Origin of the sequence: Acinetobacter sp. ABJ-A23_2 (assembly GCF_044538765.1) — a bacterium.
GTDB lineage: Bacteria > Pseudomonadota > Gammaproteobacteria > Pseudomonadales > Moraxellaceae > Acinetobacter > Acinetobacter nosocomialis_A.
On the sequence record NZ_JBIUCP010000032.1, the window covers coordinates 1 to 47,648 of the forward strand.

Annotated in this window: 48 protein-coding genes, 6 tRNA genes, 1 other RNA gene and 1 riboswitch; of the genes, 31 read left to right on the plus strand and 24 right to left on the minus strand. The window is 39.1% G+C overall.

Annotated features, from left to right (window positions below; translation table 11 throughout):
• Positions 1 to 357: 357 nt before the first annotated feature.
• The 5 genes from ACH63V_RS11855 (at position 358) to bioD (ending at position 5,013) form a co-directional block, all read left to right on the plus strand.
• Positions 358 to 1,092, plus strand: coding sequence for a hydrolase (locus tag ACH63V_RS11855; RefSeq protein WP_396463601.1), 735 nt, complete (start codon positions 358 to 360; stop codon positions 1,090 to 1,092).
• Between the two features lie 90 nt (positions 1,093 to 1,182).
• A complete protein-coding gene (gene bioA, locus ACH63V_RS11860; RefSeq protein ID WP_396463602.1) occupies positions 1,183 to 2,463 on the plus strand; it encodes an adenosylmethionine--8-amino-7-oxononanoate transaminase in 1,281 nt (426 codons plus the stop codon).
• Between the two features lies 1 nt (position 2,464).
• The gene (locus ACH63V_RS11865) at positions 2,465 to 3,622 is read left to right on the plus strand and encodes an 8-amino-7-oxononanoate synthase (RefSeq protein WP_216985620.1); all 1,158 of its coding nucleotides are present in this window, start codon (positions 2,465 to 2,467) and stop codon (positions 3,620 to 3,622) included.
• Positions 3,619 to 4,368, plus strand: coding sequence for a malonyl-ACP O-methyltransferase BioC (gene bioC, locus ACH63V_RS11870; protein ID WP_348898824.1), 750 nt, complete (start codon positions 3,619 to 3,621; stop codon positions 4,366 to 4,368). The genes ACH63V_RS11865 and bioC overlap by 4 nt, the downstream gene beginning before the upstream one ends.
• On the plus strand, positions 4,369 to 5,013 hold the full coding sequence (gene bioD, locus ACH63V_RS11875) for a dethiobiotin synthase (RefSeq protein WP_216985618.1): 645 nt from the start codon (positions 4,369 to 4,371) through the stop codon (positions 5,011 to 5,013).
• Positions 5,014 to 5,075: 62 nt separating this feature from the next.
• Here the strand turns inward: bioD and rluB are convergent, their stop codons facing one another.
• From rluB to ACH63V_RS11900, 5 genes are all read right to left on the minus strand, one after another.
• Positions 5,076 to 5,999, minus strand: a complete 924-nt coding sequence (rluB, locus tag ACH63V_RS11880; RefSeq protein ID WP_263613051.1) for a 23S rRNA pseudouridine(2605) synthase RluB — start codon at positions 5,997 to 5,999, stop codon at positions 5,076 to 5,078.
• Between the two features lie 41 nt (positions 6,000 to 6,040).
• Positions 6,041 to 6,634, minus strand: coding sequence for an SMC-Scp complex subunit ScpB (gene scpB, locus ACH63V_RS11885; RefSeq protein WP_004703403.1), 594 nt, complete (start codon positions 6,632 to 6,634; stop codon positions 6,041 to 6,043).
• Entirely contained in the window at positions 6,631 to 7,422 is a 792-nt protein-coding gene (locus ACH63V_RS11890; protein WP_212285592.1) for a ScpA family protein, read from the minus strand. Before ACH63V_RS11890 ends, scpB begins: the two co-directional genes overlap by 4 nt.
• A gap of 225 nt (positions 7,423 to 7,647) precedes the next feature.
• Positions 7,648 to 8,265 carry an L-threonylcarbamoyladenylate synthase gene (locus ACH63V_RS11895; RefSeq protein WP_396463603.1) on the minus strand — a complete coding sequence of 206 codons (618 nt, stop codon included), beginning with the start codon at positions 8,263 to 8,265 and terminating at the stop codon, positions 7,648 to 7,650.
• Positions 8,266 to 8,354: 89 nt separating this feature from the next.
• Entirely contained in the window at positions 8,355 to 9,017 is a 663-nt protein-coding gene (locus ACH63V_RS11900; protein WP_396463604.1) for an elongation factor P hydroxylase, read from the minus strand.
• Between the two features lie 96 nt (positions 9,018 to 9,113).
• On the opposite strand from ACH63V_RS11900, the gene ACH63V_RS11905 reads away from it, so the two are divergent.
• The 6 genes from ACH63V_RS11905 (at position 9,114) to lysM (ending at position 12,787) form a co-directional block, all read left to right on the plus strand.
• A complete protein-coding gene (locus ACH63V_RS11905) occupies positions 9,114 to 9,674 on the plus strand; it encodes a DUF177 domain-containing protein (protein ID WP_002050389.1) in 561 nt (186 codons plus the stop codon).
• A 74-nt stretch (positions 9,675 to 9,748) separates the two neighbouring features.
• Positions 9,749 to 9,934 carry a 50S ribosomal protein L32 gene (gene rpmF / locus ACH63V_RS11910; RefSeq protein WP_000290730.1) on the plus strand — a complete coding sequence of 62 codons (186 nt, stop codon included), beginning with the start codon at positions 9,749 to 9,751 and terminating at the stop codon, positions 9,932 to 9,934.
• 152 nt (positions 9,935 to 10,086) lie between these two features.
• Entirely contained in the window at positions 10,087 to 11,073 is a 987-nt protein-coding gene (gene fabD, locus ACH63V_RS11915) for an ACP S-malonyltransferase (protein ID WP_311070148.1), read from the plus strand.
• Positions 11,070 to 11,804, plus strand: coding sequence for a 3-oxoacyl-ACP reductase FabG (fabG, locus tag ACH63V_RS11920; RefSeq protein ID WP_000191300.1), 735 nt, complete (start codon positions 11,070 to 11,072; stop codon positions 11,802 to 11,804). Before fabD ends, fabG begins: the two co-directional genes overlap by 4 nt.
• Before the next feature lie 84 nt (positions 11,805 to 11,888).
• Positions 11,889 to 12,125: an acyl carrier protein gene (acpP, locus tag ACH63V_RS11925; RefSeq protein ID WP_001279871.1), complete on the plus strand. Its 237-nt coding sequence runs from the start codon at positions 11,889 to 11,891 to the stop codon at positions 12,123 to 12,125.
• A gap of 188 nt (positions 12,126 to 12,313) precedes the next feature.
• Complete coding sequence (gene lysM, locus ACH63V_RS11930; protein WP_263613054.1) at positions 12,314 to 12,787, plus strand: peptidoglycan-binding protein LysM; 474 nt, start codon at positions 12,314 to 12,316, stop codon at positions 12,785 to 12,787.
• Positions 12,788 to 12,832: 45 nt separating this feature from the next.
• On the opposite strand, the gene ACH63V_RS11935 is transcribed toward lysM, so the two are convergent.
• On the minus strand, positions 12,833 to 13,600 hold the full coding sequence (locus ACH63V_RS11935; RefSeq protein ID WP_396463605.1) for a hydroxymethylpyrimidine/phosphomethylpyrimidine kinase: 768 nt from the start codon (positions 13,598 to 13,600) through the stop codon (positions 12,833 to 12,835).
• Positions 13,601 to 13,697: 97 nt separating this feature from the next.
• On the opposite strand from ACH63V_RS11935, the gene ACH63V_RS11940 reads away from it, so the two are divergent.
• On the plus strand, positions 13,698 to 14,372 hold the full coding sequence (locus tag ACH63V_RS11940) for an HAD-IA family hydrolase (protein WP_396463606.1): 675 nt from the start codon (positions 13,698 to 13,700) through the stop codon (positions 14,370 to 14,372).
• Between the two features lie 58 nt (positions 14,373 to 14,430).
• On the opposite strand, the gene ribB is transcribed toward ACH63V_RS11940, so the two are convergent.
• A complete protein-coding gene (gene ribB, locus ACH63V_RS11945) occupies positions 14,431 to 15,090 on the minus strand; it encodes a 3,4-dihydroxy-2-butanone-4-phosphate synthase (protein ID WP_004710300.1) in 660 nt (219 codons plus the stop codon).
• A gap of 90 nt (positions 15,091 to 15,180) precedes the next feature.
• A riboswitch (FMN riboswitch) is annotated at positions 15,181 to 15,330 on the minus strand.
• A 177-nt stretch (positions 15,331 to 15,507) separates the two neighbouring features.
• Between ribB and ACH63V_RS11950 the strand changes: the two genes are divergently transcribed.
• Together ACH63V_RS11950 and ACH63V_RS11955 are read left to right on the plus strand one after the other, a co-directional pair.
• Positions 15,508 to 17,289 (plus strand): DUF2157 domain-containing protein, encoded by a 1,782-nt coding sequence (locus ACH63V_RS11950; RefSeq protein ID WP_396463607.1) that lies wholly within the window; start codon positions 15,508 to 15,510, stop codon positions 17,287 to 17,289.
• Complete coding sequence (locus ACH63V_RS11955) at positions 17,289 to 17,849, plus strand: GDYXXLXY domain-containing protein (protein WP_396463608.1); 561 nt, start codon at positions 17,289 to 17,291, stop codon at positions 17,847 to 17,849. Before ACH63V_RS11950 ends, ACH63V_RS11955 begins: the two co-directional genes overlap by 1 nt.
• A 53-nt stretch (positions 17,850 to 17,902) precedes the next feature.
• Here the strand turns inward: ACH63V_RS11955 and panD are convergent, their stop codons facing one another.
• From panD to ACH63V_RS12010, 11 genes are all read right to left on the minus strand, one after another.
• Positions 17,903 to 18,283: an aspartate 1-decarboxylase gene (gene panD / locus ACH63V_RS11960; protein WP_396463609.1), complete on the minus strand. Its 381-nt coding sequence runs from the start codon at positions 18,281 to 18,283 to the stop codon at positions 17,903 to 17,905.
• A gap of 130 nt (positions 18,284 to 18,413) precedes the next feature.
• Positions 18,414 to 18,995 (minus strand): aminoacyl-tRNA hydrolase, encoded by a 582-nt coding sequence (pth, locus tag ACH63V_RS11965; RefSeq protein WP_002050315.1) that lies wholly within the window; start codon positions 18,993 to 18,995, stop codon positions 18,414 to 18,416.
• Positions 18,996 to 19,015: 20 nt separating this feature from the next.
• Positions 19,016 to 19,312: a 50S ribosomal protein L25 gene (rplY, locus tag ACH63V_RS11970; protein WP_263613059.1), complete on the minus strand. Its 297-nt coding sequence runs from the start codon at positions 19,310 to 19,312 to the stop codon at positions 19,016 to 19,018.
• Positions 19,313 to 19,410: 98 nt separating this feature from the next.
• Positions 19,411 to 20,361, minus strand: coding sequence for a ribose-phosphate pyrophosphokinase (locus tag ACH63V_RS11975; protein WP_002120445.1), 951 nt, complete (start codon positions 20,359 to 20,361; stop codon positions 19,411 to 19,413).
• 36 nt (positions 20,362 to 20,397) lie between these two features.
• Positions 20,398 to 20,472: transfer RNA gene (locus tag ACH63V_RS11980), tRNA-Gln, on the minus strand.
• 91 nt (positions 20,473 to 20,563) lie between these two features.
• Positions 20,564 to 20,638 (minus strand) — tRNA-Gln (locus tag ACH63V_RS11985).
• A gap of 20 nt (positions 20,639 to 20,658) precedes the next feature.
• Positions 20,659 to 20,733 (minus strand) — tRNA-Gln (locus ACH63V_RS11990).
• A gap of 26 nt (positions 20,734 to 20,759) precedes the next feature.
• Positions 20,760 to 20,834: transfer RNA gene (locus ACH63V_RS11995), tRNA-Gln, on the minus strand.
• Positions 20,833 to 21,666: a 4-(cytidine 5'-diphospho)-2-C-methyl-D-erythritol kinase gene (gene ispE, locus ACH63V_RS12000; RefSeq protein ID WP_311070480.1), complete on the minus strand. Its 834-nt coding sequence runs from the start codon at positions 21,664 to 21,666 to the stop codon at positions 20,833 to 20,835. The genes ACH63V_RS11995 and ispE overlap by 2 nt, the downstream gene beginning before the upstream one ends.
• 18 nt (positions 21,667 to 21,684) lie before the next feature.
• The gene (gene lolB, locus ACH63V_RS12005) at positions 21,685 to 22,263 is read right to left on the minus strand and encodes a lipoprotein insertase outer membrane protein LolB (RefSeq protein ID WP_304591776.1); all 579 of its coding nucleotides are present in this window, start codon (positions 22,261 to 22,263) and stop codon (positions 21,685 to 21,687) included.
• Between the two features lie 4 nt (positions 22,264 to 22,267).
• Positions 22,268 to 23,977 carry a tetratricopeptide repeat protein gene (locus ACH63V_RS12010; protein ID WP_263613062.1) on the minus strand — a complete coding sequence of 570 codons (1,710 nt, stop codon included), beginning with the start codon at positions 23,975 to 23,977 and terminating at the stop codon, positions 22,268 to 22,270.
• Positions 23,978 to 24,065: 88 nt separating this feature from the next.
• Between ACH63V_RS12010 and hemA the strand changes: the two genes are divergently transcribed.
• Entirely contained in the window at positions 24,066 to 25,349 is a 1,284-nt protein-coding gene (gene hemA / locus ACH63V_RS12015; protein ID WP_263613063.1) for a glutamyl-tRNA reductase, read from the plus strand.
• Here hemA and ACH63V_RS12020 read toward each other — a convergent pair.
• Together ACH63V_RS12020 and ACH63V_RS12025 are read right to left on the minus strand one after the other, a co-directional pair.
• Positions 25,346 to 27,211, minus strand: coding sequence for a DNA primase (locus tag ACH63V_RS12020; RefSeq protein WP_396463610.1), 1,866 nt, complete (start codon positions 27,209 to 27,211; stop codon positions 25,346 to 25,348). The genes hemA and ACH63V_RS12020 overlap by 4 nt on opposite strands.
• Positions 27,212 to 27,369: 158 nt before the next feature.
• Positions 27,370 to 28,491, minus strand: a complete 1,122-nt coding sequence (locus ACH63V_RS12025; protein ID WP_343570179.1) for an outer membrane protein assembly factor BamD — start codon at positions 28,489 to 28,491, stop codon at positions 27,370 to 27,372.
• A 71-nt stretch (positions 28,492 to 28,562) separates the two neighbouring features.
• Here ACH63V_RS12025 and rluD point away from each other — a divergent pair, with 71 nt between their 5' ends.
• The 4 genes from rluD (at position 28,563) to ACH63V_RS12045 (ending at position 32,560) form a co-directional block, all read left to right on the plus strand.
• Entirely contained in the window at positions 28,563 to 29,615 is a 1,053-nt protein-coding gene (gene rluD / locus ACH63V_RS12030; RefSeq protein ID WP_311070476.1) for a 23S rRNA pseudouridine(1911/1915/1917) synthase RluD, read from the plus strand.
• A gap of 10 nt (positions 29,616 to 29,625) precedes the next feature.
• On the plus strand, positions 29,626 to 30,363 hold the full coding sequence (gene pgeF / locus ACH63V_RS12035; protein ID WP_396463611.1) for a peptidoglycan editing factor PgeF: 738 nt from the start codon (positions 29,626 to 29,628) through the stop codon (positions 30,361 to 30,363).
• Positions 30,364 to 30,584: 221 nt separating this feature from the next.
• Positions 30,585 to 31,136 carry a flavodoxin family protein gene (locus ACH63V_RS12040; protein WP_263613068.1) on the plus strand — a complete coding sequence of 184 codons (552 nt, stop codon included), beginning with the start codon at positions 30,585 to 30,587 and terminating at the stop codon, positions 31,134 to 31,136.
• A gap of 152 nt (positions 31,137 to 31,288) precedes the next feature.
• Positions 31,289 to 32,560 carry a hypothetical protein gene (locus tag ACH63V_RS12045; RefSeq protein ID WP_343570173.1) on the plus strand — a complete coding sequence of 424 codons (1,272 nt, stop codon included), beginning with the start codon at positions 31,289 to 31,291 and terminating at the stop codon, positions 32,558 to 32,560.
• Between the two features lie 51 nt (positions 32,561 to 32,611).
• Here ACH63V_RS12045 and smpB read toward each other — a convergent pair whose 3' ends face one another.
• Positions 32,612 to 33,088 carry an SsrA-binding protein SmpB gene (gene smpB, locus ACH63V_RS12050; protein WP_263613070.1) on the minus strand — a complete coding sequence of 159 codons (477 nt, stop codon included), beginning with the start codon at positions 33,086 to 33,088 and terminating at the stop codon, positions 32,612 to 32,614.
• Between the two features lie 135 nt (positions 33,089 to 33,223).
• Between smpB and coaD the strand changes: the two genes are divergently transcribed.
• The 5 genes from coaD to ACH63V_RS12075 all read left to right on the plus strand — a co-directional run bounded on the left by coaD (position 33,224) and on the right by ACH63V_RS12075 (position 35,836).
• On the plus strand, positions 33,224 to 33,715 hold the full coding sequence (gene coaD, locus ACH63V_RS12055) for a pantetheine-phosphate adenylyltransferase (RefSeq protein ID WP_000047853.1): 492 nt from the start codon (positions 33,224 to 33,226) through the stop codon (positions 33,713 to 33,715).
• Position 33,716: 1 nt separating this feature from the next.
• The gene (locus tag ACH63V_RS12060) at positions 33,717 to 33,980 is read left to right on the plus strand and encodes a YfhL family 4Fe-4S dicluster ferredoxin (RefSeq protein ID WP_004703368.1); all 264 of its coding nucleotides are present in this window, start codon (positions 33,717 to 33,719) and stop codon (positions 33,978 to 33,980) included.
• Between the two features lie 27 nt (positions 33,981 to 34,007).
• An RNA gene (gene rnpB, locus ACH63V_RS12065) (RNase P RNA component class A) lies at positions 34,008 to 34,362 on the plus strand.
• 64 nt (positions 34,363 to 34,426) lie between these two features.
• A tRNA-Met gene (locus tag ACH63V_RS12070) sits at positions 34,427 to 34,503 on the plus strand.
• 148 nt (positions 34,504 to 34,651) lie between these two features.
• The gene (locus ACH63V_RS12075; protein ID WP_396463612.1) at positions 34,652 to 35,836 is read left to right on the plus strand and encodes a porin; all 1,185 of its coding nucleotides are present in this window, start codon (positions 34,652 to 34,654) and stop codon (positions 35,834 to 35,836) included.
• A 52-nt stretch (positions 35,837 to 35,888) separates the two neighbouring features.
• Here the strand turns inward: ACH63V_RS12075 and ACH63V_RS12080 are convergent, their stop codons facing one another.
• The gene (locus tag ACH63V_RS12080) at positions 35,889 to 36,869 is read right to left on the minus strand and encodes a LysR family transcriptional regulator (RefSeq protein ID WP_396463613.1); all 981 of its coding nucleotides are present in this window, start codon (positions 36,867 to 36,869) and stop codon (positions 35,889 to 35,891) included.
• A 103-nt stretch (positions 36,870 to 36,972) separates the two neighbouring features.
• On the opposite strand from ACH63V_RS12080, the gene ACH63V_RS12085 reads away from it, so the two are divergent.
• The 7 genes from ACH63V_RS12085 (at position 36,973) to ACH63V_RS12115 (ending at position 44,655) form a co-directional block, all read left to right on the plus strand.
• On the plus strand, positions 36,973 to 38,085 hold the full coding sequence (locus ACH63V_RS12085) for a tartrate dehydrogenase (RefSeq protein ID WP_396463614.1): 1,113 nt from the start codon (positions 36,973 to 36,975) through the stop codon (positions 38,083 to 38,085).
• 20 nt (positions 38,086 to 38,105) lie between these two features.
• Positions 38,106 to 39,758 carry a BCCT family carnitine transporter gene (locus tag ACH63V_RS12090; protein WP_202724699.1) on the plus strand — a complete coding sequence of 551 codons (1,653 nt, stop codon included), beginning with the start codon at positions 38,106 to 38,108 and terminating at the stop codon, positions 39,756 to 39,758.
• An 11-nt stretch (positions 39,759 to 39,769) separates the two neighbouring features.
• Complete coding sequence (locus ACH63V_RS12095) at positions 39,770 to 40,744, plus strand: alpha/beta hydrolase fold domain-containing protein (RefSeq protein WP_396463615.1); 975 nt, start codon at positions 39,770 to 39,772, stop codon at positions 40,742 to 40,744.
• A 42-nt stretch (positions 40,745 to 40,786) separates the two neighbouring features.
• Complete coding sequence (gene cntA, locus ACH63V_RS12100) at positions 40,787 to 41,902, plus strand: carnitine monooxygenase subunit alpha (protein WP_396463616.1); 1,116 nt, start codon at positions 40,787 to 40,789, stop codon at positions 41,900 to 41,902.
• A 63-nt stretch (positions 41,903 to 41,965) separates the two neighbouring features.
• Positions 41,966 to 43,417 carry an NAD-dependent succinate-semialdehyde dehydrogenase gene (locus ACH63V_RS12105; RefSeq protein WP_396463617.1) on the plus strand — a complete coding sequence of 484 codons (1,452 nt, stop codon included), beginning with the start codon at positions 41,966 to 41,968 and terminating at the stop codon, positions 43,415 to 43,417.
• 47 nt (positions 43,418 to 43,464) lie between these two features.
• On the plus strand, positions 43,465 to 44,421 hold the full coding sequence (cntB, locus tag ACH63V_RS12110; protein WP_396463618.1) for a carnitine monooxygenase, reductase subunit CntB: 957 nt from the start codon (positions 43,465 to 43,467) through the stop codon (positions 44,419 to 44,421).
• Between the two features lie 157 nt (positions 44,422 to 44,578).
• A tRNA-Met gene (locus ACH63V_RS12115) sits at positions 44,579 to 44,655 on the plus strand.
• A 43-nt stretch (positions 44,656 to 44,698) separates the two neighbouring features.
• Here ACH63V_RS12115 and ACH63V_RS12120 read toward each other — a convergent pair.
• On the minus strand, positions 44,699 to 45,727 hold the full coding sequence (locus tag ACH63V_RS12120; RefSeq protein ID WP_396463619.1) for a hypothetical protein: 1,029 nt from the start codon (positions 45,725 to 45,727) through the stop codon (positions 44,699 to 44,701).
• Positions 45,720 to 47,345 carry an NAD+ synthase gene (locus ACH63V_RS12125; RefSeq protein ID WP_311070451.1) on the minus strand — a complete coding sequence of 542 codons (1,626 nt, stop codon included), beginning with the start codon at positions 47,343 to 47,345 and terminating at the stop codon, positions 45,720 to 45,722. The genes ACH63V_RS12120 and ACH63V_RS12125 overlap by 8 nt, the downstream gene beginning before the upstream one ends.
• Positions 47,346 to 47,648: the final 303 nt, after the last annotated feature.

Sequence of the window (47,648 nt, forward strand, 5' to 3'; positions counted from 1 at the left end):
TATTAACATGCCCAATATTTTTGATCATTAATTAATCTTCTAGCATTAAAATGAATTGATGAGTCATTTTTTTTAATAAAAAAACATAAGTATTAACATTAATTACATTGCACAATGGATTTATGGGTGAAGTGTGGATTATGTTGTTTTTTGATTTGCTTCAATGTTTACATAATTAAATTTTTGTATATTTCATATGAATAATTTAGGCCTTACTTATCAATATATTTCAGAATATTAAACACCACTAAATGCCTGATTTTACTTTTTTGAAATTTAACTTTTATGTTGATTTTAAAGGATATTTAAAATTGATATTAATATATAATCTTGCAAAAGTTGGCTATGGACATGCATATGAAGTTACAAAATAAAATTTTATTGATTACAGGTTGGGGAGTAGGGATAGAACCTTTGCAATCACTTAAATTGCATTTGGAAAAAGCTGGTTTCGAAACACAACTAATTAATATTTTTGATATTTTAGAGAGTAACTCTCAAGCACAGCTTGATTTAGTGGCTGAAATTGATGTAGTGATAGGCTGGTCTTTAGGCGGACAGATAGCAACTCATCTCGTTGACTTTTTTTATAAACAAACTGGGCAAACTAAAACGTTAGTTACGCTCGCGTCGAATCCATGTTTTGTTGCTAACGATAATTGGCAAACAGCAATGCCTACTGATGTATTTAGTCAATTTAAAGCGTCTTTTTTACAGAACCCGCAAGCCACTTTAAAGCGTTTTTATTATTTGATTACACTTGGCTCATCTCAAGCGAAACAAGATTGGATGAGTGTACAAAACATCGCAAATCCACCCGCACAGGAAATACTGTTAGACGGTTTAAAAATGCTAGAACAGTTAAATTTGGTAGATAACTTGAAAAACTATTCAGGTCTACAGCTTCATCTGTTTGCTGAGCATGACAATGTCATTCCTTGCAAAATTATAGAGAATTTTAGGGATTTCCCGACAAAAAACATGACTTATAAGTTGCTAAAAGACGCTACACATGCTTTTCCCTACATACAGGTGGAAAGAACAATTGAAGAAATCTGCCAATTTTTAACAATTCATCAGCAAAGTTCATAAGCTTTGGTTGATCTCGCAATTTTCTTTCATTCTTAACAGGTTTAACATGTGCTAAATGAAAGATTTGATTGCTGTAAAAGGGTATAGAGGATGACCGATAATTTTGATTTGGAACATATTTGGCATCCATATACTTCAATGACCCAACCGTTACCCACATTTAAAGTGAAGCGTGCTTATGGTGCGACGATTGAACTCGATGATGGTAGAACTTTAATTGATGGTATGTCCTCTTGGTGGTGTGCAATTCATGGCTATAACCACCCTGAACTTAATCAAGCAGTGACCGATCAACTACAAAACATGTCACATATCATGTTTGGCGGGTTAACTCATGATCCTGCGATTCAGCTTGGAAAAATTCTTTTAAAAATTACACCGCCAAGTCTCGATAAAATTTTCTATGCAGACTCAGGATCAGTTGCTGTTGAAGTTGCTCTGAAAATGGCTGTGCAATTCTGGACAGCACAGGGCCAACCACAAAAAACAAATTTTATTACAACGCGTTCTGGTTACCACGGTGATACATGGAATGCGATGTCTGTCTGTGATCCGGTTACAGGTATGCATCAAATTTTTGGTACCAGCTTACCAAACCGTCTTTTTGTAGCGGCACCACAAACCAAATTCCACGAAGAATGGAATTCTCAAGATATTGCCGAGTTAGAACAAGCGATTCAGCAAAATCATGAAAAACTTGCCGCACTTATTATTGAACCAATTGTTCAAGGTGCAGGGGGCATGCGTTTTTATCATCCTGAATATTTACGTCAGGCTAAGGCGCTTTGTGAGAAATATCATCTGTTATTAATTTTTGATGAAATTGCTACTGGCTTTGGCCGTACAGGTAAGCTTTTTGCTTGGGAACATGCTCAAGTCGAGCCGGATATTATGTGCCTAGGTAAAGGGTTAACAGGCGGGTATATGACGTTATCTGCGACCTTAACAACAAAGCATGTTGCAGAAACGATTAGTCGTGGAGAGGCTGGGGTATTTATGCACGGCCCAACCTTTATGGCCAATCCACTTGCTTGTGCTGTTGCCTTGAGAAGTACACAATTATTAATTGAGCAAGATTGGGAAGCTAATATTAAGCGAATTGAGCAACAGCTTAGCCAACATTTAGTGCCTTTAAATCAGCTTGATTATATTGCTGATGTACGAGTGCTGGGTGCAATTGGTGTAGTAGAACTCACCTTTAATGTTGATATGAAAACTTTACAGCAACAATTTGTAGACCGTGGAATCTGGATTCGCCCTTTTGGCAAACTGGTTTATGTGATGCCACCTTATGTCATTACTCAACAAGAGCTAAGCGATTTGCTTGAACAATTAGTTGAAGTTGTTAAAACATTGCAGGGAGTGCATTAAGATGTCATTGCTTGATCATTTTGCTACAGAGTTAGATGAGTTAAAACAACAAGGTAATTTCAGACAATTTACTCAAAATGTACAGCATGGCCGTTTTATTACTATTCAAAATAAAACAATGCTCAACTTAGCTTCAAATGACTATCTTGGGTTGGCGGCTGATCTTAATCTTCGCCAAGAGTTTTTAGATAGCTTGCCATTAGAGCGCAGCTATTTTAGTTCTTCATCGGCCCGTTTATTGACGGGTAACTTTGATGAATATGAACAGTTGGAAAATAGCCTAAGCAAAGCATTTGGTGGTCGGTCGGCGCTGCTATTTAATAGTGGCTATCACATGAATATTGGTATTTTGCCAGCTGTTTCTGATAGCAAAACTTTAATTTTGGCAGATAAGTTAGTTCATGCGAGCATGATTGACGGTATACGTTTATCTGGTGCGCAGTATGTGCGTTATCGACATAATGATTTACAGCACTTAGAACAACTTCTGCAAAAGTATCATGATGATGACAAAATTGAACGAATCATTGTGGTCACAGAAAGTATTTTTAGTATGGATGGTGATGAAACGGATTTAGCCGCATTAGTTCAGCTTAAAAAACGTTTTGCTAAAACCATGCTGTATGTCGATGAAGCACACTCAATTGGTGTACGTGGTCAGCAAGGCTTAGGATGTGCTGAACAATATAATGTCATTCAGGAAATTGATTTTCTAGTTGGTACTTTCGGTAAAGCATTGGCAGCAGTCGGTGGTTACATTATTTGCGATCCAATTATTAAAGACTATCTTATTAATAAAATGCGCCCGCTTATTTTTACAACCTCTCAACCTCCGATTATTGTAGCCTGGGTAAACTTTATATTCCAAAAAGTATTGGTTGCTCAACCTCAGCGTGAACACTTAAAGAATATTAGCCAATATCTTCAACAAGCTGTTGTACAAAAGGGTTATGTAAGTCCGTCGACTAGTCATATTGTTCCAATTATTGTGGGAGAGAGTCAGGCTGCGATCGATAAGGCAAAACACGTTCAAGAAAGCGGCTTTTATGCCATGCCTGTACGCCCACCAACAGTACCTAAAAATAGTGCACGTTTGCGTATTTCTTTAACGTCAATGGTTGAACAACACGAGCTTGAAGCACTGGTGAGTTTTCTGTGAGTCTGAATAAAAACTTAGTTGCCGAGCGTTTTGCTAAAGCAGGGCAAAGCTATTCAGAGCATGCTGTTGTTCAAAAACAAATTTGCCAAAATTTAATGGGTTTACTAAAGCAGTTTTGCCCAAGTACGATGTCACGTGTTTTTGAAATCGGTTGTGGTTCTGGCAACTTAACTCGTCTGCTTGTTGAAGCTTTTCAAATTGAAGATTTAATTTTGAATGATCTGTATGCAGAGGTGCAGCAGCACTTTAATCATCAAGAACATTTGAAATGGTTAATTGGAGATGTTGAAACGTTAGAACTCCCTCAACAGCTCGATATGATTGTTTCAGGTTCTGCTTTGCAATGGATGCAAGATTTACTGCGTTTGCTTAAGCGTTGTAATGAAGCTTTAACTGACAGCGGTTGGTTATGCTTTTCAACATTTGGAGCTAAGAACTTAATTGAAATTAAAGAGCTAACTGGACAAGGCCTAAGTTACTGGTCGCTTGAAAATTGGACCAGTGCCTTAACTCAGGCTGGTTTTGAGATTTTGCATTTGTCAGAGTCACAAACTCAGCTCTATTTCGATTCACCTAAAGCCGTGTTGCAGCATTTAAAAGCAACAGGTGTAACTGCTACAGCTCAGCATCGTTGGACCAAGCAAAGTTTACAGCAGTTTTATCAAGATTATGAGCGGTTTAAGCATGCTGAGGGATATGCCTTAACATATCATCCAATTTATTGTATTGCCCGGAGAATGAAGTAAATGAGTGGTCAGGTCTATTTTGTGAGTGGGATTGATACTGAAATTGGTAAAACCTACGCGACAGGCTTTTTAGCAAAATTATGGACTGAGCAGGGTAAAAAAGTAATTACCCAAAAACTCATTCAAACAGGTAATGCTGATATTTCTGAAGATATCGAGAAGCATCGTGAAATTATGGGGCAAGGTTGGTTTCAGGAAGATCATGATAAGCTGACTATGCCTGAAATCTTTAGTTATCCTGCTTCACCTCATTTGGCAACACGCTTAGATAATCGAGAAATCGACTTTCAAAAAATTGAAAATGCGACTCAAACATTGGCTGAGCGTTTTGAAATTGTATTGTTAGAAGGTGCAGGGGGCTTAATGGTGCCATTAACTACAAGTCTACTCACTATTGACTATGTAGCTCAGCATCAGTTTCCCGTTATTTTAGTGACTTCTGGTCGTCTAGGAAGTATTAACCATACTTTGCTTAGTCTTGAGGCACTTAAGTCACGCGGCCTGAAATTAAAAGCTTTGGTTTATAACTTAAAAGATGAATCAAAAGATCCATTAATTTCGCAAGATACTTCAAATTATTTGAAGGACTATTTAGCCATTCATTTCCCTGAGGCTGAGTGGATTGAATTAGCAAAAATGAATTAAGTGCAAACCAGCAATAAAAAACCGCTCTAATGTGAGCGGTTTTTTTGATTTAAAAGCTTTACTTAGAACTTTTTAAATCCACGGTTAAAACCAGTCGATTTACGCTGATTACCTGTGTTAGCTGGCGCTTCTTTTTCATCATCACGACGTTGTTGACGTAAATAACCACCACGACGTGCTGCCATTGGCTTTTCAGTCATACGGTCAGTACGACGTTTTGCCATACCAAATAAACCTGTACCTTGACGTGGCTTTAATTCAACAGATTTTGCCAAGTTGTCGATGTCAGTTTTGTCTAACTCCATCCAACGACCCGTACGTAACTCACGTGGTAAAATAACAGTACCGTAACGAGTACGTAATAAGCGGCTTACTTTAAGACCTTGTGATTCGAAAATACGACGAACCTCGCGGTTACGGCCTTCTTTCACTACAACTTGATACCAGCGGTTAATACCTTCACCACCAATTTCAGAGAAAGATTCGAACTTGGCTGGACCATCTTCAAGCTCTACACCATTGACCATGTTTTGACGTAATTGTGGGGTTACTTCACCCATTACACGTACAGCGTATTCACGTTCAATTTCATTAGATGGGTGCATTAAGCGGTTAGCAAGCTCACCATCATTTGTAAATAGTAATAAACCTGTACTGTTAATATCCAGACGACCTACCATTACCCAACGGTCATTTGCAATTTGTGGCAAATGATCAAATACGGTTGGGCGTTTTTCTGGGTCATTACGTGAACAGATCTCACCCTCAGGTTTATAATAAATCAGTACACGACGACGAATTTCGTCCTCGATCTGGAACTGAACTTTACGGCCATCAATGCGTAATTCATCGCCTGGTTCAATGCGCTCACCCACTTGGGCAACGCTGCCGTTTACACTCACGCGTCCTGCGGCAATAACCTCTTCCATATATCGACGGGAACCTAATCCGATTCGCGCTAATACTTTTTGCAATTTTTCACTCATGACAGCACAACCTTAGACATAATGATCAACAGTCCACCTCTTTATGATTTCGGTGCATTCGCATCGAGAGCCATAAATGCTTCCTTGGCGTTCTGTAGGGGAGGCAATTGGCCTAAAGAGGCTAGACCAAAAGCATTCAGAAATTGAGGCGTTGTAATTAGCAACGCAGGTCTTCCGGGTAAATCTCTAAAACCGGCTTCTTTAATCCAGTTCCAGTCAAATAGCGTTCTGAGAATCTGACTATTATTAGATACACCACGAATTTGTTCAATATCAGCACGCGTGACTGGTTGATGATACGCAATGACAGCCAACGTTTCTAGTAAAGATGGCGACAGTTTTGTTGGTCGCTCTGGCCAAATCTGCGCAATAATATTGCGATATTTGGATCTTACCTGAAAACGGAAGCCTTGCGCGGTTTCAATCAACTCAATAGAGCGGCCATGTTGTAAGAGGGCAAGCTGTTGTAAAAGCTGACGAAGCTGTTGCTTGTTATATTGATTATTAAAAGCTTCTTTTAAACGAGCAATTGAAACAGGTGCTTCACTGGCAAAAATAATCGCTTCAAGTTGCAATAAAACTTCGTGATGAATGTCAGCTAATGACAAATCGGTATTATTTTGTTCAAAACTCATGCCGCAGACCCTTGAATAGCCAATGGAGCTTCAACACCTGTCGCAATAATTTTAATCTTTTGTTGTCGGGTCAATTCTAAAACAGCCATAAAAGTTACAACCATTCCCATACGGCCTTGTTGGGGATTCAGTAATTCTTTAAAACTTAACACGTCGCCTGACTCTAATTTCTCTTCAATATAAGCAATACGTTCTTCTAACAGTACAGGCTCTTGTGCAATTGTGTGCGTTACAGGTTCTGGACGGTTAAATACGCAAAATAGAGCATCGTGTAATGCTGAAACATCATAACCTTCATAAACAGGCGCAATATGTCCTAAGCTTACATTGGCACTAAATGTATCACGATCAAGAACTGGCATTTGACCTAAACGCTCAGCAGCTTGCTTAATGCGTAAATAAGTTTCTAGTCGATCAATAAGATCCTGCTTGGGATCTTTTTCAATACTCACTACAGTAGGTTTAGGTAAGAGTAAGCGAGACTTCAAATCAGCCAATAAAGCAGCCATCACCATATAGTCGGCAGTCAGCTCAATATTTAAGGATTTCATGCTATCCATATAAGCTAAATATTGAGTGGCAATAGGGGCGATATCGAGCTGAACTAAATCAAAACCGTTTTTCTGAATCAGATAAATTAAAAAGTCGAGTGGTCCTTCAAACTGTTCGAGTAAAATCTCAAAGGCAGCCGGAGGAATATAAAGATCTTCAGGAATCGTGTCGTGCCACTCATCTAAAACACGGATGTGTGGAACGTCTTCCATGGATTGATGAAGTGATTGGTTCATTACGATTATAAGCCACGCGAATTTTCAAAAGCATGAGACTTGTTTTCAAGTCAATAAGAGCTGTAGCAGAAGAACAGCAGATAGTGCAAAACATTCTAAAGGAATTGTGACTTTTAATAAATTGCTTAACGACTAAAGTGTAAAAAAAATCCAAACTAAATAAAGAGTATTTTTTTTCTTGATAATACTTTTTTTTTAACTGTTGGTAAAAAGGAGAATAAGTGCTTATTCGAAAGCACTTACATCTCCAGCACCATGACGGATAATTTCTGGATGTTCACCCGATAAGTCAACAATACTAGTGGTAGTTAAAGTACCGAACCCACCATCGATAAAGACATCAATACGTTTAGCCAACTGATTTTCAATATCATAAGGATCATCAAGAGGGTCTTCTTGCCCTGGTAAAATCAATGTACTTGTCAGTAAAGGTTCACCAAGTTCTTTTAATAAAGCCTGACAAATCGGATTACTCGGAATACGTAAACCAATCGTTTTCTTTTTAGGGTGCATTAACCGGCGCGGAACTTCGCTGGTTGCAGGTAAAATGAAAGTCGTAATGGCAGGTGTATTTGCCTTTAATAATCTATAAGTCGCATTATCAACTTTTGCATAAGTGGCAATATCTGATAAATCGCAACACATAATTGCATATTGATGTTTAGGACCTAAATCACGAATATGGGCAATACGTTCCATCGCATTTTTATTACCAATCTGGCATCCGATTGCATAGGCAGCATCGGTAGGGTAGACCACAACATCTCCTGCACGAATACGCTCAACCGCTTGGTCAATGAGGCGTTGCTGTGGATTTTCAGGATGTACATGTAAATGCAGCATATTTTAGAGACTCCATCACGCCAGTATTAAAAATAGTATTAGACTTTTCAAACTTGGGAAGCAAGTAACTTACGTAGTTTTTTTGTCATTTAATCAAGGAGTTCACGTTTAAATTCATTTAATTGTAACGCTGCGCCTGCTCGCGTACATTGGCAAATACATTCAATGAATCTTGCTGCATCGACGGGTAGTTTAGCTTCACCAGAAAAGTAACGTTGTACTTGGGCATAAACATTATCTTTAAACTTTTTGCCATCTCCGCTATCACCTGTCAGGTTATCTAGAGATACTCTAAATTTTCTGCTAAAAGACTGAGCAAATAGCCATTCAATGGCTTGAGGTTTGATTTCTACTTGTTCAAATAAATCCTGCTGTTCTTTAGTTCGACCATCTGGCGCATACCAATAACCTAAATCGGGTAGTAGGCGACGTTTTGCACCTGCAATTGTCCAATGGCTAATTTCATGCAAAGCGCTATTGAAAAAACCATGGGCAAATTGAATTTTAGCTGGCTCATGTTCATTCGCTGGGAAATATTCTGGTTCAAATTCTCCACGAACTAATGTCACATTATGGTGGGAAAACCAGTGATTAAAGTGTAAAATAAGCCAATCAACTTGCTCAGACTCTAATTTTGAGCTTGGCCATGGTGAGAGTTGCACCATGTCAGGTAAAAGAGTGTTTTGGTGAGTTGAATGGGTGCAAACGAGTAATGAAGTGTTAACTTCAGGTTGCGGCTGCAACAGGTGCATTGCTTAATTTACCCCGAGTTCTGTCTAAAGAAGTACAAAATTGTATCTTAATCTTTGACAGAGTACCGATGAATTTGTAGAATTGCCGCCTTAATTATGTCAGCAAATACCTTTCCGGCACAGATTGAGCCGTTTAAATGGGCTGAACAAGGCTTTACATGGTCAGGTCAACTGCCATTGTCTCGTCTTGCTCGTATTGCTCGTGAAGCTGTTGGGTCAATTGATAACCAATTGATCAACATAGACTGTAAGCTATCAATGGATGCCTATCATCGTATTGTGTGGTTAGATGGTCATATGGAAACAAAAGTTCCGATGGAGTGCCAACGTTGTTTGGAACCTGTCGAAATGCCAATTGTTTCTGACTTTCATATTGCACTTGTAGATGATGAGTCACTGATAGAGCGCTTGGATGAGGATGCTGATTTCATCGTTTTAGGTGAAAGTGAGTCTTCGACAAAAGGTGATTTTGATACACCTGCTTCGATTAACTTACTCGCATTACTAGAAGATGAACTGTTATTGTTGATGCCTTTATCTCCCAAGCATGATGCTTGTGAACATAAACATCAACCTACCATTCAGAACGTTGTCGAAGAGAAACGGGATAACCCGTTTGATGTTTTGGCAGGTTTGAAGGGTAAACTTAACTCATAATTTGTGTTATGATTATGAGATAAGACAACTGAATTTGTTCTGATCCATTTTTTCGATCTTTGTAAGGAGCCATCATGGCCGTTCAGCAAAACCGTAAAAGTCGCTCTCGCCGTGACATGCGCCGTTCACATGACGCTTTAACCGAGAATGCATTAACAGTAGACCAAGCAACTGGTGAAACTCATCGTCGTCACCACGTGACTAAAGACGGTTTCTACCGTGGTCGCCAATTATTCGCTAAAGCAGCTGATGCTGAATAATTGCATGATATGCATTAAGCGTGATGCTTAAGTATAGAAAAAATGGGAGCGAAAGCTCCCTTTTTTTGTTGTTTTTCGCAATTATAAATATACAAATTAAATGTTAAATTTCCGCTCCAGAGAAATGAGTGAAAACCCAAAAAGGATTTCTTATGTCTGCTAAACGTCTTGAACAAGTAGCTTTAGCCACAAAAACTGCATTTGTGTTTCCGGGTCAAGGTTCACAAAAAGTTGGTATGCTCGCTGAACTCGCAGAACAGTTTAGTGGAGTTGGGCAAACTTTTGCTGAAGCTTCAGACGCGCTAGGATTTGATCTTTGGCACATTGCGCAAAGTGGTGAAGGTTTAGACCAAACAGAAAACACCCAACCTGTATTATTAACTGCCAGCATCGCTTTATGGCGTCTATGGTTAGATTTAGGTGGTTTAGCCCCTAAATACCTTGCAGGGCACTCTTTAGGTGAATACAGCGCTTTAGTTGCAGCGGGTTCAATGAGTTTGGCAGATGCAGTTAAATTAGTTAATTTGCGTGGAAAACTCATGCAAAGTGCTGTTCCTCAAGGGGAAGGTGCTATGGCTGCAATTCTTGGTTTGGCCGATGATAAAGTAGTTGAATTGTGCCAAAGCGTGACTGCATCGGGTCAAGGTTCAGTTGAAGCTGCAAATTATAATTCACAAGGTCAGGTTGTAATTGCGGGTAGTACTGCATCTGTACAGCAAGTTATGGCATTGGCAAAAGAACAATCTGCTAAGGCAATTGCTTTACCAGTTTCTGTACCTTCGCATTGTTCATTGATGAAACCTGCTGCAGAGAAATTTGCAGAAGCTTTGGAACAAACTGCCATTGAGCTACCTACCATTCCTGTAATACAAAATGTCAACGCGGGAATTGCTACCGATGTTGCTCAATTACGTCAGGCTTTAACGGCACAATTGTACCAGTCTGTACAATGGACTCGTACCATGCAGTCTCTACAAGACCAAGGTATTCAGTACATTGTTGAGTGTGGTCCAGGTACAGTATTGAGTAATCTCGCAAAGCGTTTACCAAATATTGAAAAAGCTTTTTCTATTGATAGTAAGAGCAAAATGGAAGATGCCCTAAATGCTGTTTTAGTGGCAGAAGGAAAAATTGCATGACACAAGAACGCAAAGTTGCATTAGTAACGGGCGCGAGTCGGGGCATTGGCGCTGCAATTGCCCAGCAACTTATTCAAGACGGTTATTTTGTCGTAGGTACTGCGACTTCTGAATCTGGTGCACAAAAGCTAACTGATAGCTTTGGTGAACAAGGTGCAGGTTTGGCGCTCGACGTGCGTAATCTCGATGAGATTGAAGCAGTCGTGTCTCATATTGAACAGAACTATGGTCCTGTACTTGTTCTTGTTAACAATGCAGGTATTACGAAAGACAATTTGTTGCTTCGTATGTCTGAAGATGATTGGGATGACATTCTCAATATCCACCTTAAAGCCGTTTATCGTTTATCTAAACGCGTACTTAAAGGTATGACGAAAGCACGTTTTGGTCGAATTATTAATATCAGTTCTGTTGTTGCTCATTTTGCAAACCCAGGCCAAGCAAACTACTCTGCTGCTAAAGCAGGTATTGAAGCATTTAGCCGTAGCCTTGCAAAAGAGATGGGTAGCCGCCAAATTACTGTAAACAGTGTGGCACCAGGTTTTATTGCAACAGAAATGACAGATGCACTTAGTGAAGACATTCGCAAAAAAATGAGTGATCAAGTGGCTTTAAATCGCTTAGGTGAGCCACAAGATATCGCAAATGCGGTGAGTTTCCTTGCAAGTGATAAAGCAGGTTACATTACCGGTACGGTATTACATGTAAATGGTGGTTTATACATGGCCTAACGCCGATGTATAAACTTTTAAAAATTTTTATATTCAATTAAACTAGTGGCAAATCAAACGCCACAAGCAATGAGGAGAATTCCTGTGAGCGATATCGAACAACGCGTTAAACAAGCGGTTGCAGAACAACTTGGTCTTAAAGCTGAAGAGATTAAAAACGAAGCATCTTTCATGGATGACTTGGGTGCTGACTCTTTAGATTTAGTTGAACTTGTTATGTCTTTCGAAAATGACTTCGACATCACTATCCCTGATGAAGATTCAAACGAAATCACTACAGTTCAATCTGCAATTGACTATGTAACTAAAAAACTTGGTTAATTCGCATATTGCTGATTAAAAAGAAGGCCACCGTAAGGTGGCTTTTTTTATTTGAGTAAAATCATTGAGAGAGATACATATTTTTACAAGATCAACCTTAATTGATAGCAGAGGTGCCTCTTTTTTCAAGTATAACAATAAGGGTCAGTTTAATGACTTTACTATAAACAATAAGATGAGGACTAAAAATGGGTCTTTTTGATTTTGTAAAAGGTATTGGTAAGAAAAATACCGCACCAGCAGAACCACAACCAGCTCCAGCAACGCCAGCAGAACCTTCTGCACAAGAAGTGGCAAATAAATTATTGGGATTAATTAAAAGTTTAGGCCTTGGGGTGGAAGGCTTATCTGTAACATATAATGGTTCAACTGATACTGCGACTATTAATGGTCAAGTACAAAGCCAAGCGGATAAAGAAAAGATTATTCTTATTGTTGGTAACATCGATCATGTTGCACATGTAGATGACCAGATGACTGTTGTGACTCCAGAACCGGAAAGCAAATTTTATACAGTAAAATCTGGTGATAATCTTTCAAAAATTGCGAAAGAATTTTATGGCGATGCAAACCAGTATCCGAAAATCTTTGAAGCAAATAAACCAATGTTGAAAGATCCAGATGAGATTTTCCCTGGACAAGTTTTACGTATTCCACAGTAATTGGAATAAATAAAAAGGCGCTTAAAGCGCCTTTTTATTTGGTTGTTAAAATCGTTTTGGAATCTTTTGTCCATTAGGTACGGGTGTTTCGGCATTTTTTAAAACACCAAATAACCATGTTTCTGCATGTTGTACTGCAATTTTTAGAGAATCACCTAAAGCTAAGCGACCTGCAATAAAACTCGCTAATGAACAACCTGAGCCATGATATTCGCCTTCAAGGCGAGGACAACTACTACTCGCTGCAAGTTCACCATCAATATATAAACTATTTTTAATGAAGTCGGGGGTATCTTCGTGTCCACCTTTTACTAATACAGCTTTAGCACCCATTTCAAAAAGTTTTTTGGTTGCTTGCTCTAAGTCGTCAATACCTGTTAATGCTCGTAATTCAACTGTATTGGGGGTAATAAGAGTCGCTAGGGGAATCAGTTCAACAAATGCTTTAACTAAGGTTGCTTGGTCACCTAAAGAACCACCGCTATTTGCAACTAAAACAGGGTCAAGTACATATTGATAATCAGGATGAGCACGTAAAAATTCAGCGAGTGCAGCAATATTATCTGTGGTGCCCAGCATACCTGACTTAACACATTTAATGGGTAAGTCACCTACCACGGCATTAGCTTGAGCTAGTAATAGTTCTTTTGAGGTCGCTTCAAAGCCAAATACTTGTTGTGAGTTTTGAATGGTAAGAGCAGTACATGCAATTGCTGTATGGGCGCCACTTTGTCCAATCGCTTCAATATCGGCTTGTAAACCTGCACCACCTGAAGGGTCTAAACCCGAGAAACAAAGTACGGTTGGACGCACGGTTATTTCCTTTTCAATTTAAATTTACGTTAGTATAAGAGAGTTTGATTAAACTCTCGACCAATTGAATTAAATACTTTACTGGGTTAATGATTGAATGGCTATAAAACATATTTTGATTGATTTAGATGGAACCTTAACAGACCCAAAAGTTGGTATCCATACTTCAATTCGCTATGCAATGGAGAAATTAGGCTATCCATTGGCTGCCGATTTAGATATTGACTGGACAATTGGTCCACCATTAAAGCCATCACTCGCAAAATTATTAGCTACTCAAGATGATGATTTAGCTGAACAAGCTTTAATGGCTTATCGTGAGCGTTTCTCGGTCATTGGTTTATTTGAAAATGAAGTATATCCATCTGTTGCAAAAACGCTTAGCGCTTTAAAAAAAGAAGGATATCGTTTATTTGTTGCTACTGCTAAACCAACAATTTATGCGAAACGAATTTTAGATCATTTTGAATTAAGCCAATATTTTGTACATATTTATGGCAGTGAATTGACGGGTGAGCGGACCAATAAAGCTGAGCTTATTCATTATATTCTTGAGCATGAGCAATTAAACCCAGAAGAGTGTTTAATGGTAGGTGACCGTCAATATGATGTTTTAGGTGCTCGCCACAATGGTATTGAGGCGGTAGCTGTGACTTACGGTTATGGAACAGCAGAGGAATTTGCTCAAGCACAGCCAAAAGCAATGATTAATCAGTTCTCTGAACTTTTGGACTATGTTGAAGAACTGGCAGCACAAAAGAAAGTTTCTTAAATATAAATAAGTTTTAATTTATAGGTTTGGCTTTGGTCTAAAGCCAAACCTTTTTTATTTAAATACCGTGTTGTTGACGGTATTGAACAAGTTCTTCAATCGTAATCACAGTTAAGTGATGAGTTTGTGCATATGCTAAAACTTGAATGCCTGATGCCATAGTACCATCTGGATTAGTCAATTCACATAACACACCAGCAGGTTTTAGACCGGCTAATCTTGCTAGATCAATTGTTCCCTCAGTATGACCACGTCGAGTAAGCACGCCACCATTACGTGCACGTAATGGGAAAACGTGACCAGGACGATTTAAGTCGCTTGCAACAGCACCATCTTTAATAGCAGTTTTAATGGTTGTTACACGGTCTTTAGCAGAAACACCAGTGGTAACGCCTTGAGCGGCTTCAATGGTCACTGTAAAAGCAGTATGAAACTGACTTGAGTTTTGAGAAACCATTGGTGGAAGATCTAAATGATCTGCTAATTCTTCTGTCAGGCATAAACATACAATACCTGAGCCATCACGAATCATACGTGCCATGGTCTCAACAGTTAGCGTTTCTGCTGCAACGATTAAATCTGCTTCATTTTCACGATCAAAGTCATCCATAACCAAGACAGGTTTGCCTTGACGGATATCTTCTAATGCTTGTTGAATACGCTGCTCAGCAGGAGAGAGGGCTGAGAAAAAAAGTTCTGGTTGAATTAAGCTAGACATAATGAAACGCTCTCGTAAAAATACGGTTGAACATTTCAGGACTGATGTAAAAACAGGCTGGCACTGAAATAAAACGGATTTATCCCAGTTCGTCGTCTTCTTTCATCCGGACTATACCGTCGGCTTTGGAGTTTCACCAAATCTGCTCAAATTACACAATTTAAGCTCGTGGGCTTGTTAATCTATTCATAAAATTAACTTTACCACCGGTGGGGAATTACACCCCGCCCTGAAGCGATGGGTTTTATTATAGCGCGCTTGGCAAAATTGGCTAGATGCTTTTGTAGAATGCTAAGTCTCATTATGAATAAGTATTTTCATAAATCGAAATAGGTTTTTTTAACAAGAGCTTACTTGTTGGTTTTAAAAGTGAATGCTATGTTTTTTATAGAAAATTATAAATAAAACAGGTTTTTCATGCAGATTAGAGACGATTATCCCTTTAGGAATACTTTATTTATTCAGCATCTCCATATTTTTAGTTATGTATTTATGGCGCTCAGTATTCTTTATTTAATTGCTGCTAACTGGTTGATGCTTCCTGATAGCATTCAACTCATCATTTCACCTGTTATATTACTTGTCACTGCTTGGGTGAGCGTAAAAGATACCTTAAGTGAGGGAGTTCGGCAGACCTTACATAGCATTTGTGGCTTGATGGTCGGTTTGAGTCTGGCTGTAATAGGGCAAGTTTATCAAACAGGTGCAGACACTTATTTATTGTTCTTGATTTGGACTTTGCTTTTATTGCCTTGGTTATATCGACCTAATATCGGTATTTTTGCTTTAGTTTGTATTTCAAGCCAACTTACACTTTTTTTATTTTTTAGACAGACTTTTTGGGCAGAGAAGTTTCCCTACCTGTATCTTTTTGCTCTAAATCTATTAAGTCTTGTGCAGTTTTGGATCTGCCAAAAAAAATATACGGCTTTACGTTTTATTTTTATTGCTTGGTTCGCTGTCATTTCAATAATAGGAATGATCCAATTTTTATCGAATAAAAATTTACCGTATTTGATCTCGGCTTTCTTTCTAGGCGTTATTGCTTTCTATTATTTCTTTAAAAAGAATGATCAGCTATGTGCCAGTTTAATGGCTGCTGTTCTCGGTGTAACCGCAACAATATGGCTTATAGATGGTATTAATCATTTATTTAAAGACTCTAATGAGTTCATTTTTTTATTGATTGCTGGCATTATTTTTACTTGGTTTGCACTCATTAGTTATTTCTTAATAAGAATTTTTCGCCAAAGCCGTTTTTATGTCATTCCTTTAGCAATTGGTGCTTGGCTTGCTGGCTTAGCACTTGCAGCTTTTACGCTGGTGTTTTGGGAGACTATTTCTTTAGTTATTGGCATCATCTTTGTTGCTATAGCTATAACTTTATTAACAAAATCTCAAAGCTATTTCATTCGGCAATTTGCATATTGTTTATTTGTGAGTGGGCAGACTGCTTTTTTATTCCATCTTGGTTCAGAGACGAATCAAATTCTATGGGTATTGATTGCCCAGATTTTTATTCTATATATCAGTTATTTTCTTAAGCCTCATTGGTTCTTTATTTTAATTCAAATGCTGGCAACTTATAGCATAGGATTTATCTACATACTGCAACTAGACCATTCATTGTGGTCAGTACATTCGACTCAAACTTATTTCAATTTAACTTTACTTAACTATTTAATTTTTAGCTTAGTACTATTTATAGGGAGTAAAGCAGCTATATCGTATGAGCGGAGTATCTTTTTATGCGTACTTGCTGTGATTTTGGTGAACTCATTCTTTGATAATTTTATAGGGTTAGCATTGCTTGATTCGGCTGATCAGTCATCATGGTTTTTCTATGTTTTACCAAGTCTATGGTTATTGTGCTTTAGTTTTTTCTATCTCTATAGGCAACTTCACGCTATAACTTTTTTTGCTTTTTTAATTTTTGCCATAGTACTTATTGCACTCGGCTATTTTGAAGTATTCATTCTATTTGTAATTTTGACATGGGCTTTAAAAAATAAAGATCACATTGTTTATGGTATCACGCTCCTTGTGTTCGCTATTGTGCTTTGGCAACTTTATTACAGTTTGCAATTAAGTTTTCTAGCTAAAAGTGCATCAATCTTGGTGTCCGGAATGATATTGTTGGCCTTATATAGGTTGCTCCTACAAGAAGCTAAGAACAATTGTATTGAGGGAGAAAAGTAATGAAAAAGTATTTCTCTCTTATTCTTGCAATAGTTACTGTATTAGTTTTTGCAGGTTTGGTTGTGAAAAATGAATGGCGCCTGCATCAGAGTAAAAGTATTTTTATTAAGCTTAAGCCAGTTGATCCTCGCTCCATATTACAAGGGGACTACATGGCGCTGGCGTATGAATTAAATTTACAATCTCTTAAAGCACTTTCAGGAAGCGAAGGTGAAGCTTTAGATCAAGTGATTCTTAATCATGCCAATATTCCAGCAAAAGTTATTTTGGATTCACAAAATCGAGTAGTTCGTACAATTTTAGATACTCACAATTCATTTGCTGGGCAAAGTTTAATTTTAAAAAATCCTGAAAATCGTTTGCAGGCTTTATATCCAGCTTCTCGAAGTTTTTTATTTGCCGAAGGTCTAGCTCAATGCTATGAAAAAGCAAAGTATGCTGAATTTAAGGTAAATACAAAAGGCGAGGCGACTTTATTTAATTTAAGAGGAGAAGAACTACAGCCTTTAAACTGTAAGCAGCAGCGAAGCTGGTGGAAGGGGACTGCTAGGAATTTGTAAAGTCTTATAAAAAAAGCCCGTATTTACGGGCTTTTTCATTTTTAAATCTTTAATCAAGCAACTTGTACAGGAATGCAATTCGCTGTGTGGTTGACTGTATTATCTGGGTTTGCATATACCAAACGTGGTTTATGAGCATTTGCTTCAACTTCTGTGAAATCACCAAATGTAGCAATAATAACTAAATCGCCTACATCTGCTTGGTGAGCAGCACCACCGTTTACTGAAATAATGCCAGAGTTTTCTTCACCACGAATCGCGTAAGTTGTGAAGCGCTTGCCATTAGTTACGTTCCAAACGTGGATTTCTTCGTATTCACGAATACCAGCTAAATCCATCAATACGCCATCAATTGCACAAGAACCTTCATAGTGAAGTTCAGCATGGGTTACAACTGCACGGTGAATTTTGCATTTTAATAAACGAGATAGCATGGCTAGCGTCTCCTGAGTAGACCTAAGAAGATCTTATAGTGAAATCTTTTGTCTTTGCCATTCGGGCAAGGTGGCTGATGCGCATTTTGCTCCTAAAAAAGCAAGATAGCAAGCTTGATTGTTCAACAATTTAAGCTGGTTTATACGCATTAATTTGGTTCATGGCCTGTGATACTTGTCCTTGAACAAGTAGCTTTACTTTAGAAAGAGCGTGATCAATTGCTCCATCCATCAGGCTTTGTTCACTACTTGGTGCTTTTCCGAGTACATGCCCAGAAACTCTTTCTTTTGAACCTGGATGTCCGATACCAATTCGTAAACGATGAAAATTTGGACCAATATGTGGGACAATATCACGTAAACCGTTATGACCGCCGTGTCCACCGCCTGTTTTGAGACGAATTACACCAGGGTTCATATCAAGTTCATCATGAGCAATCAGAATTGCTTCTGGAGCAATTTGATAGAATTTTGAGAAAGGAACAACACTTTGTCCGGAACGATTCATGTAAGTCGTTGGTAGAAGTAAGCGAACATCGTGTCCTTCTATATTACCACGACCACTGATTCCGTGAAATTTTGGATCATTTTTTAATGTAATGCCATATTTATCTGCAAGCTGTTCAACGAACCAGAAGCCTGCATTATGGCGGGTTTGGGCATATTCTGAACCAGGATTGCCCAAACCAACAATTAGCGAAATATTTGACACTAATTTACGCCTTTAAACACTTATGCGCGTTTGAAGTCAGCGTGCATAGGAGTGTTTTTAGATGGGTGACGTTGTAACGCTTGGATTTTAACGTTTTCAACTTTGTCGCCCACTTTGATTTCTACAACTTCTTCAAAGAAAGCATTGTTTTCTAAAGCTTTTACAAGCTCACGAAGTTCTAAAGTAACAGTTACAGGCTCAGCGTTACCACCGTAGATGATAGCTGGAACTAAAGATTCGCGACGAAGGCGGCGGCTCGCACCTTTCCCTTGTTTGTCTTCAGCACGCGCTTGAGCGTTGAATACGAAGTTTGCCATGAGATAAATCCTCATTAAAGATTAAATAAACTAAACTTGCGACCAGTTTAGTGTTAGAAAACCCCAGCCAAAGCCAGGGTTAAGAAAAAGCTGCAATATTATAAACTATCGAACATCGCGCTGATAGACTCTTCGTTATTAATACGACGAATCGTTTCAGCAACCATGCTAGCAACAGAAACTTGACGGATTTTGCCCAAAGTCAATGCTTCTTCAGAAAGAGGAATTGTATCAGTTACAACTAACTCATCAATGACTGAGTTGCGTAAGTTCTCAATTGCTTTACCTGAAAGTACAGGGTGAGTTGCATAAGCAACAACACGACGTGCACCAAATTGCTTAAGTGCATCAGCTGCTTTACACAATGTACCGGCTGTATCAACCATGTCATCTACAATAACGCAATCACGATCTTTTACATCACCAATCAAGTGCATAACTTGCGACTCATTGGCTTTTTGACGACGTTTGTCGATGATTGCTAAATCGATGTCACCCATCTGTTTGGCAACAGCACGTGCACGTACTACACCACCAACGTCAGGAGAAACCACCATAAGGTTATCATGTTGTTGTTGACGTAAGTCAGCAAGCAAAGCAGGAGTACCGTAGATGTTGTCGACTGGAATATCGAAGAAACCTTGGATTTGGTCAGCATGTAAGTCAATCATTACGACACGGTCAATACCAACAGTGGTAAGCATGTCTGCAACAACTTTAGCTGTAATCGGCACACGTGCAGAACGTGGACGACGGTCTTGGCGAGCATAACCAAAATAAGGAATAACAGCGGTAATACGACCAGCACTTGCACGACGCAAAGCATCTGCCATTACCAAGATTTCCATAAGGTTATCATTGGTAGGCGCACAAGTAGGCTGAACGATAAATACGTCTTTACCACGAACATTTTCAGTAATTTCTACTGAAATTTCTCCATCAGAAAAGTGACCGACTGATGCAGCACCTAGAGGGATATGTAAGTGACTTACGACTTTTTGAGCGAACTGTGGATGAGCATTTCCACTAAAAACGACAAGATTGGGCATGAAGCACCCTTGGCGGTTGGTATGTAATGAAATAGATGGCAGGGGCGGCTGGATTCGAACCAACGGATGCCGAGATCAAAACCCGGTGCCTTACCACTTGGCGACGCCCCTAATGCGGCAGAACTTTAATATTTTTGCAATGCAATGTCAAGAATAATCAACAAAAAGCAAGGCAATTAAGTCTGTCTTTAAAATAAGAGAATGGCAGGGGCGGCTGGATTCGAACCAACGGATGCCGAGATCAAAACCCGGTGCCTTACCACTTGGCGACGCCCCTAAATTCGATGATATATATGATGGCAGGGGCGGCTGGATTCGAACCAACGGATGGCGAGATCAAAACCCGCTGCCTTACCACTTGGCGACGCCCCTAATATAATCATCATTACAGGTGAAATTGGCAGGGGCGGCTGGATTCGAACCAACGGATGGCGAGATCAAAACCCGCTGCCTTACCACTTGGCGACGCCCCTAACTTGCAACTTTAAAATGGTGTAAAGGAGATTCTTTTAAACTATGTACCAAGTAAGCTTTACATGGTGCATGTTTAAGAATGTCATCAACATTCATTTCATCGGTTACTTCAGTGAAAACACAAGCACCTGTACCTGTAAGCTTTGCATGACCAAATTGATCAAGATATTGCATCGCTTCTTCAACTTCGGGATATAACTTTCTAGCCAAAGGCTCAAAGTTATTTCCAAAATTAGAAGGTTCTAACTGATAGGCGCAAAATTTAGTGGTCTTAGTGTCTCTTGTCAATGTTTTTTGTGAAAAAAGCAATTGAGTGCTGATAAAACAATCAGGTTTTAAAATAATGAACTGTTTTTGATCTAAGTCTATGAATGTTAAATGTTCACCAATACCTTCAGCCCATGCATTTTTACCATAAATAAAAATAGGAACATCGGCACCAAGTTTTACACCATAGTCTGCAAGCTCTGCCTGAGTCAGGCCACATTCCCATAATTGATTTAAAACGATAAGTGTTGTGGCAGCGTTCGAAGAACCTCCGCCTAGACCTGCACCCATTGGAATATTTTTTTCAATTTTGATGTGTAGACCACAGAGCTTTTTTGCATGCGGTTTTAGTATTTGAGCAGCCCGATAAATTAGGTTCTGCTCAAGTTGAACCTCACCTAAACCTTCAATTTGGATTTCATCTTTCTCAATAGGATAAAAAGTCATCCAGTCATATAAATCAATGAGTTGAAAAATGGTCTGTAGTTCATGGTAACCATTTTCACGACGTCCCGTTATATGTAAAAACAGGTTGAGCTTGGCTGGGGAAGGAACTCGAATCATAGATTTATAAAGTTAGGTTTAACGGTTTTGGATAACCATTGTAATACGGTTTTCTTTATCTTCAGCAAGAGGTTGCTTTAAAACCAATTTATTTGGCAAAGTTTGTTCGCCATCATAACTAAAATTAACCGTCCAGCCATCTTCGATGAGTTGGCTCACACGATTTGCATTATCTTTGCTAATTTGGGCATTTAAAGTTGCTGGCTTTGCTAAAATCCAACTGGTTAAATGAGTAATCGGCGCTTGCCAACCAGTAGCACGTTCTAAAAGTTCTTCAGGGGATGCCGCTGTAATAACGCCAGTTTTAGCACTGTTTAAAGTGACTTCACCCGGTTTTCCCTGAATTTGTGTTTTTCCAACACCTAAAATGCCACTTAACTCGATATCGAAATTATCTTGCTGTTGAACCCATGTGAAGAAGGCACTACCACTTTGTTGCGGAGTGCGTACGCCAATTTTACCTTGCAAATTGAAGTGTTTTTCGTCTTGCACTTGGTGGGTAACTGCGGGTTTAGGCTGAGTAAAATGCTGACAACCGGTTAAAAATAACACACTTGATCCACAGATCGCTGTGCACAGTTGGGCAAGTTTGCTCATAAATTTAACTCTTTTTTGCAGATGTAGGTAAAATTAACGCATCAAGCTGGTGTAATTGTGGATCATTCGCGTGTTTTTGTTTCAGTTGTTGTAACACAGCACTAAATTCAGTTAATGATCCTTGCATATACAGTGCCTTAGCGTAACGAATCCCAATATTTATGTTATGACTAAGCTCATAAGCTTTGCCTAAAGCTTCTGCTGCGCCCTCATAATCATTTTGTAAAAATGCGATATAACCTAGCGTATCCAAAATGGAAGCTTGTTCTGGTGCATATTCCAATGCTTGTTCAGCATATTGTCGTGCTTCTTTTAACCTGCGGTTTTGCAAAGCCAGCGTATACGCATAAGCATTCAGATAGGTCGGGCTATTGGGTTCTAACTGCAATAATTGCTTGAGTGTTTTATCGAGTTTATCGCGGTCAGTATAAGGGTCTAATAATAAGACTTCTGCATAGATGAGTTCTGGGTCATCTGGTAAATTTTTGATTGCTTCATCTAATAAATTTAAAGCAGCCTTTTTATTGCCCATTTTCTTTAAAATTTCGGCTTGAGCCTGATAGAGAAAACTTGCATGCTGCGGATAATTAACTCGCTCTTGAGTTAAAAACCGTAAAGCATCGTGTAAATTTTCTTGTTTATCATAGATTGCAATCAAATTACGCCTTGAAACAATATAGAGACTACCATCTACTAAACGGTAATAGGCTTTGGCGGTTTCATAATGCTGTTTCCGTTCAGCATTAATGGCTAAGTAGTAATACGCTTCATTTTGATACTTTGCAGAGTTGCGTAAATCAACCAAATATTGTTCAGCTTTATCATATTGCTTAAGGTCAATACTGGTTAAACCTGCAATGAACAGCGCCTCTTCTGCACGAGGATTACTTTCAATAATTTTTTCTAATTTTTCAAGAGCAAGCTGAGGCTGATTAATCTGAATGAGATAACGTACTTCAGCTAATCGAATATCTAGATTTTTCTTATATTTACGACTGGATTTTGCATACCATTTTAAAGCGCCTTCTTGATCACTTAGGGCAATCAATAGGTTTGCTTTCATCAAGATAAAGCTGGTTACTTTAGGGCGACGGCGTAGTGCACGGTTAATGGTATTTAAAGCAGGTTCTAATTGCCCATTTTGTGCTTCTAGGTTCGCGATAAGCGCTAAAATAGAAGGATTTTCCTTCTCTGCACTTGAACGTAAAGCAGTTAATAAAACTTCTCGATCTTGTGCATTTTCAGGTGCGATACTTGCCAAAATTTGTTCAAGATCGGCAGTTGGATCAATTTTTAAAATTTTATCTAAAGTTTCGGCAGCAAGCTGATATTCATGTGTTTTTAACGCAATATGCGATAAATAAAACAAAGCAGGGACGTCTTTAGGCTCTTGAACCACCCAATGTGTTGCAATATTCAGTGCAGCTTGTAAGTCGTTATATTCAAGTGCAACGTCTAAGGCGCGCTGCTTAATTGTTGTTGAGTTGCTTCTAATCGCAAGCACGGTGTAATTGTGTAGTGCTGTAGGAATATCGTCGTAAGCTAAGGCAAATTCAGCGACCATACTCTGTTGTAGAGCCTGATCAAATGAATGCACGGCATAGGTCTCTTGCAACGGACGTGCATAGACATATGAGGACATGCTACCTAACAATAAGAATGTGGTAGAATACTGTCTTATCGAAGCACCGTTAAAATTTATACGGCTATTCATTTGACGCAATTTTTATTGATCCAAAGTAATGCTTTTTATGACACCGATGTTGCACAATAGCATAAATTTAGCGAAATGATGATCTGATATGTCTTTCTTTGCATTGGGTGTCAACCATCAAACAGCTTCTGTAGAACTCCGCGAGCAAATTGCTTTCAATGCAGAGCGATTAAGTACTTTGCTTGCTGAGCAACGTTATCACGAGTCTTTAAAAGACTTGGTGGTTGTCTCAACCTGTAACCGTACAGAAGTCTACGCCATGGCGGAAGATGCCGAAAGCCTTCTGAAATGGTTAGCCGATGCCAATAATATTGATGTAAAGCAGTTAATTCATCATGTTTATCGTTACGAAAATGCTCAAGCCATCACACATTTAATGCGTGTCGCAAGTGGTTTGGATTCACTCATGTTGGGTGAGCCTCAAATTTTAGGGCAGGTGAAAAGTGCTCTAGCATTGTCTAAAGAGGCGCAAACGGTTTCTCCTGAATTAAATAGTGTATTTGAGTATGCTTTTTATGCGGCTAAGCGTGTGCGTTCAGAAACAGCTGTAGGTAGCCATGCGGTTTCAATGGGTTATGCGGTTGCACAATTGGCTTTACAGGTTTTTAGTAAACCTGAAAGACTCACAGTGATGGTGGTTGCAGCAGGTGAAATGAACAGTCTGGTTGCCAAACACTTAGCGGAAATGGGTGTGGCCAAGATTATTATCTGTAACCGTAGCCGTGAGCGTGCTGATCAGTTAGCACAAGAAATTGCCCATCGTGTTGAAGTTGAGATTATTGATTTTTCAGCGTTATCAGAAAATTTATATCGTGCTGATGTTGTTTCAAGCTGTACGGGGAGTTTGCATCAAGTTATTGCATATGCAGATGTCAAAAGTGCATTAAAAAAACGCCGTTATCAACAAATGTTGATGGTTGATTTGGCTGTACCGCGTGATATTGACCCTAAAGTGGAATCACTTGATGGGGTGTATTTATACGGTGTAGATGATCTACAAAGTGTAATTGATGAAAACTTGGCTCAACGTCGTCAAGCAGCTGTTGAAGCGGAAGTGATGGTGAATCAGTTAGCCACTCAACTGATCACACATCAAAAAGTCAAAGAAGCGGGTAGCACCATTCATGCTTATCGCCAACATAGTGAAGAAATTAGTCAACACGAGCTTGCTCATGCGTTAGAAGCTTTGCATCACGGTGGAGATCCAGAGCAAGTTCTACAGCAGTTAGCCCATCGTTTGACACAAAAGTTAATGCATCCAACATCTATGTTGCTACGTGAAGCTGCTAAAGCAGAAAACCCTGATCATTTCGAATGGCTACAACAGCATTTACAGGATGTATTTGATCATGAGCGAAAACCAAAACGTTAAGACAGTAGTCTTAAACTGATTTGTTTGGTGAGCTCATTGAGTTGTTGCCTTAAGTTTCTTGACTCAACTAATGAAATTTTAGATTTCAGTTTTTGACGTAAATATCTTTCTTGTAAGCCTAACGCATATTCTTTAGCGAGTTTATCGGCCACTTCAGGCGCTTGAGTTAATGCCTGAATATTGGTTCTTTGCATAATATCTGCAATTTCATGGCAATAACTGCTGCACGCACCTAAAACATAATAAGTCGCTAGCTCTTGGTCATCAGGCAACTCATCAAATATACGGTTTAAAATTGCTAATATTTTAGCCAATAATTCATCTTGCGGAATATAGGCACGTAATCCTTCAAAATGAATATAAAGAAATGGATGGTGCATCAAAATTGCCACAGCAAAGTCTTCATCTTTCGTTTGAATATTAAAGGATAACGATGCATCGTGACTAACTTGTGGGGTAAAACGCTTACCTAAACCTAATTTTTCACGGAAAGATTGGGTTAATAGATAACGGAAGGAACCTTGTTTTGGCAATAATTCGGTGAGTTCCCTTAACTCACCCATGACAAGACTTTTGCCTTCAGGTGTACTAATGTCATGTTGACCCGTAAGATGGGCAAAAACAAAATCAGAGAGCAGGGGAGCTTGATCTAACAGCCTTTGGAAGTTTTCGAGACCTTCACGTCGGATTAGGGAGTCTGGGTCGTGGTCATTTGGCAATACAAAGAACTTAAGCTCACGGCCATCATTTAAGAGAGGTAATGCTATTTCTAAAGTTCGACGTGCTGCTTTTTGACCTGCGATATCGCCATCAAAGGCAATGGTAATTCGATTATTTTGCTTAAATAAAATATTAAGGTGTTCAGTATTACTCGCCGTTCCCAAAGTCGCGACAGCACCTGTAATGCCATATTGCTGTAAAGCAATGACATCCATATATCCTTCAACCATTAACCAGTCATTAGACTTTAATTTTCGACCTTCATAGAGGCCATAAAGTAATTGGTTTTTATGGAAAACTTCCGAGTCTGGCGAGTTAATGTACTTAGGTTTAATTTCGTCATTGAGTGCACGACCACCAAAGCCAACTACACGGCCCTTAGGGTCTCGAATTGGAAAAATGACACGGTCACGTAAAAGGTCAAAGTCACGACCACTGTCACTTGAACGGATGAGTCCAAGTTGTTTTAAACCATCAATGTCGTAAGGGAAAGCTTTTTCTAAATGTTGCCAGTCTTCTGGAGCATACCCTAAACGCCAGAATTGAATCGTCTGGTCAGTTAAACCACGCTGTTTGAAGTAATTTTTAGCTTTCTGACTTGTTGGTAATTGATGTTCATAAAACTGAGCAACATTTTCGAGAAGGTCATATAAATTACCTTCTTGTACAGGTTCATCAAAACTAAATGGCTGTTCAAACTGTGCAAATGGATCATCAAAATATACTGGTTCAAGCGTATTGTACTGATCATCTATAGGTGCTTGGGTACTTGGTTCTACAACCGTTTTTTGTGGAACGGGTGGCTTAGTAACTTGGCGGGTATAAGACAGTTTTTTATTATCAGTATTATCTTTGGGTAATTCGATACCCGCATTACTCGATAACTCTTTCATTACATCGATAAAATTTCGGTTATCAATATCCATTAAGAAGCGGATAGCATTTCCGTTTGCCTGACAACCGAAGCAGTGATAGTACTGTTTATCGCGATAAACATGGAAAGAGGGGGTTTTCTCTTGATGAAAAGGGCAACAACCAGAATATGTTCGTCCGGTCTTTTTCAATTTCACACGTTGACCAATCAGATCGACAATATCTGTCCGATCTAGAATCTGATCAATCGTATGCTGTGGAATTGCCATAATTCAGATAACCGTGTTTAAACTAATGATGCGATAGGTCAGATTATTCTGACATGATGAACCGAGATATGCCCGATAAATATTTTACTATTTTATAAAAACAAACAGGCAAGTGATATCACTTGCCTGTTTGTTGGTTATTTTTAAGCTGTTATCGCTTATTGAGCAGCATCATCTGGTTCAGACGAAGATGCTGCAGGTGCAGTGGTTGCACCTTCTGCTGCTTTTTCTGGTTTATCAAGTAAACCGAAGCTTAAACGGTTAGTCCAACTACGTTTAGTTTTTGGAGTCTCAACAGGTGCTTTTGTTGTTTCTTGAGTTTCTTCTTTGCCAGAATTACCAATTAAACCAAAGCTTACACGGTTAAGTAGACTACGTTTAGGTTCTGTTTCAGTAGTCGTAGTATCTGGTGTTGTAGACTTAGATTCACGGCCGAGAATACCCAAGGTAGCGCGGTTAATCCAGTTGCCTTCTTTACGGGCAGCACGCATGTTTACTGTGCCATTTTTATTAACCAGACTAGGATAATTAAGCTTTAAAACTTCGATGTATTGTTGTGAAGTTGCCTTGTCACCCAACTGGTCATAGCTGTATGCCAAAGTTGCTAGTGCTTCTGGTACTTGAGGTGTTTGTGGATAGTGTTCAATTACCCATTGTGAACGCTCAGCCGCTGCAACCCATGCTTTACGCTTAACGTTAAAACGTGCCGTATTCATTTCACTTTCAGCAAGCTCTTGACCAATAAACTTCATACGCTGTGCTGCATCGACAGAGTATTGGCTACTTGGGAAGCGACGAATCAAATCAACGAAGTTTTGATAAGCAAGTTTTAAATAACTGATGTCACGGTGTGATTGTTGCAAAGACGTGTAACGCAATAAGCTGTCGTAGTTCATCTCCATATTAGATACGCCACGTACATAGTAGGCATAATCTACATTTGGATGCTGAGGATTTAAACGAATAAAGCGTTCAGCTAGAGCAATCGCCCCTTCATAATCTTTTTGTTTAAATTTTGAATAGAGAAGTTCAAGTTGTGCTTGTTGTGCGTATTGTCCAGTTGGATAATAGGTATCAATCGCCTCTAAAGATTTGGCAGCGTCAAGATATTGACCACGATCAAGAGATTTTTGGGCCTTTTCAAAATATGCCTGTTCGCTAGATTGAGGTCCAGTATCGACCACTTCTTTTTTACTTGGATTGCTGCTACAGCCCACAAATGCAGACGCTACACCTAGAGATAAGGCAAGCATCGTAATTTTATAACGTGGTAGCGACATAAAAACTCCTCTGTTATGTTGGGCAATGAGCTACAATTGCGCTATTAAACCACTTTTATCTCAATGATCAAATGACTTCAGCACAATCTTCAAACACAAACTTCTCTGAAACCGACTTCAATTTACTTGAAGATTCTGAGGATGCAGATAACCATACTTCTGATACAACTGCAACACGTTTATCGTTGCAAGTTCAGCTAGATGAAAGCTACTTAGGGCAACGCATCGACCAAGTTGCAGCTATGGTGTGGAGTGAGTTTTCGCGTGAAAAGCTCAAGCAATGGTTGAAGGATGGCCATCTGTTGGTGAATGGTAACATTGTCAAACCTAAGCACCGTTGTGAAGGCACAGAGCTGCTTACACTCGAAGTTGAGCTTGAAGCTCAGACGACGAGTCAACCTGAAAACATTCCACTCAACATTGTTTATGAAGATGACGATATTTTAGTCATTAATAAACCAGTAGGGATGGTAGTACATCCAGGAGCAGGTAATACTTCTGGAACTTTAGTAAATGCGTTGCTTTACCATTCTCCAAAATTGGCGGAACTTTCTCGTGCTGGTTTAGTGCATCGTATCGATAAAGACACCAGCGGTTTATTGGTTGTTGCTAAAACGTTAGAAGCGCAATTTTCTTTAAGTAAACAATTGGCAAATAAGTCGGTTTATCGTGTATATGACTTAGTTGTTTATGGAAATATTATTGCTGGCGGTACGATTGATGAGCCAATTAAACGCCACCCAGTTGACCGTGTAAAAATGGCAATTTTGCCGGGCGGGCGTGATGCGGTGACTCACTACAATGTAAAAGAGCGTTTTAAAGATTTTACTCGTGTGCAAGCGCGTCTAGAAACAGGCCGAACTCATCAGATTCGTGTGCATTTTAGTTATATTGGCTACGGCTTAATTGGTGATCAGGTTTATATGAACCGTGTACGTGTGCCTGCAGGTGCATCTGAATTACTGATTGAAACTTTACGTGGTTTTAAACGCCAAGCATTGCACGCAGCTAAGTTGGGCTTAAAACATCCGCGTACTGGTGAAGAAATGTTATTTGAAGCACCATGGCCTGAAGATTTTACTCAGTTGGTTAATGTGTTACGTTCAGAAAACGCTGCATATTAAGGACATGTATATGGAATTTGTTCAAGGTTTACCTCAAGGCGTATTTGTAGGGCAGACACGTGTTCAACATCCTTTGGCTTTGCCAACGGATCAAACCGAATTAACAGGTTTTAATCTTGCTTTACATGTTAAAGATGAAGCTGGTCGCGTTCAGCAACATCGAATGATGCTGCTAGAAGAGTTTGCTCAGTTTGGCGTTAAGAAAATGACGTGGATGACCCAAACGCATAGTACGATTTGCCATACGGTAAATGAACAAATTCCCTTTAATGCTTTAATCGGCGATGGCTTGGTTACTCAAACTAAAGGTCATGCATTAATGATGATGACAGCCGATTGTTTACCTGTAGTCCTTGGTAATGCTGAGGGCACTGAAGTTGCCAACTTACATGCAGGATGGCGTGGTTTGGCGGATGGTATTATTGAAAATACAGTTGCTGCAATGCAAAGCCCACCAACATGGGCATGGTTAGGAGCTGCAATCAGTCAACCCTGCTTTGAAATTGGAGCTGAAGTAAAAAAAGCCTTTTGTGATAAATATCCTGAATTGGAAACTGCATTTATTGATGGGGCGGCTCCAAATAAATTTCACGCAGATTTATACGCGATTGCTCGTTTTATTTTGCAAAGACTTGGTGTTAAGCAAGTTTTAGGCGGAGATCAATGCTCATATCAACAGCAAGAAGAGTATTTTTCTTATCGCCGTGATGCTAAAACGGGACGTATGGCAACTTTTGTTTTTATTTAATTTATAAAAATCGTATTTCATTTTAGAAGTAGGTTTGTTGTGTTGTCACTCTCTTATGTTATTTAGATTTTAAAATGATATAAGAGAGTTTTTTATTTTTGTATTTTCAGTACTTACTAAAATAATTCGTTAAAAAGCTAGTTTTTGATATTTATAGATCATGGTTTAGCAAGTTTTAATAAAATGATAAAATGCAAAAAATCGCTCAAAAAATTAAGCTTATGTCTTTGCCTGAAAAACATCTCTCTATTGTCTATCACAGCCCCTATGGTCATACCGCAAAGGTAGCATCTGCTATTGCTGCTGGTGCAGAGGTGATGGGTATTAAAGTACATGTGATGAATATTGAGCACATTGACTGGGATGTTTTAGATGCCTCACAGGGTATTATTTTTGGCTCGCCAACGTATATGGGAAGCGTAACTGCCGATTTTAAAAAGTTTATGGATAGTACATCTAAACGTTGGAAAAATCGTTTATGGCAAGGCAAGTTAGCAGCAGGTTTTGCTAATTCGGGTGGTTTGAGCGGTGATAAACTTGCAGTTTTGCAGCAGATTAATATTTTTGCGATGCAGCATGGCATGCTGTGGTCAGGGTTGCCTTTAATGACAACAGGTCATACCGAAACTGATTTAAACCGTTTATCAAGCTGTTTAGGTTTAATGACTCAGTCAGATAATGCACCTGTTGAAATTACACCGCCACAAGGTGATTTAGATACTGCAAAATGGTTTGGTGAGTATATTGCTGGATTGCTTCACCGATTGGGTTGAAATAACTTTTTGATTAAAAATAAATAAATTTTATATTTTATTTTAATTACAAAAAAGTTGTGTCTTTTTTGTTCTTTTTTGATTATTTTTTACCAAATGGTCTATTTGGACAATGATGTCTAAATACTAATAAATAAAAAAACGGAATAATCATGAAAAATTTGTTAACAGCTCTTTGTATAACATGGAGTACTTTGAGCTATGCTAATTTAGAATCTGCGAATCTTATTCCACTAAATGATACAGAACTTTCTAAAGTCGAAGCGCAGGCTTTATTTTCATTTACCTATACCGATCCAAAACAAACAGATGCTTCTATGGCCCAACAAAATATTGGTTTTTATAAATTAGGTTTAGAAGCTGATCTTGAATTAAACGCCAATATTAATAAGTTGCAGTTGGGTTGCGGTGGTGTAAATGGTTTAGCTGGGTGTGATATTGATATTGATAATTTAAGTTTAAGTGGTTTAAGTGATACGAATGATGGCCGAGCTTCTTCTTCTGCTGTTTTCAGTAATCCATTTATTGAATTTGCGATTAAAAATCCAGACAGTGCAGCATTAAGAGAAATTAAAGGTTTTCGTTTAAGTGCAGAAAAAGTGATGGGATTATTGACCCTTGGGCTTGAAAACTCGGAAACACCAAATGGAATTAATAGTTTAAGTGGTTATTTAAAAATTAAAGATACAACTGGCTTAGCATATACTGCAGCTAGAAATATGTCTTATCAAGATACAGGTAAGACAATAGATGGTACTGTTAATGCATGTCTTTTAGTATGCTTGCCTCTAGGATTTAACTCATCTGATTATAATTTACAATTACAACAGACTACTGCGCCTATAGTAATCAATGGACAAGTCATATCTGGTTCAAGAATGAATAATGTCATGCTCAATGGTATTGCAAATATTGATCAACTTAACTTTTCTGGAGATTTGAAAGCATCGATCAATGCGGCATTAGGGCTACTAAATTTACAAAAAAATGTAACGGGTAGTATTACAGGGTTAAGAGCAGCTCTTACGGTTGATCAAAATTTAGGATTTATTCATAAAATTGAGTTAAATAATCCATTCTCTCTTTCTTTACAAGCACAAAAAATATTCTGGCCAGGTGCAGATGCAGCAGCTGAGAGAGGATGGTGGATGGCTTTTGATGATGAAATTGATATTGGAAACGTTACGCCAAGTAAGCAAATTGAAATTACCAATGATGTTTTAAAGCAGGTAGTTGACCCAATTAGTAATTATTTAACAGCAAATCCAGTAAGGTGTAATGTACTTAACTGTTTATTTGGCGAAGATTTAGCGGTGGGAGAAGTGAAATTACCCAATACTATCGTAAATTTTCCATTAAAAGACTTACAACTTAAAAACCAGACTTTTGCACCAAACTGTCATGGTAGTTTAAAATTTTGCTAAATTTAAGATGAAATAAAAAAACCTTTAAAGCGAGCTTTAAAGGTTTTTTTATTATTTATGAAATATACGAGCTTTATCACGTTGCCAGTCACGATCTTTTTCAGTCGCACGTTTGTCATGAAGCTGTTTACCTTTCACAAGCGCAATTTCAAGTTTAACCAGATGACCTTTCCAGTAACATGCTAATGGAACGCATGAATAACCTTTTTGGTTTACTGAACCTGTTAGCTTTTCAAGTTCACGGCGAGATAATAATAATTTACGTGTACGTGTAGCTTCCGGCACGATATGTGTAGATGCAGAAAGGAGCGGTTGAATTTGTGCACCAAATAAGAATGCTTCACCGTTTTTAAAAATGACATAACTTTCTGTCAAACTCATACGACCAGCACGTAAAGACTTTACTTCCCAGCCGAGTAAAGACATGCCAGCTTCAAATTTTTCTTCGATAAAATAATCATGACGGGCACGTTTATTTTGTGCGATGGTTCCGCCATTATGTTTTTTAACTACTGTTGCTTTCGCCATAATTCAAACTTCCACAATTGTCCCTATTGTGCCGTAAACTGATGCCAAGGTGAAGTTTTTTCCCACATATCAATATTTCGCCTCATGTATAACTTTTGCTAAAATAGGCGCACAATACAATTAGAGTACTAGCGGATGTCTAAAACGCGTGTAATTTATCCTGGAACATTTGACCCTATTACAAATGGGCACGTTGATTTAGTTACTAGAGCATCAAGAATGTTTGATGAGGTCGTAGTAGCTATTGCAATTGGACATCATAAGAACCCTTTGTTCAGTCTAGAAGAAAGAGTTGCACTGGCACAATCATCATTAGGCCATCTATCAAATGTTGAGTTTGTAGGTTTTGATGGTTTATTGGTTAATTTTTTCAAAGAGCAAAAGGCTACAGCAGTACTTCGTGGTTTAAGAGCAGTATCTGATTTTGAATATGAGTTTCAATTGGCTAATATGAATCGCCAGTTGGACCCACATTTTGAAGCGGTGTTTTTAACACCTTCCGAACAGTATTCTTTTATTTCTTCGACATTGATTCGAGAAATTGCACGCTTAAAAGGTGATGTAACCAAGTTTGTTCCGCAAGCTGTGGTTGAAGCTTTTGAACGTAAACATCAACAAGGTTGGTAAAGTGTCGTTATATATCACCGATGAGTGCATAAACTGTGATGTTTGTGAACCAGTTTGCCCAAATGAAGCTATTTTTATGGGTGAAGTGATTTATGAAATTCATCCAGATTTATGTACAGAGTGCGTTGGTCACCATGATCAGCCACAATGTCAATTATTTTGTCCAGTAGACTGTATTCCTAAAGATCCGCAGCATGAGGAAACGGAAGAACAGCTATTAGACAAATATAAAAGATTAATTGCTCAAAAAAGCACAAGCAATTAGTCAATAAATTTGTTAATATGCGCCCCTGAAGTGAGCTGGATGGTCGCTGCTGTGGAGGTCTTCGTGACTGAAGCAGGAGAGGAAAGTCCGGGCTTCATAGGGCAGGGTGCCAGGTAACGCCTGGGCGGTGAAAGCCGACGGAAAGTGCAGCAGAGAGTAGACCGCCTCATTCGTGAGGTAAGGGTGAAAGGGTGCGGTAAGAGCGCACCGCGTGTCTGGTAACAGTTCACGGCATGGCAAACCCCACCAGAAGCAAGACCAAATAGGAATCCTAGGTGCGGCCCGTACTGGATTCGGGTAGGTCGCTTGAGCGTATGAGTGATTGTACGCCTAGAGGAATGACCATCCTCGACAGAACCCGGCTTATAGGCTCACTTCACCTCATTTTATTGAAAATTTTTCTTGACGCGCGGTTAAGAAGCTAAGATAATGCGCGCACAGTTTACGGCTATGTAGCTCAGTTGGTTAGAGCACCGCACTCATAATGCGGGGGTCACAAGTTCAAGTCTCGTCATAGCCACCATTTTACAGACCACGCTCCTGCGTGGTCTTTTTTTATGCTCATTTTTTGATTAAACACAGTTTGTAAAGACCGACTTTATAGTTCTGGCATTGTTTGTCTAACTCAATTTCTTCATGTTCTTATAACACTTAACAAGGATGTTGAAGACATGAAAAGGTCATTATTATTTTTAGGAATTCTGAGTTTATCTGCGGGAGTACAAGTCTCTGCGGCTGATTTGAGTTGGGGAGATCCAACTTTAGATTCGGGTCAATTTAAAGTATCTGGCGCGGTACGTTCCCGCTATTTACATAAGGACTATGTGGTTGGGGCGAATGAAGGTTCTCAAAATGATGACTGGCGACTCACAGATATTAAATTAGTGTTGGGTTACGAAAATCCAGATTGGATTGCAGGGGCGGATGCTCGTTGTTATCAATATGATCGCTTATGCGATGCAATTTTTCTAAAAAAAGCATGGGTAGGTTATAAGTTATCTGACCAGCAGAGAATCACGGCAGGTTTACAACCTGTTGATTTTGGTTTTGGAGAATTTTGGGGAAGTAGTTATTACGAGACGCTTTTAAATACCGTTGGTTTAGAAGATATTGATAATTTAGGTATTAAATATAAATTTGCAGATGACAAATACAATTTGACCTTAGGTTTCTATCCAACTGATGGAGGCAATTATAAGGGGACATCAAAAGACTCAAGTCGATATAGCGGAAATTTTGTTGAAGCTGATGACTTGTCGAATGGCACTAATATTGAAGAAAAAAATATGTGGATTGGTCGAGCATCTAGAAAATTTGAAATTGATAAAGCTCAAAATTTTTCAACAGAATTGGGTGGTTCGTTTTGGTACTCTGATTTAGAAAATAAAAGAACAAACATAGATGGACATCGTAAGTCATGGAACGTTTTTGCTCAAACCCAATATCAAGCATGGCAATGGATGTTCTTGGCAGGTAAGCAAGATGTCACCAATGGGGATGATTTATTTCCAAATAGTTCAACGATTGGTGCATTCGACTATCCATATCAAGTCGCCAATAAAGGTAAATATTTGGTCAATGAGATTAATTACACCTTTTCTCAGCCATTCCATCAACTTACCAATATTAAGCCTTATATCTCCCATAGTTGCTTTTTCAAAGATGAGGATGGTTATAAAGACTCTGAACGTTTAATTGCAGGGGTTTATTTTAATTACAAAGCTATTGGTATTCAGGGTGAATATATTATGAGCAAGAATGACCCAATGGTAGGTGGTGGGGCAAATGGCCTTGCACAAGGTAGTAGTAATGACTGGGATAAACTGTTTTATCTTTCAATTGGATATTATTTCTAAAATTTAAAAGCAAACTACCGCCCTAAGTGAATAGGCTCACTTAGGGCTTTTTTTATAGAAAAACTTTTTCAGGTGGTGGTTCTCTTTTGACGGCTGGTGAAATGAGTTGTCCACGGTTTAGGTTTTGTACATGTTGCAATCGATTAAGTAATTCATTTTGAATGAACAAAATGCAAGTTTGTAATTTAGACGAGCTTTTGAGTCGCGACGGATAAACTGCCCAGACGTCTGCATCTTGCCAATATTCAGGCAAAATATGTTGAAGTTGGCCTGTAATGAGTTCATCTGCAACATCCCAAATTGACCGGAAAATAATGCCGTGTCCTTCTATGGCAAGCTGATGAATAATCTCACCGTTATTAGAAACGAAACGAGGTTTGATATGCACTGATACATCTTCAGAAGCATGTCTAAATTTCCATAATACAGACGATTGATCACGCTCACTAATCGTCAAACAATCATGTGTTTGCAAATCTTCAATGCTGTCTGGTACGCCGTGTTTAAGTAAATAACTCGGTGCCGCACATAAAATTCGGAAATTAGATGCTAACTTCTTTGCAATCATATTGGGTGCAATTTCATTACCAATTCTGATGTCTAAATCAATACTGTGTTGAATCAGGTCTTTGGTATTGTCGATGGTGTCAAAATGAATCTGAAGCTTTGGATAAAGCATCATTAATTTAGACAGAATAGGTGCGATATGCTTTCTGCCAAAACCAAAGCTACTAATAATATCCATACGACCCGTAGGTGTACTGAGTGGGTTATTGACCAATTCACAAACTTCATCAAATTCCTCAAGAATATTTGAAACTCTCTCAATAATAAGTTTGCCATCTTCCGTCAGGCTAACGTGACGTGTACTGCGATGAAAAAGTTTGCAGCTTAAGGTGTTTTCTAAAATATTAATTCGCTTGCTAATAAAAGCTGGCGATGTTCCGAGTTCTTCAGCAGATTCGACAAAACTTTTTAGTTTGGCGACTGTGCAAAAAACCTTTAAATCCGATAGGTTAGGTAGATTATTCACGATCCGTGTCCATTGGAGTGATAGTTCCGTTATTGATCATTTTTGCTTAAAACATCATGTTTAAGCCATACAAGGATATTAGTCGAAGGTGTGAAGGAAGCTTATGGCAAAAAGATATAAAGTTGCCACGATTGCAGGCGATGGCATTGGTTTAGAAGTTCTACCAGAAGGCATTAAGGTTGTAAAGGCAGCAGCAGAGAAGCATGGCATTGAGCTTCAGTTAGATGCTTTCGATTGGGCAAGCTGCGATTATTACCTTGAGCACGGCAAAATGATGCCGGATGACTGGTTTGAAACTTTGCAGGGCTACGATGCAATTTATTTTGGCGCTGTAGGCTGGCCAGATAAAGTGCCTGACCATATCTCGCTTTGGGGTTCGCTGCTCCAGTTCCGTCGTGGTTTTGACCAATATGTGAATTTACGTCCAGTGCGCTTAATGCCAGGTGTGAAATGTCCATTAGTAGGGAAAAAACCGGGCGATATCGATTTTTACGTGGTTCGTGAAAACAGTGAAGGTGAGTACTCAGCCATTGGCGGTAAAGCTTTTGAAGGAACAGACCGAGAGTTTGTTTTACAAGAAGCAGTATTTACACGTCATGGTGTAGACCGAATTTTGCGTTATGCATTTGAGTTTGCAAATCAACGTGATGCGAAAAAAATTACTGCAGCGACCAAATCAAATGGTATTGCGGTCAGTATGCCGTACTGGGATGAACGCGTTGACGCTATGGCAAAACAATATCCACAAATTCAGGCTGATAAACAGCACGTTGATATTTTAGCGGCTCGTTTTGTTTTACAACCTGAACGTTTTGATGTGGTTGTGGCATCGAACTTATTTGGCGACATTCTTTCCGATTTAGGCCCTGCATGTACAGGAACCATCGGCTTGGCTGCTTCGGCAAATTTAAACCCAGAAAGAAAATTCCCATCATTGTTTGAACCTGTACATGGTTCAGCACCAGATATTTACGGTAAACAAATTGCCAACCCAATCGCTGCGATTTGGTCAGGTGCCATGATGTTCGAATTCTTTGGTGAAGAAGACGAGCGCTGCATTCAAGCAGGTCAGGACATTATGCAGGCGATTGAGAATGTCTTAATTAATGGGCCAAAAACAGCCGATATTGGCGGTCATGCAAAAACTTATGAGGTAGGAGATGCAATTGCATCAGGTGTAGCCCAAACTAAAATGGACGTGTTCGCTATGGAATAACGCCATCCAAAAATGGATGTATGGATATGGATAATCAAAACACAAAAATTTATACGGATAAAGTTCTTGCCGTAACCAGCTTACTGTTTGTATTTATTTCAGTTGCTGGTTTAGCAATTTATTCGCAAGAGTCGATCAAGATTGCTGCAACATGGATGCAGTGGACGACATCGGTATTTACAACCCCAGTATTACTGTTTGCTTTTTTAGCTATCATTTTTACTTTTGGTTTGGCCTTTAGTAAATACGGAAAAATCAAACTAGGTGAAGGGAAACCGCAATACACCACGATGTCATGGATTTTTATGTTCATCTTGTCGGGTATTGGGTCTTCTACACTGTACTGGGGCTTTTTGGACTGGGCTTACTATTATCAAACTCCGGGTTTGAGCCTACCGCCTGAGTCAGCAGAAGCATTGAAATATAGTGTGGCTTACTCATTTTTTCACTCTGGCTTAAGTGCTTGGGCAATTTATGCATTGGCATCAATTTCTTTGTGCTACAGCTACCATGTGAGAAAAAACAAAGGGTTGAGTTTGGCTTCCGTGATTGAAGCGGTAACAGGCTTTAAATCAACTGGCGTGGTTGGACGTTTAGTTGACCTTATGTTCTTGCTTTGTATGTTTGGTGCATTGACCATTTCGCTAGTACTTACCGCCGTGACATTTACCAATATTTTGTCGCAGCTCACAGGTATCCCAAATACCTTTATGACTAAGGTCATCATTATTTTGGGTGTTTCGGTTCTGTTCGCACTCAGTTCGTATGTAGGTATGGACAAGGGCATGCAGCGTTTAAGCCACATGGTGTGTTTAGGCGTGGTGTTATTTGCGATTTATGTACTGTGCTTTGGTCCGACTCAATTCATTTTGAATAACTCATTAATGAGTTTCGGGTTAATGGCAACCAACTTTGTTGATATGAGTTTGTTTACTGACCCAATGGGTGATGGCAAGTTTACTCGTGAATGGACTGTTTTCTACTGGTTATGGTGGATTTCATATGCGCCGGGTGTAGCACTCTTTGTAACACGTGTTTCTAAAGGCCGTACGATTAAAGAAGTCATCTTTGCCATGGTAATTGGCGGTAGTGTCGGTCTTTGGTTCATCTTTGGTGTGTTCGAAAACTACAGTGTTTATAGCTTTATTCATGGAGCTGTGAATGTACCGCAAATCTTAAGCCAACAAGGTGGTGAGGTTGCGATTGGCCAATTACTTAGCCTGTTACCAGCCGGAAAACTCATGATGTGGATTTTCCTCGGCATTATGGTGGTGTTCTTAGCAGCGCATATGGATGCAGTCGGGTATGCGGTTTCAGCAACATGTACACGTGGTTTAAGTGAAGGACAAGACCCATCGCCAAATGCCCGTTTGTTCTGGTGTGTCATGCTGACTTTAGTTCCAATTGCCATGATCTTTAGTAAAGCACCTTTAGACACCATGAAAACAGCGACGATTGTGACGGCTTTACCATTCATCGTGATTATTCTGATTCAAACCTATGGCTTAGTGAAATGGTTGATTCAGGATTATGCCAAAGTCCCATCGCATTTAATTGAGCAACAAGGTTATGATGATTCGGAAATTGGTTTAAACCAGTCTCAAGATGAACATGCAAAACGGATGCAGCTTGAGCTTGCAAGCTCAATCAAACTGGATAGAAAAACCAGCTAGAGGGAACGGTAATGACGACATATGAACAGACCACTTATGCCTTAAGTGAAGAAATGCAAAGCCTTGTGTATTGGAACAGCATTTATTCACCAGCAGATACCGATATTGACTCAGTCCGTGCGGCTTATGACGCGATGTGCCGACACTACACTTTGCCACGTGATGGCAAGATTGCAGTAGAAGATCACTTTGTTGCAAATGATGAGCATCAAGTTCCTGTTCGTGTGTATTTACCAAAAACAAATCGACCTGAGTCTGGTTGGCCATGTGTGTTGTATCTACATGGCGGCGGTTGGATGGTTGGTGGGCTCGATTCACATGAGTTTATTACCAGCTATTTGTGTCAGGACTTAAATGCAGTTGTCATTAGCGTAGATTACCGCATGGCACCGGAGCACCGCTTTCCAGCAGCTTATGAAGATTGTTTAGCAGTTTATCAATGGCTTAAAAAGCATGGTTCAACTTGGCAAATCGATAGTGAAAATATCGTTCTAGCAGGGGATAGTGCTGGCGGTAATTTAGCAGCAGCCCTTGCAGTGCATCTACAGCATAGTGGTATGCAAGCTCAAGGACTGGCTTTGGTTTATCCGTGTTTAACTACAGCGCTTGATACACCAGCCGCACAAAAGCATGCCCATGCGCCGTCGTTAACGACAGAAGATATGCATTTTTATTTAAAGGAATATGCACCTAACTCTCAAGATTGGCAGGATTTACGTCTAGCGCCTTTATTGGCAACGGACTTTTCAGATATGCCTGCCAGTTTTGTTGCAGTTGCTGAGTATGACCCTTTAAGTGATGACGGTTATTTCCTTACCCAAAAATTGGAACAAGCAGGAATTTCGAGTGAGTTCCATTTAGGCAAAGGTTTATTACATGGCAGTTTACGTCTTATGCGTGACTGCCCAGAAGTTCAACAGTTATATCAAAACATGCTGAGTGCGATACGTCGCATGTTTGGCAGTGTCGAAAAGACATCAATTTAATATCGAGTCATTTGGACGAAAAGAATTTAATGGAGTAATAACATGAGTGCAGTTGAAAAATTACCTGAAGATTTTTGCGCAAACCCAGATGTTGCATGGACTTTCCCTAAAGTTTTCTATACTTCATCACAAGTTTTTGAGCACGAGAAAGAATCAATCTTTGCTAAAAGCTGGATTTGTGTTGCACATGGCAGTGAATTAGCACAACCGAATGACTATATTACCCGTAAAGTAATTGGTGAAAATATTGTCATAATTCGTGGTAAAGATAGCGTTTTACGTGCGTTTTATAATGTGTGTCCGCATCGTGGTCACGAGCTTTTAAGTGGCAGTGGTAAAGCAAAAAATGTAATTACCTGCCCATACCATGCTTGGACTTTTAAGCTAGACGGTAGCTTGGCTTTGGCACGTAACTGTGACCACGTTGAATCTTTCGATAAAGAAAACTCAAGCATGGTGCCTTTAAAAGTTGAGGAATATGCTGGTTTTATTTTCATTAATATGGATGAAAATGCAACTTGTGTCGAAGACCAACTTCCGGGCTTTGCAGAGCGTTTAAATCAAGCATGTAGCGTAATTAAAGATTTAAAATTGGCAGCACGTTTTGTGACAGAAACGCCAGCAAACTGGAAAGTGATTGTTGATAATTACATGGAATGTTACCACTGTGGTCCGGCACATCCTGGCTTTGCTGACTCAGTACAGGTTGATAAATATTGGCACACAACGCATCAAAACTGGACATTACAGTACGGTTTTGCGCGTTCATCAGAAAAGTCGTTCAAACTTGATCCATCGATAACAGATCCTGAGTTTCATGGTTTCTGGACTTGGCCTTGTACCATGTTCAACGTACCACCGGGCAGCAATTTTATGACTGTCATCTATGAGTTCCCTGTAGATGCAGAAACGACTTTGCAGCATTACGATATTTATTTCACGAACGAAGAACTCACTCAAGATCAGAAAGACTTAATTGAGTGGTATCGCAATGTATTCCGTCCTGAAGATTTGAACTTGGTAGAAAGTGTACAACGTGGTTTGAAATCACGTGGTTATCGTGGTCAAGGTCGTATTATGACTGACAAGCAACGTTCAGGAATTAGTGAGCATGGTATTGCTTACTTCCAACATCTTGTAGCGCAGCATCACAAATAAAACAAATGGATTTATTCAGGTGTAAAGATGACTTATACCTGATTCTTCAGTTAGGAAGATGATATGTCGAGTTTACAAAGTACTGAATTATTTCAGCAACAAGCCTACATTAATGGGCGGTGGCTAGCTGCACAGTCAAATGCAACGGTTCCAGTGACTAACCCTGCAACAGGCGAAGAAATTGGCACAATTCCGAATATGGGAGCGGCTGAGGCGACTCAAGCAGTTGAAGCTGCTTATACTGCTTTACAAAGTTGGAAAGCTTTAACGGCTCAAAACCGTGCAGATATTTTATTGGTTTGGCATAAACTGGTTCTCGATCATACTGATGAACTTGCTCTCATTATGACTATTGAGCAAGGCAAGCCTTTAGCAGAAGCGAAAGGTGAGGTGCGTTATGCTGCCTCATTTATTCAATGGTTTGCCGAAGAAGGCAAGCGTATTTATGGTGATGTGATTCCAACCGTAAATAACCAGCAGCGTTTTATTATTAGTAAAGAACCTGTAGGTGTAGTGGCTGCGATTACACCTTGGAATTTCCCAATTGCCATGATTACCCGTAAAGCAGCACCGGCTTTAGCAGCTGGATGTACGGTCGTGATTAAGCCAGCGAATGAAACGCCTTATTGTGCTTTAGCGATTGCGAAACTTGCAGAAAAAGCAGGTGTTCCAGCTGGTGTGATTAACGTCGTTACTGGTAAATCTCAGGAAATTGGTTCGGTATTTACTTCACATGAAAAAGTGAAAAAACTGACCTTCACTGGCTCAACTCCAGTGGGACGCCTACTGATGCAGCAGTGCTCAAGTACCATTAAAAAATTGGCGCTTGAGTTAGGCGGAAATGCTCCTCTGATTGTGTTTGATGACGCCGATTTAGATAAAGCTGTACAAGGTGCGATTTTTGCCAAGTTCCGTAATGCAGGCCAGACCTGTGTTTGTGCTAACCGTATTTATGTGCATGACAATATTTATCAAGCTTTTGCCGAGAAGTTTGTTCAAGAAGTACAAAAATTTAAAGTCGGTAATGGACTTGAAGATGGCGTGCAAATTGGCCCATTAATTAATGAAAAAGCAGTGTTAAAAGCACAGCAGTTGATTGATGATGCAGTGAGCAAAGGCGCTAAGGTTGCTTGCGGCGGTAAGCAACATGCTTTAGGACAAACCTTTTATGAGCCATCGGTTTTAACTAATGTTGACCGTACGATGGAAATTGTCCAAGAAGAAATTTTTGGTCCAGTTGCGCCGCTCATTCGCTTTACAGATGAAGCAGATGTTGTTGCTCAAGCCAATGACACCATTTTTGGTTTAGCTGCTTATGTTTACAGCGAAAATATTTCACGTTTATGGCGAGTGTCAGAACAACTTGAATATGGAATGGTCGGTATGAATGCAACAGCAATTTCAAATGAAGTTGTACCATTCGGCGGTGTGAAGCAATCAGGTGTTGGGCGTGAAGGTTCAAAATATGGTCTTGAAGAATTCATGACTATTAAATACATGTGTTTAGGGCTTTAAGGATAAGCCCTAACAACAAGAATATGCGGTAAAAGAAGGATTCTAATATGGCTAGTCATTATGAAATGTTCCCAGCAGTTGTTACTCGTGTGGAACAGCTAACCCCTTTAATCAAACGGTTTACGTTCAAACGTCAAGATGGGCAGAACTTTCCTCGATTTAGTGGGGGAAGCCATATTATTGTCAAAATGAATGAGCAACTTTCCAATGCCTATTCATTGATGAGCTGTACGCAAGACCTATCGACTTACCAAGTCTGTGTTCGTAAAGATGTGGAAGGTAAGGGCGGTTCGGTTTTCATGCATGATCAATGTAATGAAGGCTGTGAAATTCAGATTTCAGAACCAAAAAATTTATTTCCATTAGCGGAAACAGGCAATAAACATATTTTAATTGCAGGTGGTATTGGTATTACACCATTCTTACCGCAAATGGATGAGCTGGCGGCACGTGGAGCAGACTTTGAGCTACATTATGCTTATCGTTCACCTGAACATGCGGCTTTGTTAGATGAGTTAAAGCAGAAACATGCTGAGCATGTGTTTAGTTATGTTGATTCAGAAGGTTGCGCATTAAATTTAGATCAACTCATTTCATCGCAGCCAAAAGGCACGCATGTCTATGTATGTGGTCCTAAACCTATGATTGATGCTGTGATTGATTGTTGTAATAAGCACCGTTACCGAGATGAATATATTCATTGGGAACAATTTGCCTCAACAGTTCCAGAAGATGGTGAAGCATTTACGGTGGTACTTGCTAAATCTAATCAGGAAATTGAAGTACAAAGTAACCAGACTATTTTACAAGCTATTGAGACATTAAATATTGACGTGGAATGTCTATGCCGAGAAGGGGTTTGTGGTACATGTGAAACTGCTATTTTAGAAGGTGAAGCAGAACACTTCGATCAATACTTAAGTGATGCCGAAAAAGCTTCACAAAAGAGCATGATGATTTGTGTATCGCGAGCCAAAGGTAAAAAACTAGTATTAGATCTTTAATATATTTCTGTGGCCGATCAATTGCTTAAAGTAAGGATTTGCTAAAAAATAAACAAATAATGGTAATCTGAATCATATTTGTTCATTTGGTGGGCATAAAGAGTTTTGAAGTATTGACCTGCTATACAGAACTATAGATAATGCGCACACAGTTTACGGCTATGTAGCTCAGTTGGTTAGAGCACCGCACTCATAATGCGGGGGTCACAAGTTCAAGTCTCGTCATAGCCACCATTTTAAAAACCACGCTCCTGCGTGGTTTCTTTTTATCTATTTTTTACTCATTAAAATGTTTTTCAATCATATCGAGTGTTTTTGAGCTTTGATAAAAAGGTGCTAAGAGCGCTTGAAGTAATGGTTCTAAAATACCGTGCTCATTAAAGGCATCCATAACCTTCGGATAAAAACGTAAAGCTTCAGTTTGTAAATCGGTTTCGGTTAAACCAATCTCACTTAACACTTCAAATAGACTTTGGTCTTTATAAAAGTCATAAAAGACTTCGACGCCATACAAAATAAGATCTTGCATAAATTGCGACTGGCGTAGCTCTTTCCAGTACTCATAAATTAAAACAAAGAACTCCTCAACATCGAGAGGAGTGAGCTGTTTCATAAACTCATACATTTTTTTATGTCTAATGTCTTCCCAGACATGACGTACTAGGCTTTCTAAATCTTCAGCCGATAAAAGGCTTAATTCTGTAAGTTGTTCATGAATAAAACTGGCAATCCACGTTTCAAGTTTATGTTCGAGACGTTGCTGTTGTAAAAAAGAGAATTTTTTGAGTTTATGTTGCCATTCAAAATGGTAGTCATTTACTGTAGCGGCAGTTAAAAATTTTGGTAATTTTTGTTCTAAGGTTGAAGTGGCAATATATTGGCAAAGCTGCTGTACAGAGGGGCTGGTTCTTAAAAAATCATTCAGATAGTGAGGAATATGTTCCATTTCCAAAAACTTGGAAAGCCACATTTCAAACTGGTGATCTGATACCAAGTCTTGTAGCTGAATTGGAGATTTCATCGCAGATAAATAAATACGCTGTGCAATTTCCCCAATAAACTCAAGTAAGCCAGCACCAAGCTGCATTTCAAAAGCATAACGTTTCACAACAGCTTGTAATTGTTCTAAATCTACAACTTCATGAAGTTTAATTTCGTCAGCATGTTGCATAAACAACTGAATGAACTGCTGGAAATAAATAGGTGAGTTTTCTATAGATAATTGTTTTTTGAAAAATTCCACCTGCTCAAGCAAAAGTGCTTGAGCAAGTGCTGTAGTTTTTGATGAGTTTTTCTGCTCAGTCATTCGCTGTCCAACCGTTGACAATCGGATAACGTCGTTCGCGACTAAATGCACGAGAGGTAATTCTCGGGCCAATCGCACCTTGACGACGTTTGTATTCATTACGATCAACTAAACGGATGACTTTTTCAACAACTTCTTTATCAAAACCTTTGGCAATAATGTCGGCCTGACCTAAATCTTCTTCAATGTATGCGTAAAGGATGGCATCCAATACATCATAAGCTGGTAAAGAATCTTGGTCTTTTTGATCTGGACGAAGTTCTGCTGAAGGTGGTCGCGTAATCACACGCTCAGGAATAACCGGAGTTTCACTTAAGCTATTACGGTATTTTGCTAATTCAAACACGATAGTTTTATAAACATCTTTTAGAACCGCAAAGCCACCAACCATATCGCCATAAAGCGTACAGTAGCCAACTGAAAGTTCAGACTTGTTACCAGTAGCGAGTACTAAATTACCAAACTTGTTAGATAAGCCCATAAGCAATGTGCCACGAGCACGTGCTTGTAAATTTTCTTCAGTTGCATCGGCTGGTGAATTACCAAAGAACGGATAGAGCGTTTGCATGAAGCTATTTACGATTGAGTGAATTTCAGCAATACCGAAAGTCACGCCCATACGACGAGCTTGTTCAGCTGCATCTTCTACACTAATTTGAGAAGTGTAAGTATATGGCATCATTACAGCTTGTACTTTTTCTGCACCAATTGCATCAACCGCAATTGCAAGTGTGAGGGCAGAGTCAATACCACCAGAAAGACCTAAGATCACACCAGGGAAACCTGAACGCTCTACATAGTCACGCGTTGCCATAACTAAGCCTTGATAGATCTCTGCAAAAGTTTCTAATGCAGGCGCAGACTCGGTAACTTTATAGAGTTTTGTGTCACGGTCAAATTCAGCAATGTAGAGATCTTCTTTAAAGCTTGGAGCTTGTAAAGCAATTTCACCATTTTGGTTGCTGACGAAGCTTGTACCATCAAAAATTAAATCATCTTGTCCACCAACTTGGTTGACATAAACAATGTTTAAATGAAGCTGTTTTGCAAGTTCACTTAATGTTTGTATACGATGCTGTGGTTTGCCCACTTCATATGGCGACGAATTAAGCACAAGTACAGTATCAACATTTAATTGGCTTAATTGTTTAACTGTATTGATTGACCAGATATCTTCACAAATAAGTACACCAAACTTATGGCCTAAGTATTCAAACACCAAGTGCTGATGGCCTTTTTGGAAATAACGTTTTTCATCAAAAACGCCATAGTTTGGCAAGTTGTGCTTATTGAAGACACCTAAAACCTGACCGTCTTTCATGACAGCAGCTGAATTATAACGTTGGCCGTCTTCTGTTTGGTTTACGAAGCCGAAAACCATCACAATATCTTTAACTTCACTAAGTTGAGCAAAAGCTTTTTGCATACGTTTATTTAAATTTGGACGTAACAATAAGTCTTCAGCTGGATAACCAATCACAGAAAGCTCAGGAAAAATAATCAGGTCAGCGTCTTGTTTTTTCGCCTGATTTGCTTGCTCAATCATCTTTTGGGTGTTTGAGTCAATATTGCCAATATGCGGAGAAAACTGAGCAAGGGCAACTTTAAAACTTTTCATTCAAACCTAATCCTAGATCATAACGAATATAAATACACATAGTGTTGATTTTTATGAATATAATTTTTCAACGATGTGTATGGCACGATAATAAACAAGTAAAATAGTAAACAAAAATGTCAAGATCAATAATATATACCAATCACATATTTTCTGCGTAAAAATAACGAGATTTTCTGTATACAATAGAAACAAGCTTCATTATTTTTATTGTTTGTATACTGCCTTAACACTCCAAAATTTGGAATAAGTTTTTATACTTATTTTCAATAATTTGACATTAATAAAATTAGATCTCAACTT

Bases quoted from the DNA above. Each gene is read 5' to 3' on its own strand.
- ACH63V_RS11855 (WP_396463601.1), top strand. From the start codon at position 358: ATGAAGTTACAAAATAAAATTTTATTGATTACAGGTTGGGGAGTAGGG.
- bioA (WP_396463602.1), top strand. From the start codon at position 1,183: ATGACCGATAATTTTGATTTGGAACATATTTGGCATCCATATACTTCA.
- ACH63V_RS11865 (WP_216985620.1), top strand. From the start codon at position 2,465: ATGTCATTGCTTGATCATTTTGCTACAGAGTTAGATGAGTTAAAACAA.
- bioD (WP_216985618.1), top strand. From the start codon at position 4,369: ATGAGTGGTCAGGTCTATTTTGTGAGTGGGATTGATACTGAAATTGGT.
- rluB (WP_263613051.1), bottom strand. From the start codon at position 5,999: ATGAGTGAAAAATTGCAAAAAGTATTAGCGCGAATCGGATTAGGTTCC.
- scpB (WP_004703403.1), bottom strand. From the start codon at position 6,634: ATGAGTTTTGAACAAAATAATACCGATTTGTCATTAGCTGACATTCAT.
- ACH63V_RS11890 (WP_212285592.1), bottom strand. From the start codon at position 7,422: ATGAACCAATCACTTCATCAATCCATGGAAGACGTTCCACACATCCGT.
- ACH63V_RS11895 (WP_396463603.1), bottom strand. From the start codon at position 8,265: ATGCTGCATTTACATGTACATCCTGAAAATCCACAGCAACGCCTCATT.
- ACH63V_RS11900 (WP_396463604.1), bottom strand. From the start codon at position 9,017: ATGCACCTGTTGCAGCCGCAACCTGAAGTTAACACTTCATTACTCGTT.
- ACH63V_RS11905 (WP_002050389.1), top strand. From the start codon at position 9,114: ATGTCAGCAAATACCTTTCCGGCACAGATTGAGCCGTTTAAATGGGCT.
- rpmF (WP_000290730.1), top strand. From the start codon at position 9,749: ATGGCCGTTCAGCAAAACCGTAAAAGTCGCTCTCGCCGTGACATGCGC.
- fabD (WP_311070148.1), top strand. From the start codon at position 10,087: ATGTCTGCTAAACGTCTTGAACAAGTAGCTTTAGCCACAAAAACTGCA.
- fabG (WP_000191300.1), top strand. From the start codon at position 11,070: ATGACACAAGAACGCAAAGTTGCATTAGTAACGGGCGCGAGTCGGGGC.
- lysM (WP_263613054.1), top strand. From the start codon at position 12,314: ATGGGTCTTTTTGATTTTGTAAAAGGTATTGGTAAGAAAAATACCGCA.
- ACH63V_RS11940 (WP_396463606.1), top strand. From the start codon at position 13,698: ATGGCTATAAAACATATTTTGATTGATTTAGATGGAACCTTAACAGAC.
- ribB (WP_004710300.1), bottom strand. From the start codon at position 15,090: ATGTCTAGCTTAATTCAACCAGAACTTTTTTTCTCAGCCCTCTCTCCT.
- ACH63V_RS11950 (WP_396463607.1), top strand. From the start codon at position 15,508: ATGCAGATTAGAGACGATTATCCCTTTAGGAATACTTTATTTATTCAG.
- ACH63V_RS11955 (WP_396463608.1), top strand. From the start codon at position 17,289: ATGAAAAAGTATTTCTCTCTTATTCTTGCAATAGTTACTGTATTAGTT.
- panD (WP_396463609.1), bottom strand. From the start codon at position 18,283: ATGCTATCTCGTTTATTAAAATGCAAAATTCACCGTGCAGTTGTAACC.
- rplY (WP_263613059.1), bottom strand. From the start codon at position 19,312: ATGGCAAACTTCGTATTCAACGCTCAAGCGCGTGCTGAAGACAAACAA.
- ACH63V_RS11975 (WP_002120445.1), bottom strand. From the start codon at position 20,361: ATGCCCAATCTTGTCGTTTTTAGTGGAAATGCTCATCCACAGTTCGCT.
- ispE (WP_311070480.1), bottom strand. From the start codon at position 21,666: ATGATTCGAGTTCCTTCCCCAGCCAAGCTCAACCTGTTTTTACATATA.
- lolB (WP_304591776.1), bottom strand. From the start codon at position 22,263: ATGAGCAAACTTGCCCAACTGTGCACAGCGATCTGTGGATCAAGTGTG.
- ACH63V_RS12010 (WP_263613062.1), bottom strand. From the start codon at position 23,977: ATGAATAGCCGTATAAATTTTAACGGTGCTTCGATAAGACAGTATTCT.
- hemA (WP_263613063.1), top strand. From the start codon at position 24,066: ATGTCTTTCTTTGCATTGGGTGTCAACCATCAAACAGCTTCTGTAGAA.
- ACH63V_RS12020 (WP_396463610.1), bottom strand. From the start codon at position 27,211: ATGGCAATTCCACAGCATACGATTGATCAGATTCTAGATCGGACAGAT.
- ACH63V_RS12025 (WP_343570179.1), bottom strand. From the start codon at position 28,491: ATGTCGCTACCACGTTATAAAATTACGATGCTTGCCTTATCTCTAGGT.
- rluD (WP_311070476.1), top strand. From the start codon at position 28,563: ATGACTTCAGCACAATCTTCAAACACAAACTTCTCTGAAACCGACTTC.
- pgeF (WP_396463611.1), top strand. From the start codon at position 29,626: ATGGAATTTGTTCAAGGTTTACCTCAAGGCGTATTTGTAGGGCAGACA.
- ACH63V_RS12040 (WP_263613068.1), top strand. From the start codon at position 30,585: ATGTCTTTGCCTGAAAAACATCTCTCTATTGTCTATCACAGCCCCTAT.
- ACH63V_RS12045 (WP_343570173.1), top strand. From the start codon at position 31,289: ATGAAAAATTTGTTAACAGCTCTTTGTATAACATGGAGTACTTTGAGC.
- smpB (WP_263613070.1), bottom strand. From the start codon at position 33,088: ATGGCGAAAGCAACAGTAGTTAAAAAACATAATGGCGGAACCATCGCA.
- coaD (WP_000047853.1), top strand. From the start codon at position 33,224: ATGTCTAAAACGCGTGTAATTTATCCTGGAACATTTGACCCTATTACA.
- ACH63V_RS12075 (WP_396463612.1), top strand. From the start codon at position 34,652: ATGAAAAGGTCATTATTATTTTTAGGAATTCTGAGTTTATCTGCGGGA.
- ACH63V_RS12085 (WP_396463614.1), top strand. From the start codon at position 36,973: ATGGCAAAAAGATATAAAGTTGCCACGATTGCAGGCGATGGCATTGGT.
- ACH63V_RS12090 (WP_202724699.1), top strand. From the start codon at position 38,106: ATGGATATGGATAATCAAAACACAAAAATTTATACGGATAAAGTTCTT.
- ACH63V_RS12095 (WP_396463615.1), top strand. From the start codon at position 39,770: ATGACGACATATGAACAGACCACTTATGCCTTAAGTGAAGAAATGCAA.
- cntA (WP_396463616.1), top strand. From the start codon at position 40,787: ATGAGTGCAGTTGAAAAATTACCTGAAGATTTTTGCGCAAACCCAGAT.
- ACH63V_RS12105 (WP_396463617.1), top strand. From the start codon at position 41,966: ATGTCGAGTTTACAAAGTACTGAATTATTTCAGCAACAAGCCTACATT.
- cntB (WP_396463618.1), top strand. From the start codon at position 43,465: ATGGCTAGTCATTATGAAATGTTCCCAGCAGTTGTTACTCGTGTGGAA.
- ACH63V_RS12120 (WP_396463619.1), bottom strand. From the start codon at position 45,727: ATGACTGAGCAGAAAAACTCATCAAAAACTACAGCACTTGCTCAAGCA.
- ACH63V_RS12125 (WP_311070451.1), bottom strand. From the start codon at position 47,345: ATGAAAAGTTTTAAAGTTGCCCTTGCTCAGTTTTCTCCGCATATTGGC.